We start from the raw sequence: 56888 nt of genomic DNA on the forward strand, positions 1-56888 counted from the left end.
CTGAAAGCGGCCGGCTCACCAGCGGTCGCAACATCTTCCGATGCGGCGGAGGGAGCCTCGGCTGTCGGTGCTGGTGTTTCACCTGACGTGCCGGCTGCGGCCTCAGCCGGCTGGGCCGGTTTCGGTGTGCGCCGGACCCGGTAGCCGAGCGAGGTCAGAATGGAGGCGAAGTCTTCGCCCGAGCAGCCGAGCAGCGAGGTCATCTCGACGGTGACGCGGAAGCCATTGCCTTCAGCCGCGCCTGCCGGCAGTTCGCCTTCGTGCGGCCGGTTGGCATCGAGCGCGATCAGCGGGCGGATGATGTCGGCGAGACGTTCAAGGATGTCGACGCGAACAGCACGCTTGCCTGCCACCTTGAAGCCGGCAATCTCGTAAAGCTTCGGCGCGACTTCGGGGTCGATTTCGATGCTGGTGCGGCCCGACAGGACAATATGCGGCAGGTCGGAAACGCCTGGCTGGCGTACGCCACCGTTCTTGAGGGCATAAAGGATCAGCGCCAGCTCGCGCGGCGCCGGCTTCAGGCTCATCGGTACGTAGATATGGTAGGCGCCGAATTTGACGCCGAGCTTGCGCAGCTTGCCACGCACGTCCTGATCGAGTGCCTTGACCTCGTCCGCGACCTGCTGGCGCGGGATCAGGCCGAGATGCTCATAGAGCTGGTAGGCAATGCCGCGCGCCGTGCCCTCGAGATCGGCGGGTGCTTCAAGTGCAACGACCGGTTCCAGTACGGTGTTGACGTGGTGGCGCAGCCACAGCCCAAGACGATCCTGAACACGCTCCAGCTCGGTGCCTGTCAGCGCTTCATCCGCAAGCACGAGAACGCGCGGGCGCAGAAGGGTGTCACCCTCGACGATTTCGCCGACGATCTCGCCGCGCCAGCGCAAGCGGCCATCGGAGGCCAGCACGAACTCTTCGTTCGGCGCACCGGACAGACGGTCGGCGCGATTGCGGATCTCGGGCGCCACTGCCTGCTCGGCGGCAGATTGCAGCGCCTTGGCGTCTACGCCGCCCTCTGTCCGTGCAAGCGTGAAGCGGAAGCCTTCGAGAGTGCCGATAAGGTGGCCTTCAAGGCTCACTTCGCCGCGGTCGTTGATTTCGGGAGATGCCATACGTCTGTCTTTCAGGTGACGGATGAGAACGCTGGTGCGTCTGTCGACGAAGCGTTGCGTAAGCTTCTGATGCAGCGCATCGCTTAAACGGTCCTCGATGTCACGTGTCTTTTCACGCCAATGTGTCGGGTCTTGTAGCCAATTCTTGCGGTTGGCGACAAATGTCCAGGTGCGGATCTGCTTGATCCGGTAGGACAGGGTGTCGATGTCGCCGCTGATATTGTCGCAGAACCGCACCTGCTCGGCAATCCAGTCCTCACCAACGCTCTGCCTGCGAATCAGATCGGTAAAGATGCGATTAACGATCTCGCCATGCGCTGCCGGCGAGATGCCGACATAGTCCGGCGTCTGGCACACTTCCCACAGCAAAGCCACCGAATCCCGGCCTTTCGCCAGCTGCCCGGCTTCGTGGCGGGTGGCAAAGTCGAGCGCCTGCTGGTCGGTCGCAATGGGGACACGGGTCAGCGCGCGATGGTCCGGCGACCGCTCAAGGCTGTCGCGCAAGGCGTTGAGTGAGGCAAAATTCAGTTGATTGTTGCGCCATTGCAGCACCTTGACCGGCTCGAAATCATGCGTTTCGAGCGCTACCACCAAATCATCCTCAAACGGGGCGGCCCCGGCGGTCACTCCAAAAGTGCCGTTTCGGGCATGCCGGCCGGCGCGACCGGCGATCTGGCCGAACTCGGAAGGGGTCAGCGGCCGGGTCTGGCGGCCATCGAACTTGGTATCGTCGGCGAAGGCCACGTGGTGGATATCGAGGTTGAGCCCCATGCCGATGGCGTCGGTTGCGACCAGGAAGTCGACATCGCCATTCTGGTAGAGATCCACCTGGGCGTTGCGCGTGCGCGGCGACAGCGCACCCATGACGACGGCGGCGCCGCCGCGTTCGCGCCGGATCAGTTCGGCAATGGCGTAGACCTGGTTGGCAGAAAACGCGACGATGGCGCTGCGGGCCGGCTGGCGCGAGGTCTTTTTCGAGCCGGCATAGGTCAGTTCGGAAAAGCGCGGGCGGTGAATAATTTCGGCGTTCGGCAAAAGTGCCCGGATCATCGGGGCCATGGTGGCCGAGCCCAGCAGCAACGTCTCGCTGATGCCGCGGGCGTTGAGGATGCGATCCGTGAAGATGTGGCCGCGGTCGAAATCGATCGCCGTCTGGATCTCGTCGACCGCAAGGCATTCGACCGGCATACCGACCGGCATCGCCTCCACTGTCGCCACCCAGTAGCGCGGCTTGGGGGGCACGACCCGTTCTTCGCCGGTCACCAGGGCCACCGCATGAGCGCCGACCCGTTCGGCGACCCGTTGATAGACCTCGCGCGCCAAAAGGCGCAGCGGCAAGCCGATCATCCCCGAGGAATGCGCCAGCATGCGCTCAATGGCGAAATAGGTCTTGCCGGTGTTGGTGGGCCCAAGGATCGCCTTCACCGAAGGCTGCGTGAATAAGGTCATCGAGGCCCAATGTAGGCATGAAGCGAACAGGATTCGAGTGTCCCATGAAAGGACAGTGTGCGCGACCTTTTTCGGGCCGATATTAACAAACGAAACGAAAAGAGAACAAACTCGGACCGAATCGATGAGAATCACCGAATCCGGTTTTGTTCCACACCAGATATAGCGGTGTGATCACCGGCCACTGCACTAGACGCCGACAGGGACTCCCAAAACCGGCCGAAATGCGCCGCAAAGCGTTCAAACATCTGAACAAGCGGTTAATTGCCAGCGATTCGACGCTCTTCATGTACAAATGGTTGCCGCGACAAGCCGAAGAAAACTTTGAGCGTTAACAAAGAAAAGCCCGCGTGATCGGGCTTTATCGAGAGCGAATTTACAAAGTTTTCCGTTGACGTACCGATCCGGGACAGTGCCTCTGCCAGGCGAGCTAATTGGTCAGGCTGGTCAGGACCATCGACAGATCGCCAGCGCCTGTGCCGATCAGTGCCCGATAGGGAACGAAGTAGCCGGTCTCGCCGAGCGGGGCGTACCACAGCAGAATGCGATCAGTGTCGGCGAGGTAGCTGGTGATTTCGGAATTTTCGAAATGGCCGGAAATCGGCCGGTAGTCGAGCGTGCAGAGGACAACCGGGCCCTGATAGCCGGTGCGGGGAGAGGTTGCCTCCTCCGTGCGGGCGAATCGCATCGCCACGTCGAAGCGCTCAATGCCGGTGAAGATCCGCAGGTTCTGCTGACATACATCGGCAGACAGCGCTGGAGCCCGTATGACGAAGGCAGACAGCATATCCTGGACGCCCGTCAGATGCCGGCGCTCGAGCGGTACGCGGTCGTAATCCGGGATCGGTGGTTCGACCTTGAAAGCGGTGACGCCGCCGCCCGCATAATCGACTGACACATCGAAGGTCTCGCCGCCGGCGCGTGTTGCGAGTTCGAAGTGCTGCGAGTTGAGATCGTTTCCACTGATGGTCCCTTCGGCGCTTGCGCTGGCATTGCCACGGGCGACGAAGCTGCCAAGTCCGGCAACTTCGGCGCTGGCATCGAGCGAGTAGCGTCGGTTGTCGTCGTCGAGATCGACGCTGACCCGGGCAATGTTGATGCCCCCGAGGGTCACGATATACTGGGCGTTGGCGGAGACCTGCGCCGACGCTGCGGCGGTGCCGGCAAGAGTGGCGAGCGGAATGAACAGGGCGAGAAAAGCGAGGCGGGCCAAGGGATAGTCCTGCGGGCTGATCTGGGGGACGGCGCGGCATTGCTGTCGCCCCTATGGCGAATCAGCTACAGGACAGAGGGTAAGACTGAGCATGACACTTGCAAGTCAAACCCGGGTCAGTGTGCGTTCACTGGCCGCAAAGCTTGACGCGCCAGGCGCTTTTCTCTATCTACGCGCTGGATTTCACGACACAACAAGCCCGTCGCGGGGCTCGATCCCCGCCTGTACGGCTGTTTGCAACAGGAAAAGACCATGGCACGGCGCTGTGAACTGACCGGCAAAGGCGTTTTGACCGGCAACAACGTTTCCCACGCGGTCAACAAGACCCGTCGTCGGTTCCTTCCCAATCTGGTGAAGGTGACCCTGCAGTCCGAGGCGCTCGAGCGTCCGGTGAAGCTGCGGGTTTCCGCTGCGGCTCTGCGTACCGTTGAACATCGCGGTGGGCTCGATGCGTTTCTTTTGAAGCAGGCTGATGCCGATCTGTCGCCTCTGGCGCTCGGCATCAAGAAGGAACTGCGCGCTACTCTCGCTTCCTGAGCGCGCCGGTTCTCTCATCTGAATTGGATCGCGCGGTCCATCGGACCGCGCGGTTTTGTTTGCGCGCTTAACCGTGCATTCTCGGTGTGTCTGGTCACCGGAATTACCGCCAGATGTCCCGCCCCGGTCTTTTGCCGGCAAGCGGATGATAGAGGTGCATTGTCATGCTAGCTCGCTTCATGGTGGCGCTCGCCGCCATGGTCGCGGTGGTTGCCGCGTCCAATTTTCTCGTCCAGTTCCCGGTTGAAGCCCAGCTCGGCGCGATCAATCTCGCCGATGTGCTGACCTGGGGCGCCTTCACCTATCCGATCGCGTTTCTCGTGACCGACCTCACCAACCGCCATTTTGGGCCTCGCCAGGCACGGCTTGTGGTGCTGAGCGGCTTTGCGGTAGCTGTCCTGGTTTCGATCTGGCTTGCAAGCCCGCGTATCGCCATTGCCTCAGGCACGGCTTTCCTCCTGGCGCAATTGCTCGACGTGTCGATCTTTGACCGGCTGCGCCAATCAGACTGGTGGCGGGCGCCGCTGGTATCTTCGGTGCTCGGCTCGGTCCTCGATACGCTGTTCTTCTTCTCGCTGGCGTTCGCGCCAGTATTTTCCGGGCTCGATACCGCCTTCGGTCTCGAAGACGGCTCGCTCGGCTTTCCTGCGCCACTGCTTGGCTTCGGGCCGGAAGTGCCGCTGTGGGTGTCGCTGGCGCTCGGCGATTTCCTCGTCAAGCTACTCGTCGCGGCGGTGCTGCTGGCGCCTTACAAGGTGCTGCGTGGCATGATCAGCGATCGTTCTGCCGTGGCTGCCGCTTGAGGCTTACGGCTCGGGCGGTCCTCAGGGGCCGTCCACCAGCGCGAACTCAAGCAGGATCGTGCGCTGCCAGTCATTGAAATTGTCGTCAGAAGCGATGGTGACGCGCGTCTCCCCGTCGGGGCCGACATGCACGCCAAGTGCCTCCATGTTATCGATATCACCGCCTCCGGCTTCCAAGAGCACCGCGCCACGCATTACCGCGCCCGGGCGCACGAGATCAGCCGGAATGCGCACCAGCCGCATTGCAAAGCTGAGAAAGCCGAGGCCCCGCTCGAGCACCAGAAGGTCGCCATCGGGCAGGAACGCGCAGTCCGTCGGCACCATATTGCCCGAGGTCTCATAGGCCAGATCGCCACGATCGCGCACGCCCATCATCCAGGCGCGGACCTGTCCGCCATTCGTTCGCAGGTTCTCGCTCAGCATCAGCGTTGAGCCGGCGACCGGGGAGGCCGGCGGCGCGATGCACAGGGATTCCAGTGTTTCGTTGCTGCGTGCGCTGCTCAGCCATTCGGGGATAGCGATGTTCCGCGCCGCACCGGCGGGCGACATACCGTCGAGATCAAAATCCGCCGCTCGCGTGAGATGCTCGAACCCTACGCGCACCGCAACTGGCGTCCCCTCACGCACTACCACATCGACGGATTCGGCATCGCGCGAATACTGGCGCGGCAGGGGTTCGCCGTTCGAATTTTCCATCGTTGTGAGAGCGGTATCGAGAAGTTCTGCCGGGCGGCCGCTTTCATCATAGGCGATGCGCGCGGTAAAGAATTGCCCGCGATCTGAAACGAAGATCATCGCTGAAGTGTCAACGAAGCTCAGCCCCGACAGTCCGCCAAAGCGATCATTGTCGCTCGTCAGGTTCAATCCGCCACGCCAGATCAGGCCATCGCCGACCGCTTCGCCCGGTGTCCGGCCGGCAAAATAGGTGAGCGGACTCGTTCTCACGACAAAATCTTCGGTAGCCTCGGACGTGCTTCCGATGCCAGCAACCGCAAGAGCCGCGAGCGAGACTGCGCGCAGGGCGCCTCGGTTCACAGCGCGCTCCGCCGTCCTGCCCCTTTAGGGGCTTCATCGAACAGCGCTGCAAGTTCATCCGTCAGCGCGCCAGCCAGTTCCTCGGCGTCGAGCAGCGTCACGGCGCGACGATAATACCGCGTCACGTCGTGGCCGATGCCGATGGCGGACAGCTCGATCGGCGAGCGCGTCTCGATCTCCTCGATCACCTGGCGCAGGTGCGCTTCGAGATAGTTGCCGGCATTGACCGACTGGGTGGAATCGTCAACTGGCGCGCCATCGGAGATCACCATCAGGATGCGCCGGTTCTCCGGACGCCCCATCAAGCGTTTCTGCGCCCATAGCAGCGCCTCGCCATCGATATTTTCTTTCAGCAGCCCTTCTCGCATCATCAGCCCGAGATTGCGCCTTGCGTGCCGCCACGGCTCGTCAGCGGCCTTGTAGATGATGTGGCGCACATCATTGACGCGGCCGGGATTGGGCGGCCGATCCGCTTCGAGCCAGGCTTCCCGGCTCTTGCCGCCCTTCCATGCGCGGGTGGTGAAGCCGAGGATCTCGACCTTGACGCCGCAGCGCTCGAGCGTCCGGGCCAGGATATCCCCGCAGATCGCCGCGATGGTGATCGGACGTCCCCGCATCGAGCCGGAATTGTCAATCAACAGCGTCACGACGGTGTCGCGGAAATCGATATCGTTTTCGGTCTTGTAGGAAAGCGCTGCGGTCGGATCGATCACGACGCGCGTCAGGCGCGCGGTATCGAGCAGGCCCTCTTCGAGATCGAACGTCCAGGAGCGGTTCTGCTTGGCCATCAACCGGCGCTGCAGCTTGTTGGCCAGCCGCGCGACGGCGCCGGCGAGGCTTTCGAGCTGTTTGTCGAGCAGCGAGCGCAACTGGTCGAGTTCATCGGCCGGGCAAAGATCGCCTGCCTTCACGGTCTCGTCGAACTTGCTGGTGAAGATTTTGTAATTGAACTGGTTGGAGAGGCGCTGCCCGTCATCCTTGCCCGGTGGCGGCATCGGCGCGTCTTCACCGGCCTCGGCGGTTGCGTCCTCGTCGACATCGGCCATGTCGGCTTCCATGCCCTCGACATCGCCGGTCTCCTCCGATTGGCCGGTGGCCTGTTCGTCCTCGGCGCTCTGGTCCTCGGTGTCGCCTTCGCCCTGTTCGGGCTGTTGGTCCGATCCCTGGGCCTGCTCGGGCTGTTGCTCCTCGTTTTCCTCCTCGGAGCCCTCCGACTGGTCGAACTCATTTTCGGGAACGAGATCGAGATCGCGCAGCAGCGCACGCGCCGCCTTCGAGAAATCGTCCTGGCTTTCGAAGCGCGACAACAGATCGCCGAGGGAGGTCTGGGCCTTGTTCTCGATCTCGTCGCGCCACAGATCGACCAGAGCCTTGCCGGATGGCGGGATCGGGACGCCTGCAACACGCTCGCGCAGCATCAGGCCGAGAGCCTCGGCCAGCGGCGCATCGCCGCGATCGTCGACCTCGGCGAGATTTGCGCGGAACAGCCGGTCCTCCAGCATCTCGCCGATATTGCCGCTCATGCCGGGCATACGCACGCAGCCAAGAGACTCAACGCGCGCCTGCTCGAGCGCATCGAACGCAGCACGTGCATCTGGGTCCGCCGGTGCCCGGCGCCGGTGCATGTCCGGGTCGTGGCTCGCAAGCCGCATTGCCATCGCATCGCCCTGGCCACGGGCGACTGCAATGTCGCGCCGAGTCGGCAGACGCGGCAGATTGGCAAGTCTTGCCTTGTCGGAGGTCAGGAGCGGACGGTCGGCCGTGAAGCTCACCTCGAGATCGGCCTTGCCGCCGACTGCACGCACTGCCGCCCCCACCGCCGACTTGAACGACTGGCTGGTATCGGGCTTGTTGGTCTTTGAGCGCGGCGGCGTTGCCATGGGCGGCTCCAGTTAAGTCGAAGGTGGCAGGTGGACAGCCATCAGCAGCAGCTGGGGGCGGGTCTTTTCATCTATCAATGCAGCGTTGACGGCAATCTGTTCGTCCGTCGCAGTCCATTCGTTGATGGCCTTGAGGACAAATCCGTGGTCATGCAAGGTGCCGATCAGTGTCGATAGCTTGCGGTGATACTTGACGATGCCGTTGGTGATCCAATCTGTGGTTCGCGGTCCTTCGACGCCATAGTCCTTGAGCGCGAAGATGCGCGACCCGTCGGCATCAATCCGAAACTCGGGATCGGCGCGGCTCGCCCAGATTGGATGCTCGGTCGTTAGCACCAGATCGCCGCCATAGGGGCCGAGCGCCCGCGACACCATTGCGCAAAACCGGTCGAAATCTGCAAGGTAGTGCACCGCCAAGGCGGTAAACACCAGATCGTAGCCACCAGAGGCGGGCTCATAAGTCTCGAGATCCGCGCGCTCATAGGTGATCGGCATCTCTTCGCCACGATGCTGCGCCTCCTCCAGCATCTTGGTCGACAGATCAACCCCATGAACGCGGCTTGCGCCTTGCTCTATGGCATACCGGCCAAAGGCTCCGAACCCGCACCCGAGATCGAGAATTCTCAACCCTTCAAGGTTGGGCAACATAACACGGACATCAGGCCACTCCGGCGCACCGGCAAGCCCCAGACGCGAGCGGGAAATCTGGCTGTAACCTTCAAAAAAGGTGTCATCATCATAGATGTTCTGAGCCATTCATGTTTCTCGCGCCTGTGGCCACCCATGTTTAGGGCAGGGCAAAGCAATAGTCGGCTGCGTTTCAACCGGAAAGGAGTGCGCCAAGATCTGGGGTAGCCCTGAACTTGGCGCCGTCCGTCAGGCCATGACTGCGAGGTTCGCAGCGGATTCCGGCAGGTCTTCGCCAAACACGCGCTGGTAGAACTCGGCAACCACCGGACGCTCGAGCTCGTCGCACTTGTTGAGGAAGGTCAGCCGGAAGGCAAAGCCGACATCGCCGAAAATCTCGGAGTTTTCCGCCCAGGTGATGACTGTTCGCGGGCTCATCACCGTCGACAAATCGCCGTTCATGAACGCCGAACGCGTCAGATCGGCAAGGCGTACCATGTTGGCGATGGTCTTCTTGCCATCGTCGTTTTCAGCATAGCGCTTGTTCTTGGCGAGAACGATGCCGACTTCCTTGTCGTGCGGCAGATAGTTCAGCGTCGTCACGAGGCTCCAGCGGTCCATCTGGCCCTGGTTGATCTGCTGCGTGCCGTGATAGAGCCCCGAGGTATCGCCGAGACCGATGGTGTTGGTCGTTGCGAACAGCCGGAAGGCCGGATTCGGAGTGATCACCCGGTTCTGATCGAGCAGCGTCAGCCGGCCCGAGACTTCGAGAACGCGCTGGATCACGAACATGACGTCCGGACGGCCGGCATCATACTCGTCGAAAACGAGAGCAATGTTGTTCTGCACGGCCCAGGGCAGAATGCCGTCGCGGAATTCGGTGACCTGCTTGCCATCACGCAGCACGATCGCATCCTTGCCGACAAGGTCGATACGCGACACGTGGCTGTCGAGGTTGACGCGAACCAGCGGCCAGTTCAGCCGCGCCGCAACCTGCTCGATATGGGTCGATTTACCCGTGCCGTGATAGCCCTGCACCATGACGCGACGGTTATGCGCAAAACCGGCCAGAATGGCGAGGGTGGTGTTGCGGTCGAACAGATAGTCAGGGTCCTTGGGCGGGACGTGCTCAGATGTTTCCGAATAGCCCGGCACCACGAGATCGGTATCAATTCCGAACAGGTCGCGCGCCTTGTATTCGGTATCCGGCTGGTTGGAATATTCAGTCATGAGTATCGACTCTTCGGGCAAGTGTCTGGTGTTTTCGCGTCGTATTCGCGCGCTCTATAGCAGCTAAGCCTGGCATGGGGTAGCGCCGCACGGGCAAAAGGCCATCGCGGCGGCAGAAGGCCTCAGCCAGCGAGAAAGCCGGCTTTCTTGAGGTGCGTGTAGGCCGCAATGATCGTGCGCAAACGCTCTTCTGAGGACTTGTCGCCGCCATTGGCATCGGGGTGGTGAATCTTGACGAGGCCCTTATAGGCCGACTTGATCTCGTCCGAGGTCGCCCGCCCGGTGAAGCCAAGCGCCTCGAGCGCGCGCCGGTCCGGCTCGTGGATCGGTTTTTGGCTGCGCTCGCCTGCCGGCGTCTGCTTGCCCTGGCGGTAGCGATAGCGCGCGAAGACCCCGAACGGGTCGCCATAGCGTTCGTTCTGACGCATGCCGGCTGTACGCGCGGTCTGCGAATTGCGCGCGCCCGGCTGGCCTGTACCAAAGCTCGACCGGCTTTCCGCCCGTGGCGGCTTGGTCAGGGTCTCTTCAAGCTCTTCATCGCTCATGTCGGAGAAGAAATTGTATGCGGTATTGTAGTGCCGCACATGCTCGAGACAGAAATTATGGTACTGGCCCTCGGCCTTGTGGCCCTTGGGTGCCTTATACAATCCCGGCTTCTCGCAGCCTTCCCAGGCGCATTCCGGCGCCGCCGCTACCTCGGGCTTTTCCGAAGTAGCCCCTTTGCGCGAGCGGATACGCACATTGTCGAACAGCTTGGAATCGATCTTCATTGCGCCTAGTTACAGTTCGTTTTCGTTCAAAGTTAGCCAACCACCGGGGCGTTACCAATGTCCGTACGCGAGACCATCATCCAGAAGCTGGAAACCCGTTTTTCCCCCGAGCACCTCGAAGTGATCGACGAATCCAACAAGCACTTTGGCCACGCAGGTTGGCGCGAAGGTGGCGAAACCCATTTCAGGGTCAGAATCGCGACCCGGCATTTTGAATCCAATAGCCGCGTTGCGCAACACCGCGCAGTGATGAGCACGCTTGATGACGAACTCAAGGATCGCGTCCACGCTCTGGCGATCGAGGTTCTGCCCCCCGAGGGACCGTTCACGCTTCCGCAGCACGTCTGATGGAAACAGCGGATTTGGCGGCGATGTGCCGCCAGCCGCTTGGTATTAATTGAGGGTTCAGGCGGCTCCAGTCAAGCCGGTTACATGAGCTTGAACGCGGGTGGTCAGTCTTCGGCGTCCTTGCGCGGCGTCAGCTTGACCCGCGTGATGCGCTGACGTTCGCGCGCAATGACCTTGAACTCGAAGCCGTGCGCGCGAAAGATCTGGCCAGGCGAGGGAATGATCTTGGCGGCGTTAATGACGAGCCCGGCAATCGTGTTGGCGTCTTCGTCCGGCAGGTTCCAGTCGAAGGCGCGGTTGATGTCGCGGATCGGAATGCCGGCATCCATGAGATAGCTGCCATCCGGCTGGCGCTTGACGCCGTGCATCGCCTCGTCGTCAGGCTGATCGTGTTCGTCCGATATGTCGCCGACGATCTCCTCGATAATGTCCTCGAGCGTCACCAGGCCTTCGACGACCCCATATTCGTCGAGCACCAGGGCCATGTGCTGGTGGCGCTTGAGGAATGCTGCGAGTTGCGTTTCGACCGGCGTTGATTCCGGCACGAACCAGGGTTTGGCCATGATCTCGCGCAGGTTGACGGCGCTGGCATCGCCCTTGGTTTTTGCCAGCGCGCGCAGCACATCCTTGGCGTGGATGACGCCGATAATATTCTCGGCATCGGTCTCGTACACCGGGATGCGGGTATAGGCGCTTTCCAGAACCTCATTGACCAGTTCATCGGCAGGCTTGGTGACGTCGAGCGTCATCATCTGCGTGCGATGCACCATAACGTCGCTTACCGACAGATCCTTGAGATCGAGGATGCCGCCGAGCATGTCGCGATCATGCTTGACCACTTCGCCTTCGGAGTGAAGGAAATCGACAGTACCGCGGATTTCATCGTGGCCGGAGATCGCCACGGCCTTATCCGGGTCGAGGCCGCACATTCGCAGAATGGCGTTCACCAGGGCCTGAACAGTGAGGGTGACCGGCGAAAAGATCACCACGATGACGCGGATCACCGGGGAGACGACAAGCGCGAAGCTGTCCGGGCGGATGAGCGCCAGGGTTTTCGGCAAGACTTCAGAAAAGACGACGACAGCTGCGGTCATCGCGACGGTGGCATAGGCAATGCCGGCTTCACCGAACACCTGGATCAGAACACTCGCAGCGAGCGTCGAGGCGAGAATGTTGACGACATTGTTGCCCAACAGGATCGCGCCGATCAGCCGCTCCTTTTCGGAGGTCAGCTTTTCGACCAGCCCTGCGCGCTTGTCGCCGTTGCGCGCCATTTGATGCATGCGGGCACGAGAGGCCGCTGTCAGCGCCGTCTCCGAGCCGGAAAAGAAAAAGCTCACGGCCAGCAGCAAGACGATGGCCAGAACCGTCAACCAAAGCGTCACACTCATCGCGTTCGCATCCGCTCGAGAAACTGCCAGACCGTATCGCGGTCGACATCATGTTCAATGAAGGCGCGGCCGATGCCGCGGGTGAGAATGAAGGTGAGCGCGCCACGCCGCACCTTCTTGTCCTGTCCGATAGCCTCGAGCAGGGCATCGGTATCGCCGATATCGCCCGGCACGTCCGTCAGTCTGGTTGGCAGCCCGGCCTGACGCAAGTGGTTTTCGATCCGCCCGGTATCCTGAGAGGGGGCGTGGCCGAGCCGCGCTGAAAATCTATGGGCCAGAACCATGCCGATGGAAACAGCCTCGCCATGCAGCAGGCGGTCTGAATAGCCCGTCAGTTTTTCAAGCGCGTGGGCAAAGGTGTGCCCGAGGTTGAGCAGCGCGCGGTCACCGGTTTCCGTCTCGTCGGCGACGACGAAGCGGGCCTTTGCCGCGCAGGACCTTGCGATTGCCTCGGCGCGCGCGGCACCGCCGGCAAAGATTTCCTCGCGATGCTCTTCAAGCCAGAAATAGAACTTCTCATCGTCGATCAGCCCGTATTTCACCACTTCGGCATAGCCTGCGGCAAACTGGCGTTCATCGAGCGTGTCGAGTGTCGACTGGTCGGCGAGTACCAGGCTCGGCTGGTGGAAGGCGCCGATCAGGTTCTTGCCGTGCGGCGAATTGATCGCGGTCTTGCCGCCGACGGAGGAATCGACCTGAGCCAGTAAAGAGGTCGGGATCTGCACCAGCTTCATGCCCCGGCGCGTCACCGAGGCGGCAAACCCGGCAAGGTCACCAATAACACCGCCGCCCAGCGCCACGACGAGGTCGCCGCGCTCCAAACGTGCCTCCAGCAGCGCCTCTATGGTGCGCTCGAGATGGGCATAGCTCTTGGTGCTCTCACCGGGCGACAGCACGATCTCGACCGGCTGAAATCCGCTTTGGCGCAGCGATGCGAGAAGGCGCGGCAACTGCGCGCGCGCAACGTTTTCGTCGGTGACGATACCGATGCGGGCTCGCGCGAAGCGCTCGGCGAGAATGACACCGGCTTCGTCGAGCAGGCGCTTGCCGATCAGGATGTCGTATGCGCGATCGCCCAAAGGAACGTGGACGGTATGATGGCTAGTCGGCATTTGCTGGGATCGAATCGTTTCTCTTGAAATAAGCAAGGCAGGCCTCGACCAGCGCACTGGCCACGGAGTCATGCGGCACATCGCGCGACACCACGGTGACATCGGCTTCGGCGTAAACGGGATAGCGCGCGTCGATCAGCTGCTTGAGCGTGCCGCGCGGATCGGCTGTCTTCAGCAGCGGGCGGTTGGAGCGCTTCGAGACGCGCTTGAACAGCAACTCGAAATCGGCCTTGATCCAGACGGATAGCGCCGCCGATTTGATCAGCGCGCGGGTCTCCGGGTTCATGAAGGCACCACCGCCGGTTGCGAGCACAATGTTGGGCTCGTTGAGGAGCCGCGAAATCACCCGCGTCTCGCCGCTGCGAAATTCGGCCTCACCGCGCTGCTCGAACATCTCGGGGATGCTCATCTGAGCGGCTCTCTCGATTTCCTCGTCGCTGTCGTAAAAGCTGCGCTCCAGCCGGTTGGCGAGGCGTCGGCCGACAGTCGTTTTTCCCGCACCCATCATGCCGACGAGCACCAATGGACGACCGTTCAGACGGTCAGACAATTGCCGCGCCTGTTCGCCGCGTCGGGACTGGCCTGAGCGTTTCATGAAGGCAACTCGGTCATTTCGTCTCCGAGTCCCCGGCGAGGCCGCTCGTCGTCTTGGCACTGCACATGAGACCCGTATCAACCTTTCGGCCCCCGGCTTGTCAAGCCGAACTCGCAGCTTGATCGATGCCGGCAAGTCGGGTCACAGTCCGGCAAGCCTACCACTCGGCAACCATTTTCTGTCAGGCTATGGTGCGCCGTAACTCTCACACTGTCCATATCCGGGGTACCGTCCGATGCCATCGCTGATCCGCCTGCTGGTCGCGCTATTGTTTCTCGGGGCGCTGGTATATGGCGGCATGCTGGCCCTCGTGGTGATGGTCGAGCCGACACCCGACGAGGTGCGCGTGCGCGTGCCGACCGCAACGATTCTTGGCGAGGATGCGGCGCCGGCGCGAAGCGGCCCGGATCTCGGCATCCGCTCGAATGAGGACGAATAGGATGGCGGCGGAGCTCTATCTCGTCGAGGCGTTCCTTGAAATGATGAGCGCCGAACGCGGGGCGGCCCCCAACACAATCGAGGCCTATCGGCGCGATTTGACGGACTATGCCGGGTATCTGTCGCATCATGGCCACGGCATCGCTGATGCGGACCGGGAGTGCGTGCTCGGCTATATGGCAAGCCTTGAAGCCGAAGGGCTGGCGGCCAGTTCCAGCGCCAGGCGGCTGTCGGCGGTTCGTCAATTGCACGGATTTCTGTGTGCCGACGGGCTGCGTGGCGATGATCCGACCCGTATCGTCAAGGCGCCGAAGCCGCGTCGCGGTCTGCCGAAAATCCTCAGCGTCGAGGAGGTGGACCGGCTGCTGGGTCAGGCGGAGACGGAAGCCAATGATTCTTCGTTGTCGAAGGCGCGGCATCGCGCGGCCCTCAGGCTCTATGTGCTGCTCGAACTTTGCTATGCCACCGGCATGCGTGTCAGCGAGTTGGTGACGCTGAAGCGCTCGGCGGTTTTGCGTGATGCGCAGTTTCTTACAGTGATCGGCAAGGGCAACAAGGAGCGCATGGTGCCGGTCAATGATCGTGCGCGCGATGCCATGCGAGCGTGGCTGGCAACGCTGCCGCCCGGACGGTTCCTCTTTCCGGCGAGCGGCGCCGAGGGACATCTGAGCCGGCAGGTTTTCGCGCGCGACCTCAAGGCACTCGCGGCGCGGGTCGGGATCGGCGCGGACCGTGTGAGCCCGCACGTGCTGCGGCATGCCTTCGCGAGCCATCTTCTTGCTGGCGGCGCAGACCTCAGAATCGTGCAGACACTGCTCGGACATGCCGATATATCGACCACACAGATCTACACCCACGTGCTCGACGAACGTTTGCGGACGCTGGTTGAGTCTCATCATCCGATGGCCGAGGGGTGATTAAGGGCCAGCCTTGACTTGCCGGCCCCGTCTCGCCACTTTCCGGCCAATTGACCGCGCCACAAAGGCGCTGGCACAAACAGTCCCCAACGGGCAGGCAGAATGCAGACCTATCTCGATTTCGAAAAGCCGGTTGCCGATCTCGAAGGCAAGATCGTCGAACTCAAGTCGCTGGCCTCAGGCGATCAGGCGGTTTCAATCGATGAAGAAGTGTCGCGGCTGTCGGCGCGCGCCGATGAGGCGTTGGTCGATATCTACAAAAAGCTCACGCCCTGGCAGCGAACTCTTGTGGCGCGCCACCCGCAGCGTCCGCATTTCTCGGATTATGTGAAGCACCTGATCACCGAGTGGACGCCGCTCGCAGGTGATCGCAAGTTCGCCGAGGACCCGGCGGTACAGGCCGGCTTTGGTCGCTTCAACGGGCGTGCCGTGGCCATTCTCGGCCAGGAAAAGGGCAACTCCACCGAAACCCGCCTCAAGCACAATTTCGGCATGGCCCGGCCCGAGGGCTATCGCAAGGCGGTGCGCATCATGGATATGGCAGACCGGTTCAACCTGCCGGTTCTGTCCTTCGTCGATACTGCCGGCGCCTATCCCGGCATCGGGGCGGAAGAGCGCGGACAGGCGGAAGCCATTGCCCGATCGACCGAGCGCTGCCTGGAGCTTGGCGTGCCGAACCTGGCGCTGATCATTGGCGAGGGGATGTCCGGTGGTGCCATCGCGATCGCGGCGTGCAATCGCGTCCTGATGCTCGAGCACGCCATCTATTCGGTCATCTCGCCGGAGGCGGGTGCATCGATCCTGTGGCGTGATGCGGGCAAGGCGCAGGACGCTGCCAACAACATGAAGATCACGGCGCCGGATCTTTTGGGGTTCGGCGTGATCGACGGCATCATTCCCGAGCCTGCGGGCGGCGCGCATCGTCATCCGGAACGGGTGATGGATGAGACCGGCAAGGCAATCGGCAAGTTCCTCAAGGATTTCGATGGCCGCGGCCGTCTCGAAACGCGCGAGCACCGGCGCGAGAAGTTCATGTCGATCGGCTCGACGCTCGGCTGAACGCCGCGCACGATGACGTGAACTGCAGTATTTCCGGGGGCTATGGCGCGTGGTAAGGAGATGTTTACCCTAAGCCATTACGCCCCGGTAACCACGAAGGCGCTAGGGTAAAGAAAATCCATACGGACCCGGTTGGTTTATCTTGGACCTCTCTTTGTTGCGCAAAGTCGTCGCCTTTGTTCTCGCCCTAGGCTGTGTCGTGGCCCTGGCCGGCTGCGTCGGGCTGATGTCGGGCGACAACCGCCACAACGTCCCCCTGTCATCAGGTATTCAGGCGCAGATCAAGTCGATCGGATCGACGCCGGGCAAGGCGATGTTTGTACGCATCTTCAAGCAGGAGGGGCAGCTGGAAGTCTGGAAAGAGACATCCGGCGGCGATTTCCGGCTGTTGAAGACGTATGCCATCTGCGCCTGGTCGGGTGATCTCGGGCCAAAGATCCGCGAAGGTGACCGGCAGGCTCCCGAAGGCGTCTACACCATCACCCCCGGGCTGATGCATCCGCGCTCGAACTATTATCTCGCGTTCAATATCGGGTTTCCCAACAAGTTCGATCGGGCGCACGGGCGCACCGGCTCCAACCTGATGGTGCATGGCGATTGTTCGTCCGCCGGCTGCTATGCAATGACCGATGGCGGGATCGCCGAGATCTATGCTCTTGCCCGCGAAAGCTTCAAGGGCGGCAATAAGAGCTTTCAGGTCCAGGTTTTCCCGTTCCGCATGACCCCCCAGAACATCGCGGCCAATATCGACAACCAGCACATGCCGTTCTGGCGCGATATCAAGGAAGGCTATGATCTGTTCGAGATCAACCGTCAGCCGCCGACCTGGGATGTGTGCGAACGCCAGTATGTGTTCAACGCCAGCGGTGGCGGCATGCTGGATGCGCTCGGGCCCTGTCCGGCTCAGACACGCAGTGCAACGCTCGTGGCGCGAATGGAAGCGGATGAGCGAAAGATCAACGACATCCTGGGCGGTATCGCCGAAAAACAGGCGGAACAGCAGGCCATCGCGGCGCGCGGAGAAGCGATCAACACCGCTGTCGGGGGCTTTTTCAGCTCGATCGGCAACGCCTTCGCGCAGTAGTGAGTTTTTGTAGCTGAGAACAACCCGGTCCACCATCTTTATGGCACACTCTGTCGCCAGCTTCGGCGGGGGTGGGGCCTGACATAGTATGAGTAACAAGGACCGCGACGTGCACGATCGCGAAAGCCACAAGAGTGCGGGCGATACTCCCGCGAGCGACGATAGTGGAGACGCAGGATTCGGTTTCGACCTGATGCCGCCGCTGCGCCAGCCCGATCCGATTCATCTCGGCAAACTGGCGCCAAAGCGCCGGCCAGAACCTGAACCGCAAACAAACGCTGCGCCCGAGCCTTCAATGGTTCCGGTGCCAGAAGCGCCACCTCACGCGTCTGAACGAGTGGAAGACGTACCTGCCGCTGGCCTCGCCATCGATCCAGCTTCGCTGGAGGATCGAGCCGCGGGGGCACCAGCATTATCCAGCGATCTGCAGGACCAGCGCGCGGAGCGGCTAGAGCATCCCCCCGAAAATGCTGCCGACGAGGCCGAGGCAGAGCACGATGTGTCAGGCGGTGGCCTGCCGATTGATGAGGAAACCAACGCGACTGCGGGACACGAGCCAGATATTGCCATCGCCACTAGGCATTCCGGGCCAGCGGCCCCAACGACTGAGTCGGATCGGCTACCGGCGGAGGACACTGTCCGAAGCGAGCAGCCGGAAGCCCGCCGCGTCGAGCCTGACCCGCGTCAACGTTCAGCCGACACACCGGATCTGCCCCAAACATCTCCCCCTCGTCGCGGATATTATGTGCCGCCGCCGCCGCCGCGCCGGCGCGGCGACGCGCTGCGGGAAGAGAGCGCAGCCGCGCCTCTGCCGCCGCAATTTCCGTCATCACCAATCCCACCGCCTGCGCCCCCGGCTGAGCCCGAGTTGCCGCCTTCATCCAAGGTGCAAGAAGAGGCAACCGAGCCGCTGGAAACCGCGCCACCCGCGCTGGACCCGGAGCCGCCCCGCCTTCCGGATGCTCTGTTCGAAGAGGTGCCCGAGAGCGACGGCAATGACGAGGCGGCGCCTGTTGTTGACGAGTCACCGCTTGAGTCCGAGCCTTCAGAGTCAGAGTCAGAGTCAGAGTCAGAGTCAGAGTCAGAGCCAGAGCCAGAGCCAGAGCCAGAGCCAGAGCCAGAGCCAGAGCCGGTAAACGCGCAACTGCCGTTCCTTGTTGAAACTCTTGCACCGGCCCAAGCAGGCGTGTTTCCAGAGTACAAGGCAAACTCACCGCAGCCGGAGCCATCCTCGGTTCCCGAGGAGATCGAGCGCGAGGCATATACTGACGAGGACGATGCGACGGCGCCTTCCGATATGGGGGCTCGAGACAGTTCGCATGCTGAGCCATCCGTTGCCATTGGGCAGAATGAAGCTGACCCTGAGCCGGAGACCGTCGCGCCACCGTCAGCACAGGCGGCCCGCCCATATTTCCAGCGCCAGCGTGAGCGCGAGCCTCTGCGCGAACTGCCATTCGATATCGAGGCAACCATTGCGGCTGCGCTCGACCTGCCGGTAGACGCGCCGCGCGCCAAGGAAACGACATTTGCAGCGCCGGTGCACACACCCGAAGAGCACCCGGATGCCCCCGTTTCGCAAGAGGAGGATCGGGTCGAGCCCGAGTCGACGCCTGAACAGCAGCCGATGACTGCTGAGCCCGGCACGGCGGAAGAGGCGGAGGAAGCTGAGCCGCCGTCAAACGACGAGCCGGCGCCGAGCCCGATCGAGGCAAAGCCTTTGCGCTCACCTTTGCGGCCGGGCAGGGCGCCGATACTCGACGTCTGGCGTGGCACCACATCTTCGTCGCCGTCGCAGGCTGAATATGTGGAGGAGCCGGAAGAGCCGGTTCATGCCCAGGGTATTGCGGCCAAGAACGGGAGTGAACCCCGCACGCCGGCCATGCCGGAATCCCTCGCGGCCAAGTTTCGCGTCGCCCCGCAAGAGCCTGTGGGCCCGCGCGATACCAGCTCTCACGTCGAGGAGGCAGTTTCGCCATCGTCTTCCCGACGCACTGCGCGGTTGAGCGTTGCAATGCTGGTCACGGGCCTCGTGGCGGTTATCGCCTTGGCGGTCTCGGCTTGGGTCTATTCCGATACGCGGCGGACTGTGGGTGCTATGAACGACGAAATCGTCGCCCTGCGCCAGGCGCTTGAGACGGCGCAGCCGGCGGTCGAGCCTGTCGCAAGTGGTGGCGCGAGTGACGAGGCTCTTCAGGAGTTGGAAAACCGGCTTGCGATCGTCGAGGAGACGTGGCGCCGGCAGGCAGAAGAGGCAGCTCAGCAGGCCGAAGCACCGGTCGAGACCGATGCGAGCGCGACAGGGTCGACGCAGCTTGCCAACTGCATCCCGCAGTCGATGCGGTTTCTCGTGACCGCCGGTGATGAATACCCGGTGTGTGGTAGCGATAGCGTGTTGCGGGTTTCGAGCGTCGGTGAGCTCGAAGTCAATCTCATCGGTGGTGGGGCGGTTGCTGTCGGCGGCAGTGCTGTCTTGCCGAACAGCACCTGTACACTGGCGGTTCTCAGCGCCAACGAGGACGGAATGGCCGGGTACGGCGAGGTGCGCGTCACTTGCTAAACAAAAAGGGCGGCCAAAGGCCGCCCTTTGTAGTCTGACCCTTAGCGCCTGATCAGAAGGCGCCGTGGCAGTGCTTGAATTTCTTGCCCGAGCCGCACGGGCAGGGCGCATTGCGCGAAATACCTTCAAAAACCTTTGGGTCCATCGGCTCAAGCGTGTCGGCTGTTGCCCCACCGGCCGAAGCCGCGCCAGAGGCCATCGCACTTGCCGCTGCTGCAGCGGTTGCCGGCTGCGGGCGACGCGGCGGTTGCGGAGCCGCGCCTTCAGGCGCTTCCTCGTTCTCGCCGCTTTGCGGATCGATATGCACGGTGCGCAGGCGCCGTGGGTCCGGCTGCTGGGGCTGGCGGAACTGCAGCTGCACATGGCTCATCTGCGTCGTCACCTGCTCGCGCAGGTTGGTCAGCAGCGACTGGAACAGCTCGTAAGCTTCCTGCTTGTATTCGTTCAGCGGGTCACGCTGCGCCATGCCGCGCCAGCCAACCACCTTCGAAAGGTGATCGAGTGTGACGAGGTGCTCGCGCCACAGGGAATCGATCGATTGCAGCAGGATCGACTTTTCGACCTGACGCATGACGGTCGGGTTGTCCTGACCAGATTCCTTGAGCCCCTCGAGTGCTGCCGCTTCCTTGTCGGCGACGTGCTTGTCGGCTGCTTCCTGGATACGATCGGTCAGGATCTGCTGGTCGATCCCTTCTTCGGCGATCCACTCGTCTATCGGGATCTCGATCCCGAGTTTGTTCCGGCTCTCTTCGCGCAGCAGTTCGGCATCCCACTGTTCCGGATAGGACCGTGGCGGGATGGCGCGCGCTACCATGGCCTCGACCATATCGTGGCGCATGTCGGTGATCACCGGATGGACGTCCTGGGCATCCATGAACTCAAGACGCTGCTCGAAGATCACCTTGCGCTGATCGTTCATGACGTCGTCGTATTTCAGGATGTTCTTACGGATATCGAAGTTGCGCGCCTCGACCTTGCCTTGGGCACGCTCGATCGCCTTGGTGACCCACGGGTGGGTGATCGACTCACCTTCCTCAAGACCGAGGCGGCTGAGCATCGAGTCCATCGAGTCGACCGGGAAGATCCGCATCAGATCGTCCTGCAGCGACAGGAAGAACTTGGAATGTCCCGGGTCGCCCTGGCGGCCGGAACGCCCACGCAGCTGGTTGTCGATGCGCCGGCTCTCGTGGCGTTCGGTGCCAATGACCATGAGTCCGCCGGCGTCGAGCGCCTTGCGCTTGGCGACCTCGATTTCCTGCTTGATCTCGGCAATCTTGGCCTCGCGGGCCTCGCCTTCAAGCTGCTCGCCGACCTCGCGCTCGATACGCATTTCGAGGTTGCCGCCGAGCTGAATATCGGTACCGCGACCCGCCATGTTGGTGGCGATGGTGATCGCGCCCGGCAAGCCGGCATCGGCGATGATGTGCGCTTCCTGCTCGTGGTGACGCGCATTCAGCACGTTCATCGCGCCTACATTCTTGCGTTTGAGGATTTCCGCAAGCATCTCGGACTTTTCGATCGAGGTGGTGCCAACGAGAACCGGCTGGCCGCGGTCCTGGCAATCCTTGATCATGTCGGCGATGGCGTCGAATTTTTCGGGGGCGGTGCGGTAGATAGCATCGTCCTCGTCGACGCGCTGGATCGGCACGTTGGTGGGAACGGTGACGACCTCGAGCCCGTAAATGTCTGCAAATTCCTCGGCCTCGGTGATGGCCGTGCCGGTCATGCCGGCCAGCTTGTCGTATAGCCGGAAGTAGTTCTGGAAGGTGATCGAGGCGAGCGTCTGGTTTTCCGGGTTGATCTTGACGTGCTCCTTGGCCTCAAGAGCCTGGTGCAGACCTTCCGAATAGCGCCGCCCCGGCATCATGCGGCCGGTGAACTCGTCGATGATCACCACTTCGTCGTTGCGAACGATGTAGTCCTTGTCGCGCTGGAAAAGCTTGTGGGCGCGCAGTGCACAGTTGAGATGGTGAACAAGCGCGACGTTTTCGACGTCGTAAAGCGACTCGCCCTTGAGAAGGCCTTCCTCATCAAGCCGCGCCTCGAGCTTTTCGATGCCCTGGTCGGTGAAGGTGGCGGCACGGTGCTTTTCTTCGACCTCGAAGTCGCCCTCCTCGATGATCGGCATCAAGCCATCGATCTTGTTGTAGAGTTCCGAGCGGTCTTCGGTCGGCCCGGAGATGATGAGCGGCGTGCGCGCCTCATCGATCAGGATTGAGTCCACCTCGTCGACGATCGCGTAGGCGTGGCCGCGCTGCGTCATCTGCTCGCGCGAATACTTCATGTTGTCGCGCAGATAATCGAAGCCGAACTCGTTATTGGTGCCGTAGGTGATGTCGGCCTGGTAGGCGGCGCGGCGCTCGGCATCGCCGATGCCGTGAACGATGGTGCCGACCTCGAGCCCGAGGAAATTGTAGATCTGGCCCATCCAGGCGGCGTCGCGACGGGCGAGGTAATCGTTTACCGTCACCACGTGTACGCCGTTGCCGGGGAGGGCATTGAGATAGACCGCGAGCGTTGCCACCAGCGTCTTGCCTTCACCGGTGCGCATCTCTGCGATGGCGCGCTCGTTCAGCACCATGCCGCCCATCAGCTGCACGTCGAAATGTCGCATGCCGAGCACGCGTTTCGAGGCCTCACGAACTGTCGCGAAGGCGGGGACGAGGACGTCCTCAAGCTTGGTGCCGTTCGAGAGCTGTTGGCGCAGTTCGGCCGTTTTCCCTTTCAGCGCTTCATCGCTCAGCGCCTCGAATTCTGGCTCGAGCGCGTTGATCTGCTGGACCTTGGAATGGAAGCGTTTCACCGCACGATCTGACGGCGACCCGAAAAGTTTCCGGGCGATCGCTGCTAGAGCCATGAACTCATGTCCTTTTTTGTGCGTCGCGAGCTGGGGCCGTGGTCATCGGGCGTCTGGCTTTGGGGCGCATAAGGGCCCGGTCGTCTGCTTGCGGCGTTCTACTCCTTGCACTTCGTGCCGGAGCGTATCGTGTTGAACCTTGGGCCCGGCAGCGACTAGTCCCGCGCCGGGGCGACCTCGGAAAGCGAGGCAGATGTAAGATTGTGCCCGAGGGTTGTCAACGCTGGCCCGATGAACGACATGGGCTGTCGAAACGTTGCCTTTGCATCGCCGGACCGCATGGGATCCGGCACATTTTGGCCCGGTTGTCGTGAAAGGGCCAAGTGCATGGTGTCTTTGATACCGAGGCTCTACAACTCGCCGGCCATGTCCGGCACATTCTCCGGCGCCGACGGGAGGTGCCGGCCAAGGAGATATTTATGACAAGCAGGACCAAGCGTCTTTTCCCCGCCACAGGTTTGGCCGCACTGGTTGCCGGTGCCTTCGCGCTCAGCATGCCGACGCTCGCGCAAGACGCTACGCCCGCGCCATCCACCGCCATGCCGGCGACGACGTCCGAGATCGATCCTGATGCGGTAGTCGCGACGGTCAATGGCGAGGACATCACCGAGGCTGACCTTGCTTTCGCGGCCGAGGATCTCAGCCAGCAATTGCAGCAGATGCCGCCGCAGCAGCAGCGTCCGTTCATCCTGCGCATCCTCATCGACATGAAGGTGATGGCGAATGCTGCGCGCGAAGCTGGCATGGCCGATAGCGAGATGTTCCAGCGTCGCCTAGACTATCTGGCGGACCGTGCCCTGCGCCGCGCCTACTTCGCCGAGTCCATTGCCGGCTCGATCACGCCGGATCAGGTCCAGGCGCGCTATGACGAACTGACCGCCGATTTCCAGCCTGACCAAGAGGTGCGCGCCCGCCACATCCTGGTCGAGACCGAGGAAGAGGCGCAGGCGATCATCGATGAACTCAACAACGGTGCCGACTTCGCCGAGCTCGCCCAGGAACGCTCGCTCGATCCCGGTTCGGCAAATGGTGGGGATCTGGGGTTCTTCTCGCGCGGCATGATGGTGCCGGAGTTTGAAGAAGCAGCCTTCAGTCTCGAAGAGGGTGAAGTTTCTGAGCCCGTGCAGTCGCAGTTCGGCTGGCACGTGATCAAGCTCGAGGAAACGCGGGAAAGCGCTCCGCCGAGCTTTGAAGAGGTCGCCGGTCAGCTCCAGCAGCAAATGCTGATGGAAGCGTTCGATGCGCGCGTCGCCGAACTCATGGCAGGCGTCGAGCTCGAGGTCCAGGATCCGGCACTCGCCGAGGCCGTCGAAGCGCAGCAGCCAATGCCGAATGCACCGCAGGGCGAAGCCGGTGGTGAAGACGCTGCAGCCGGCGATGACGAGGCTGCCGGCGAGGATGAAAGCCAGCAGTAAGCCGCTTCATCGGCTCAAAGATCAGGGCGTTCGTTCGGTTCGGCCGGGCGAACGCCCTTTTTGCATCCGGCGGCGGAGCGCTTCTTGCAAGGCGCTGACGATTAAGGCAAACGGGTTGTCTACCGAAGTTCGGAGACGCCGATGGCTCACCCCGTTTCTCCTCTTGCACCCAAGACTTATCCCGAATTGCCAACCATCCGTGGTGTGCGCTTTGCTACGGCGGAAGCCGGGATAAAATACAAGAACCGAACCGATGTGCTGCTGGTCGGGTTCGATGAAGGCACGGCGGTCGCTGGCGTTCTGACCCGCTCGAAATGCTCCTCCGCCGCCGTTGACTGGTGCCGCGCGCATCTTCCGAGCGGCACGGCGCGTGCGCTCGTCGTCAATTCGGGGAACGCCAATGCCTTTACCGGCATGAAAGGCCGCAAGAGCGTTGAACGAACCGCAGAACTTGCGGCGAGCGCCCTCGGGTGCAAGCCGGACGAGGTGTTTCTGGCCTCGACCGGTGTGATCGGCGAGCCGCTCGATGCCAACAAGTTCGAAGGCGTCCTGGAAGATATGGCCAGCCGCTTCACGGAGGCTCCGTGGATGGAGCCGGCCCGCGCCATCATGACGACGGACACCTTCCCGAAGCTCGCGGAGGCCGAGGTCGATCTCGACGGTCAGGTGGTCAAGATCGCGGGCATCGCCAAGGGCTCGGGCATGATCGCGCCGGACATGGCGACAATGCTCTCTTTCGTTTTCACGGATGCTCCAATCAGTGCGAAGGCCCTGCAGGCATTGCTGACGCGTCATGTCGCCACCAGCTTCAATGCCGTCACAGTCGACAGCGATACTTCGACCTCTGATACGCTGCTGGCGTTTGCGACAGGCAAGGCTGATGGCATCGAGCCGATCGAAAGCCTTGATGATCCGCGTGCGGAATCCTTCGGCGCTGCGCTGCACGATGTGCTGTTCGATCTGGCATTGCAGGTGGTGCGCGACGGCGAGGGCGCAACGAAGCAGGTTGCCATCACCGTTGATGGTGCCGTCGACGACGCCAGCGCCGCACGGATTGCAAAGTCGATCGCCAATTCCCCTCTGGTCAAGACGGCGATCGCCGGCGAAGACGCCAATTGGGGCCGCGTGGTGATGGCCGTCGGCAAGGCTGGCGAGCCGGCCGATCGCGATCTGTTGGCGATACGGTTCGGTGACCTGCTGGTGGCCGAGAAGGGTGAGCGCGCGGCAGGTTACGATGAAGCCGCGACAAGCGCCTACATGAAAAATCAGGAACTGACGCTGGGCGTCTCGTTGCATCTCGGAAATGGCGAGGCGACCGTATATACTTGCGACCTGACCCACGGTTACATCACCATCAACGGCGATTATCGCAGCTAGGCGCAGCACAAATGCCTGACTTCCCAAATGTTCTCGCCATCGAGACGGCCGGCCTCAAGGGCTGGCCGGCGCTCGAGACAATCGAGCACCTGAAGTGGCGGGCGCGGTTTTCGCGCGGGTACACCAAGCGCGCCAATTCCATCCAGGTTCTCGATGCCGCCGACAGCGTCAATGCGGGGCTGCGGCTCAAGGCGATGTCCGGCGAGTATCGCGCGCGCGGATTGTCACCGGTGTTCCGGGTTACACCGCTCACAGGGCCGGCCATTACCGCCGCGCTCGATCAGGCCGGCTGGGAGAAGTTCGAAGAGAGCCAGGTTCTTGCAACGACGCTTTCCGGACGGCAGCGCGGTGTTGCGGCGCACTGGCAAGGCTTCGACGTCACTGACCCGGACTGGTCGGAGGAGCAGGCGCGTATGGCCGGCTATGACCTCGAGACGCTCGATACGCTGCGGCTGATGCTGGCCAAGATCGGCGAGGCCGGGCGCGGGTTTCTCGTTTATGATCAGGACCGTAAACCGACAGGGGCGGCCCTTGCGGTTGTCGTCGACGGGATCGGGCAGTTCTACAATGTCGTCGTCGACGAGGATGCGCGCCGGCTCGGGTACGGCCGGGCCGTGATGAATGCGGCGCTCAACTGGGCCAGTCTCAATGGCGCGCATCACGCAGTGCTGCAGGTTCTCGCGGACAATGAGCCGGCGCTGATGCTTTACAAATCCCTCGGCTTCATCGAATTTTACGAATACCACTACCGGCGGGATCTCAGTTGAAGCTTTTGTTCGTCGTCGCCTGCGCGCTGGTCGACGCCGACCGGCGCGTCTTGATTGCCCGTCGGCCCGAGGGCAAGGCGCTGGCGGGTCTATGGGAATTTCCAGGTGGCAAGCTTGAGGAGAACGAGACTCCCGAGGCGGCGCTGATCCGGGAACTGGAGGAGGAACTCGGCGTCAATACGCAGCAGGCCTGCCTCGCGCCGTTAACCTTCGCCAGTTACTCTTATGACAATTTTCACCTGTTGATGCCACTCTACGTCTGCCGCAAGTGGACCGGGCAGGTCATTGCGCGCGAGCATGCCGAGTTGAAATGGGTGAGGCCGCAAAAACTGCGCGACTACCCGATGCCGCCGGCAGACGAACCGCTGATCGCGCCGTTGTGCGATCTTCTCTAGCTAGCCGGCAGTGGCGGCGTGCTGCTTGGAGGAATGGGTTGCAGAAACGGCGTTTCATCACCGATGAGTCCGGCGCTACCGCGATCGAGTATGGGCTGATTGCGGCATTGGTGACCCTCGTCATGCTCGTCGGGCTGACCGTTTTCGGCAATAGCATGAACGCGCTCTACACCGGCGGCGTGTCCTCGCCTGGCGAAATCATCGCCGGCGCCAGCAATGGCCTTGCAAACTAGGCTTTCGACTTATCCTTGAGCACTTCCGTAAGGCTCACCGTGGCGCTGCCAGGCTTGAGCGGCTTTTGCTGGTTCTCATGCGGTGACCAACCGGACATCCACAACAGCTCGAGCGTGGCTCGTACGCGCCCGTCATCGTCCATGGCCGCTTCGCCATAAGCCTCCATTGCCCTGGCGATCAGGCCACGCGTGGCCATTTTGTTCGGGCGGTCGACAAGCGGATTGGCCGCGCCAAGCGCCTTGAGTTCGCGCATCAAAGCCAGCGGATCCGAATAGCGGACGATGTGCGTTTCGACATCGGCGACCGGCAGCGCCAACCCGGCGCGTTGCAGCAGGCCTCCTGCATCGCGCAGCGGGATGAATGGTGCAACGCGGGCAAACGCCCCGCCGAATATGTGGGTGTCAGCCTCGAGAAAAGCGCGGCGCAGTTCGCCAAGGCTCTCGCCGCCGAGCGCGACTGCCATCAACAGCCCGTCGGGCGTCAGACTGCGGGCTAGCCGAGAGAGATAGCCGGGTACGTCATTGACGACCTGCAGATCAAGAACCGAAACAATCAGATCGTATTGGTTTTCGGCCATGTCCGGCAGGCCATCATCGTCTTCCGTATCGATCGTCGCCAATCGCGCAAAGGTCACCGGGCCATCGGCGGTCGCGGTGTGTTCGGGCAGGAGCTCTAGGGTCGGCCCGATGGCAAGGGCGTTCTCGAACCGGCGTTTGAGCGTACCCAGCCGATCATCGAGATCCTGATGGATCAGCTTGGTGAAGACATCGTCGGTGGCAGCGCGACGGGACAGATGCCGTGCGATCAGTGTGCGGTCGAAGATGCGGGGGATGTCGGACATGTATGAACCCGGTTAAGGCCTTCGGTTGGCACTTAGGCGTCGCCGGCGGCTTTGTCAAAAATCGGATTCGACAGCGCTGCGGAGAGCAGGCAAATATTGTTTCGGGAGAACATGATATGCCTGCATCAGCATCGGCGTTTGTCAGGGAAGGCATGCGGCTCGGCGCGCGCGCTGTTCGCCTTGGCCTTGATCAGCTCTACCCGCCCACCTGCCTTGCTTGTCAGGCGCCGACGGAGCGCTCCGATGTGCTGTGTGCCGTTTGCTTTGTTGATCTGCGGCCGATCTCGGCGCCGCTTTGTCCGCGCCTCGGCCTGCCGTTCCACACCGATCCCGGTGAAGGGGCGCTCTCGGCAGAAGCCATCGCCGATCCGCCGCCGTTTGAGCGTGCACGCGCCGCGGTGCTTTATAGCGACGTTGCAGGCGCGCTGGTGTCGATGCTGAAATATGGCGACAGGCCGGAGGTGGCCGAGTTCTGTGCGAGGCTGATGGCTGATTCCGGGCGGGAGTTCTGGAGTGAGCGGCCGGTCCTTGTTCCGGTGCCACTGCACCCGTTGCGCCAGTTCCAGCGCCGCTATAACCAGTCCGCCGAATTGACGCGGGCGCTTTCTGCCCTGACAGGCACCGCGCACGTCCCGGGCCTCTTGCGGCGCTCGCGGAGGACGCGGCAGCAGGTGGGGCTCAGCCGGGACGCGCGCCAGCGCAATGTTTCCGGAGCCTTCGCGCCGCATCGTGATCTTCTGGCAAAGCTCGCCGGGCGGCCGGTCGTCCTCGTCGACGATGTCTATACCACCGGGGCGACGCTCAAGTCGGCGACGCGGGCGCTGAAGCGGGCAGGCGCCGACACGGTCAACGTATTGACGTTCGCGCGCGTTGTTTCGGACGCAGAAATACCCATATAAGGGCCCGATCCAGAAAACGGAGTAGAATTATGGCAAAAGTCGAAATCTACACCACCCCGACCTGTCCCTATTGTCACGCGGCCAAGGCGCTGCTCGGCGACAAGGGGATCGAATATACTGAAATCACCGTGCTTGACCCTGAGCGCCGGGCGGCAATGACCCAGCGCGCCCATGGTCGGCGCACCGTGCCGCAAATCTTCATCGGCGAGGAGCATGTCGGCGGTTATGACGACATGGCGGCGCTCGAGCGTCAGGGCAAGCTGGACCAGATGCTGAGCGCATAATGAAGTTTGCCGCCGTACAGATGCGCTCGGGCATGCATCCGGGCGCAAACATGGATGCCCTCGAGGCTCTGGTCGGTGAGGCCGCCGAGCGCGGCGCCCACTATGTTCTGACCCCAGAGGTCACGACGGTCTTTGCCGAGAACGCCGCGCAATTGCGCGAGGTCGCCGGCCCGCATGAAGGAGACCCCTACCTGGCGCGGGCGGCGGCCTTGGCGAAGACCCACGGCATACATCTCCATATCGGCTCGCAGGCGGTGGCGCTTGCCGATGGGCGGTTCGCCAATCGCTCGGTGCTGTTCGGTCCGGATGGATCGGAGCTTGCGCATTACGACAAGATCCATCTGTTCGACGCACAGATTTCCGGCCTCAACGCCTATCGCGAAAGCGAAACCTATGCCGGTGGCGACACGGCCGTCACCGCGAAGATCGGCGATCTCACCCTTGGCATGGCGATCTGCTACGACATGCGGTTTCCTGCACTGTTCAATGCGCTGGCGAAGGCCGGAGCAGAGATGATCTCGGTGCCGGCCGCCTTCACCGTGCCGACCGGGCAGGCGCACTGGCATGTTCTGCTGCGGGCCCGGGCGATCGAGACCGGCTCCTGGGTGATCGCTGCCGCGCAGGGTGGCACCCACGAGAATGGCCGCGCCACGTACGGGCATTCGCTGATCATCGATCCATGGGGGCGTATCGTCGCCGAAATGGATGATGATGCCCCCGGCGTGATCCTTGCCGAGATCGATTCAGAGGCCGTGCGTGAGGCGCGCCAGCGCATTCCCGTGCTGGCAAACGAGCGCGCATTCGCCGTGCCGGAATAGTACCTTAACGCGACGATGTCATCTTCAACCAAGTGAAAGCCTGAAAGTACACCGCCTGTGATCCAGTACGCGCTTGTCTGTGAAAATGCTCACCGGTTCGACGCCTGGTTCGGCAATGCCGAGGCCTACGAGGCCCAGCATGCCAGAAAACTCGTGACGTGCCCGGTCTGCGATTCCGCTCACGTCGAAAAGGCGCTGATGGCGCCCGCCGTTAGGACCCAAAAGGAAAAGGTCGCCGTATCCGCCGGCCACCCGGAACACCAAAAGATCCGCGAGGCGCTGCGGGCGTTGCGCCGCAAGGTGGAGACGGAAGCCGATTATGTCGGCGAACGTTTCGCAGAAGAAGCGCGCAAGATCCACTACGGCGAGGCCGACCAGCGCGGCATCTATGGCGAAGCATCACGCGACGAAGTCACGGGGCTGTTGGAAGATGGCATCGAGATCATGCCGTTGCCTGTACTTCCTGACGACCATAACTGAGTTTGCGGAACCAACCGGCGGGGCGCCGGGTTGGGCAGCAGCCTATCATCCGAACGTCTGATCGGAGACAATCATGACAGAATTGAATGCCGCGAAAGCGGGCACGTTCGCCATTGGCGGCGACCTCGAGGTCAATCGCCTCGGCTTTGGTGCCATGCGGGTAACCGGCGACGGTATCTGGGGCGATCCGGCCGATCCGGAAGAGGCGCGCCGAACGCTGCGCCGGCTGCCGGAACTCAACATCAACTTCATCGATACGGCCGAGGCCTATGGTCCGTTCACCAGCGAGCTGATGCTCGCAGAGGTGTTGGCGCCCTACAAGAACGGCCTGACCGTCGCCACCAAGGGCGGCAACACTCGTGCTGGCCCAAATGACTGGCGGCCGGTCGGCCGCGCCGGTGTTCTCATCCAGGGCGTCAAGCTCAGCCTGAGGCACCTGAAGCTCGAGCAGCTTCCGTTGTGGCAGCTGCACCGGATTGATCCGGATACGCCACGCGAAGAGCAGTTCAGCACCATGGCCGAGATGCAGAAGGAAGGCCTTGTGCGCCACCTTGGGCTATCGGAGGTGAGCGTCGCCGACATCGAGGAAGCCAGCAAGTACTTCAAGGTCGCAACGGTTCAGAACCACTATAACCTGACCAAGCGCGACAGCGAGGATGTGCTCGAGTATTGCGAGAAGAACGGCATCGGTTTCATTCCGTGGTTTCCGCTGGCAGGCGGCGAGCTTGCCAAGTCCGATCAAGGCTTTGCCGAGATCGTGAAAAAACACGATGCCAGCCCGAGCCAGATCGCTCTCGCCTGGGTGCTGAAGCGCTCCAAGGTAATGCTGCCAATCCCGGGCACCGGCAAGGTCAAGCACCTTGAGGAGAATGTCGCGGCGGCTGATATCGAGCTGTCGGACGAGGACTTCAAGACGCTCGATGCTATCGGCCGCAAGGCCTGAGGTATCGAACGGTCACATAAAAGGCCCGCCGCTTTTCAGTGGCGGGCCCTTCTGCATTTGAGGTCAGCCTCGTGTCAGCCGAGATCGCCGAGATCGCGGACGGCGCCGCGCGCGGCGCTCGTGGCGAAGGCGGCATAGGCCTTGAGTGCGGTCGTCACGTTGCGTTTGCGCGGGTTGGCAGGTTTCCAGCCGGCTTCGTCCTGATCGTTGCGACGTTGCACGAGCTCGTCTTCCGAGACCTTGAGGTGAACGCTGCGATTGGGGATATCGATCTCGATCGTATCGCCTTCGCGAACGAGGCCGATAGTGCCGCCGGCCGCTGCCTCTGGCGAGACGTGGCCGATCGACAGCCCCGATGTGCCGCCGGAAAAGCGCCCGTCGGTGATCAGCGCGCAGGCCTTGCCGAGCCCCTTCGATTTCAGATAGCTCGTCGGATAGAGCATTTCCTGCATACCGGGGCCGCCCTTCGGGCCTTCATAGCGGATGACGATGACGTCGCCTTCCTTGATCTCGTTCGACAGGATCGCCTTGACGGTCGCGTCCTGGCTCTCGAACACCCGTGCCGGGCCGGTGAACTTTAGGATCGACTCGTCGACACCCGCTGTCTTCACGATGCAGCCGTCGATTGCCAGATTGCCGGACAAGACCGCGAGGCCGCCATCCTTGGAGAAGGCATGCTCGGCGCTGCGGATGGCACCGTTCTGGCGGTCCGTGTCCAGCTCTTTCCAGCGATTGGCCTGGCTGAACGCCTGCGTCGTGCGGACGCCGCCTGGTGCCGCCATGAAGAACTGACGCACGCTGTCGGAGTTCGAGCGGGTGATGTCCCACCGGTCGAGCGCGTCGCCCATGGTGCGAGTGTGCACGGTCGGTACGGTGCGGTCGAGCAGGTCGGCGCGGTCAAGTTCGCCGAGAATGCCCATGATGCCGCCGGCGCGGTGAACGTCCTCGACGTGGACGTCGTTCTTGGCTGGTGCGACCTTGCACAAGACCGGCACCTTGCGGCTGAGCGCATCGATATCATCCATGGTGAAATCGATGCCGCCTTCATGCGCCGCCGCGAGAATGTGCAGCACGGTGTTGGTGGAGCCACCCATCGCGATATCGAGCGCCATGGCGTTTTCGAATGCCGCCTTCGAGGCAATCGTTCTCGGCAGCACGGTGTCGTCGTCCTGCTCATAGTGCCGGCGGGCCAGGTCGACGATCAGGTGTCCGGCTTCCTGGAACAGCCGCTTGCGGTCGACGTGCGTTGCAAGGGTCGAACCATTGCCCGGCAGGCTGAGGCCGAGGGCTTCAGTCAGGCAGTTCATCGAATTGGCGGTGAACATGCCCGAGCACGATCCGCATGTGGGGCATGCGGCTTCCTCGACGGCGAGGACTTCCTCGTCGGAATAGGAGTCGTCCGCAGCCATCACCATTGCATCGACCAGATCGAGCGCCTGCAGCTTGCCCTTGAGATTTGCCTTGCCTGCTTCCATCGGGCCGCCTGAAACGAAGACCACCGGGATGTTGATCCGCATCGCCGCCATCAGCATGCCGGGGGTGATCTTGTCGCAATTGGAGATGCACACCATGGCGTCGGCGCAGTGCGCGTTGACCATGTATTCGACGCTGTCGGCAATCAGGTCACGGCTCGGCAGCGAATAGAGCATGCCGTCGTGGCCCATTGCGATGCCATCGTCGACGGCAATGGTGTTGAATTCCTTGGCCACGCCGCCCGCAGCCTCGATTTCGCGCGCGACCAACTGGCCCATATCCTTGAGGTGGACATGGCCGGGCACGAACTGGGTGAAGGAATTGACCACAGCAATGATCGGCTTGCCGAAATCCTCGGTCTTCATGCCGGTCGCCCGCCATAGTCCGCGGGCGCCAGCCATGTTGCGTCCATGAGTGGTGGTGCGTGAACGATAGTGTGGCATTGTGTCCTCGCCTGTCTGTGGCCGGCAAAGGCTGAAAAGCCTGCCGGAAGTTGGCCTTTTGTAGACCTAACGACAGGCGAGGGCAAGCCGTACCGTAACGTACGGTACGATTGTTTTGGACAGCCTTGACGGAGCGCTGGAACTTGCCAGCGCGCCAGTGCGTCCCCTATGGAAGTTCACGTCGCATCACACAGGCTGCGGAGGCCCGCTTGAGCACGACCGACACCAAGACCCCCTCGCCACTTCTGTCCGTAGCCGCGCTGCTGATGTCAGTGGCGTTTCTGATCATGGGCAATGGCTTGCAGCTCATGCTGCTGCCGATCCGCGGTGAGCTCGAAGGATTCTCGGAGTTCCAGATCGGTCTTTTGGGCTCCGGGTACTTTCTGGGTTTCGTGCTCGGCTGCCTCATCGGCCCGAAAATTATTGCCCGGGCGGGGCATATCCGCGCCTTTGCGGCACTAGTGGCAATCGCCTCCTCGGTGGCGCTCGGCTACCCTCTGGCGGTCGATCCAATCCTCTGGGTGGTTCTCCGACTGATCACGGGGTTTTGTCTGTCCGGGCTGTATCTGGTTGTCGAGAGTTGGCTCAACGATCGTGCCACGAACGAAACCCGCGGGACGCTGTTTTCGGTTTATGTCGCCATCACATTCACGGTGATCGTGCTCGGTCAGATGACGGTGACATTGTTCCAGCCTTCGTCGTTCATTCTGTTTTCCATCGGTTCGATCCTCGTGTCGCTGGCCGCGGTGCCGGTGGTCATGACCCGATCGACGCAGCCGCCGCCGATCACCTTCGTGCGGTTCAGGCCGGTGCGCCTGTTTCAACTTTCTCCGGCAGGGGCGGTATCGGTGTTCATGATCGGGCTGACGACTGGTGCCTTCTGGTCGCTGGCGCCGACTTTCGCCAGCCGGCTCAGCGGCAGCGTGACGACGGCGGCGCTGTTCATGAGTGCGGCGGTCTTGGGCGGTGCACTGGCCCAATGGCCGGTCGGCAAGCTGTCCGATACGTTCGACCGCCGCTATGTCATCATCGGCCTGTCGGCTTTTGCCGCCTTCTCGGGCGTCGTGCTCAGTCTCATGCCAGCGCTCGACATCCTGGGATTGATTGTGGCGCTGCTGTTCGGCGCCGGGCTGCTGACCAGCTATGCCATCGCAACAGCGCATGTCTTCGACTATGCGGACCGCTCCGAGTACGTGGAGGTGTCGGCCGGTCTGTTATTGCTCAACGGTCTTGGCTCGACGCTTGGTCCGCTGATTGCATCGTTCGGCATGTCCGTGGCCGGGCAGCAGGCGCTGTTCTGGGTCAACGCCATCATTCAGATCCTGCTGATCGCATTTGTCGTCAGCCGCATGCGTCGCCGCGATACGCTGTCCGAGGCCGAAAAGCACAACTTCGACTTCGCGACGACCGCCCCTGTTGTGATGATCGGCGAGGACGAGGAGGCTGTGATGATGAGCGACCTTGTCGTCGAGCAGCCAGTCGAGCAAGCACCAGAGCCGGAGCCGGCAGAAGCGGCGCCGGACCCGCGCGGGTTCTGATCGGGGCAACGCGGCGACGCGCCGGCCGTTGTCACTTCGAAAAGACGAGAGGCTTGTTCCATGACCGAAGTGACAGATGCGACTGGCGACGGCGTTCCAATCGTTCTCCCGCGGCAACTCGTTGCCGAAACCGTCGTCGAGGCTAGCCTTGATCAGGTCTGGGCCGCAGTGCGCGAACCGACACATCTGCGCAATTGGTTCGGGTGGGAGGCAGAGTCTCTCGACGCCGAAATCGCGCACATATTCATCGAAACCGCCACTGTCGATTCCGACCGGCATAGTGTGACGTTCGAGGCCTATGAGACAATTGCAGACAGCCTCGAACTGGAGCCCACCGAGGCAGGGGCTACCATGGTGCGAATCGTAAGGCACAATGCACCCGCGATCGACTGGACTTCGGGATTCGATGAACTCAACGAAGGCTGGGTTAGTTTTCTGCAGCAATTGCGCCTTCTGCTGGATCTGCACCATGATGAGGATCGACAGACGCTTTATCGCTCGGGGATTGTCGCAGAGGGCGAGTCTCCGCCGAGCCGAGCGCTCGGCATCGATGCACTCCACGACAAGCCGCCGGGTGCCGAGTTCTCGATTACACTGCCATGGGGCGAGCCGTTGAGCGGCACCATCTGGCATCGCACGGCGTTTCAGACAGGTTTGTGGGTCCCGGCACTTGGCGACGGCTTACTGATTGTCATGGACAAACCGAAGAGCCCGCGCCGGCAAGAGGGCGGCGGTGGGCTGCTGATGAGCTGTTTCGGGCTTGAAGCGGAAACTTTCGCAGATCTGGCCGGACGCTGGAGCGCCTGGTGGACAGAGCGATACACGGTGCCGAGCGACTAGGCTTCAAGCCGTCTGGCCTGGTGCGATCAGGAGTGCTATGGCCCGCCCACCATAGCGGGGAGAGCATTCATGTTCGTAGTTGGGGGCGAAAGCCTGATAGATCTGGTGAGCGCGCCACGGATGGAGGGCGAACCGATCTCGATGCAGGCGCATCAGGGCGGGTCTCCCTATAATTGCGCCATCGCCCTGGCCCGTCTTGGTAACGACACCGGATTCTTGTGTCCGATCTCGAAAGACGGGTTTGGCAGCTACCTGCTCGAGCCACTTGAATCGGCGGGGGTTCGCCCGCTCCTTGCGGAGCGCGTTGCGGCGCCAACGACGCTTGCGGTGGTGACGCTCGACGCGGCGGGTAAGGCGCAGTACGAATTCTATCGCGGCGCGGACAGGGCGCTGACCGCCGATACCGGCATTGCCGCCCTTCCAGCCAGCCCCGTCGCCTACCAGATCGGCGGGTTCTGCCCGATCGAAGCCGAAGACGCGATGGTCTGGCGCCAGGTCGTCGAGGCGGCGTTCGATCGTGGCGCCACGATTTCCTTCGATCCGAATGTGCGCCCGTCGCTGCTCAGCGATCCCGAAGGCTATCGCGAGCGGCTCTCGGATTTTCTCGACCTTGCACATATCATCAAGATCTCGGAAGAAGACCTGGCGTGGCTCGATGACTCGCGGAGCATCGAAGAGCACGCGCAGGCGCTGCTCCAGCGTCCCAATTGCCGGCTGGTGGTGGTCTCGCTCGGCGAAGAGGGCTCGCGCGCCTTCACCAGCGCCGGCAGCGTCAAGGCCGGCATCTACAGCCCGATGATCTTCAAGGACACGGTTGGTGCAGGCGACAGCCTTATGGCGGGCATTCTGTGCTGGCTCTCCGATAATGGCCGGCTTGGTGCTAACGAGATGTCAGCACTTGATGACGACGCGTTAACGCGGATGCTGCGGTTTGCGGCTGTCGTTGCTGGCCTCAACTGCGCCGAGGAAGGCTGCAATCCGCCGACGCGGGATCAGGTCGACGCAGTGCTCTCTGGCAAGTAGCCGTCACACCCTCGTTTGTGGACAGCCGCTATAGCGTCTGGTTAGCTTCATTAAAACGTGACCTGCGGAGGGCGCATGCGGGGGATTTTCATTGGCCTTGGAGCCATTGCCGCGATCGGGGGTGTCGCTGCGGGAGCATTGCTGTTCTGGCCAATTTCCGGGCCTGCGCGAAACCTTGATCTGACCGGAGACGCCGAGCGCGGCAGTTATCTGATCCGGGTCGGCGGCTGCGTTTCCTGCCATACCAATGGTGCCGATGGCGCCCTGCTTGCCGGCGGCGCACCGCTTGAGACGCAGTTCGGCACATTCGTCGCGCCCAACATCACGCCCGACGCCGAACACGGCATTGGCGCCTGGGATCTTGAAACCTTTGCCCGGGCGATGAGCGATGGCATCAGCCCGCAAGGCCACCTCTATCCGGTGTTTCCCTATGAGCATTATACGCTGATGCCGGATCAGGACATTGCCGATCTCTACGCAGCGCTGATGGAAATCGAGCCGGTGGCGGCGCCGGCCGGGGACAGCGAGGTGGCGTTCCCCTTCAACATGCGGCCACTTCTTGGTGCCTGGAAGACGCTGTTTTTCCGGCCCGAGCGGTTCACTGGCGATCAATCCGATCCGCTTGAGCGCGGGCGCTATCTTGCCTATGGACCCGCCCACTGCGTTGCCTGCCACACGCCGCGCAATGCGCTCGGCGCGCTCGAGTGGGATGCGGCCTTCACCGGCTCTCCGGGCGGTCCGGGTGGTCGCGCACCGGCCATCACGGCAGCGGCGCTGGCTGAAGACGGGTACGACGTGCCGACGCTTGTGCAGACCCTCAAGGATGGCTTCACGCCGGGCTTCGACGTCCTCGGCGGACCGATGGGCGAAGTGATCACAGAGGGCACCAGCCATTGGAGTGACGAGGATCTCGAGGCGCTGGCAGGCTATCTCCTGGCAGAGTGATCACGCTTCGGCGCGGATCGCATGCGCCTCGGCGAGCGTCATCTGTGTGTGCCGGCTCCACGCGGTGCTGGTTTCGGGGTAATCGGTGCGGAAATGGCCACCGCGGCTTTCGGTCCGCCGTAGCGCCGCCGCTGCCACCAGCGTTGCCGATGTCGTCATGTTGAGATAGGCCCGCGTTACCCGCACCGCATTGGCTTCGAGTTCGGCAATGCCACGCAGGGCCTGACGCAGGCCCTCGCCGCTGCGCTCGACGCCGACGAGATTGGTCATCATCGCGCGCAGGTCACGGACCGCCTCGAGGTTCCGCAACGTCTCCTCAGCCTTCTGGCCCTCTGCCTCGTTCCACTCTATGCCTTCGAACGGCTTGAGTGCGCGCACCGGCTCCAACCCGCCGATATCCTCGGCGATCCGTGCGCCATAAACAGTGGCCTCGAGCAGTGAGTTCGAGGCCAGCCGGTTGGCGCCGTGAAGACCGGTGCAACTCGCCTCGCCGCAGACCCATAGCCCCGGCAGGCTGGAGCGTCCCGTCTCATCGACCAGTACGCCCCCCATATGGAAATGCGCAGCCGGCGTGACCGGAATTGGGTCCTTGACCGGATCGATGCCGGCCTCATGGCAATAGGCGCTGACGGTCGGGAAGGCTGTGAGGATCTTTTCGCCGAGCACCTCGCGGGTATCGAGAAAGACGCGCCGGCCCGACTGGATCTGGCGGAAATTCGCACGCGCCACCACGTCGCGCGGGGCGAGCTCGGCATCCGGGTGGATCGCCGGCATGAACCTCTCGCCCTGATCATTGATCAGGATAGCGCCTTCGCCGCGCAGGGCTTCCGTTGCCAGTGGCGCCGGGTCGGCGCCGGTGAGAATGGCCGTGGGGTGGAACTGCACGAACTCCGGATCGCCAATCAGGGCGCCGGCGCGTGCAGCCATGCCCATGGCGTGGCCGCGCACGCTTGGCGGGTTCGTCGTGACGCCGTAAAGCCCGCCAAGACCGCCGGCAGCCAGAACAGTCGCGCGTGCTCGGATGAATACCGGCTCGGTATAGCGGTCGCCCAGCCTCCGGCAGAAAACACCGACGACGCGGCCATCGGCGCGGGCGAGATCGACGGCGGTTATCCCTTCGACAATACGGATGGACGGCGTCCGCCGGACCGCCGCGATAATCGCCTGCATGATCGCCCAGCCTGCCCGATCGCCAGCCACCTTGACGATGCGGTTGGCGGAGTGGGCGGCTTCACGGCCGAGCGCATAATTGCCGAAATCGTCCCGGTCGAACGGCGTGCCGAATTGCGCGAGATCGGCGATGCGTTCGGCGGCCTCGGCTGTCACGGATTCAGCGGTTCCGTGATCGACGATCCCGGCTCCCGCCATTTCGGTGTCGCGCGCATGGGCGCTCGAGCTGTCGCCGGCACCGACTGCTGCAGCCACCCCGCCTTGCGCCCATGCCGAGGACGCGCCTGCACCGAGCGGTTTGGGCGAAAGAACCGTCACAGGCCTCGGTGCGAGCTTGAGGGCGCAGAAGAGGCCGGCAAGCCCCGCGCCGACGATCAGTGCGCCGTCAGCATTCAGCGTGTTGTCGAAAATCGTCACGTGGCCTCCCAAATCCGGCCATACAGTCTTGTACGTACGCAAAAACGCGATACGGCTATTTCCGTAAGTGATGCGGAACGTCCATGGACCGGCTGGCGATCGATATCGGAAAAGTGGCCGTGGAAGAAGGTGGCCGGAATCTAATTGTGACGCTGGACGGCTTGGCGCAAACGACTTTGCCTCCGCTCCCTGATGACGCAATTGTCCTCTGCTTTGAGAAAATTGCCAAAGAAGTCTACTTCCGGGCCACCGCGCGAGCTCAGCTGGTACTTCATGCGGATCAGGATTTTCGTACGGTGCTGAGCCTCAGCGATGTTCAGCCTTTTGAATCTCGAATCTCCTATTCGAACTCGCTCTCCGACCACTGGCTTTTTCTCGAGGAAGCTGAGTTCGAAGACCTGTTGAAGCAAGGGCAAGCCGGCGCCGGGCGCGGTGGAGATAGAGAGGCCCCTACCGAATTCGTCACTGAGGTTGAAAGAGTCCCTCGTTCAGCCGCCGAACTCTATCGTTTCGTACTCTTGCGCAGCGGTGGGCATTGCGAGTTGTCGGGGAGCTCCCCGGCATCGCTAGTTTCGCGGGCTGCAACGGATGTCGAGTTCATTAAGCCAGGCCATTTTGGCGGCAAGGCTGAGATGGGCAATGCCCTGGCGCTCAGTGAAGCGGCGGCGCGGGCTTTCCGGTTCTTTCACCTGACGATTGGACCGGATTTCGAGATCATCGCAGATCATTCGGTGATCGATCCGGAGCTTGTCGAGCGGCTGAACCCTGACGGGCGCCTGAAGGTGCCGGAACACCTTCAGGCCGAGATCGGGCGATCTCTCGAGTGGCATCGCCGAAAGTTCTTCGAACAGAGGCAATAGCGTCCTTAGTTCGGCTTGCGGCTCATCTCGATCATCCGCTCGACAGCCTGTCGGGCCGGGGCGATAATGTCTTCAGGTACCGTGACTTCTTCCGTGCCCGTGTGGAGAGACCACAGGACGTTTTCGAGATTGATGCGCTTCATGTGCGGGCAGATGTTGCAACCGCGCAGGAAATCGACGCCTGTGGTCTCGCTTGCGACATTGTCGGACATCGAGCACTCGGTGACCATGACCACGCGCTGCGGCTTTTCTGTCTTGACCCAGTCGATCATCGCGGCAGTTGAACCTGCGAAATCTACGACATCGACAACCTCCGGCGGGCACTCGGGGTGGGCGATGATCTTCGCCGCCGGATAGGCATGGCGCAATTCCGCGATGTCCTCGGCGGTAAAGGTCTCATGAACCTCGCAGGCGCCGGCCCAGGTGATCACCTTCTTGTTGGTTTTCTTTGCAGTGTTCTGGGCCAGAAACTGATCAGGGATCATGATGACCGTGTCGCCATCAACCTTCTCAACAATATCGAGAGCGTTGGAGGAGGTGCAGCACACATCTGTAACTGCTTTCACCGCAGCCGAAGTGTTGACGTAAGTGACGACGGGAACGCCCGGATACATTTCGCGCATCGCCTCTACATCCTCGGCGGAAATCGACTCTGCCAGCGAGCAGCCGGCGCGGCTGTCGGGGATCAGCACGGTCTTTTGCGGATTGAGGATCTTCGAGGTCTCGGCCATGAAGTGAACGCCGCACTGAACGATCACTGATTGCTCAACCTTGGTGGCCTCAACCGCCAACTGCAAACTATCGCCAACCACGTCCGCGACGCCGTGAAAAATCTGCGGTGTCTGGTAGTTGTGCGCGAGGATGACGGCGTCCTTCTGCTTTTTCAGCCGGTTGATCTGCAGGATCAGCGGAGCATAGAACGACCATTCGACTTGCGGGATCTTGTCACGCACGCGCTCGTAGATGTCGGCCGTCTCGCGCTCGACCGCCTTCGAGTATTTTAGATCGAAGGTGTCCGCGAGGATGGCGCGGGCCTCCTTGAGGGGGGTCTGAGCATTGATAGTCTGGAGCATTGGCCGGCCTCCTTACGGCTAGGGCGCGCGCGTTACCTAGGCAGTTTCATGACGGTTTTCAATCGACGCCCTTGCCCTGATGCGCCGAAACTCCTAACCAGCATGGCAAACGCCAGCGTGGGGAATACGCATGCCGCAAGATGCCGAAGCCATCCGTTCCATACTCAGCCGTGCGCCAGTCGTGCCGGTGATCGTCCTCGATGAGGTCGAAAAGGCGCGCCCTCTTGCCGAAGCTCTGGTCGCCGGGGGGCTTCCGGTCCTAGAGGTGACTCTGAGGACCCCCAATGCATTCGCGGTGATCGAGGAGATGAAAAAGGTCGACGGGGCAATCGTTGGCTCGGGGACGGCGCGTACTGGGGAGCACCTCAAGCGCTCGGCAGATCTTGGGTGCGAGTTTGTCGTTTCGCCCGGCGCGCCGCCGCGTCTGTTGGAAGCGGCAGAGCATGCCAGCGTTCCGCTGTTGCCCGGCATCGGTACGCCGACGGAAGCCATGCAGGCCGCCGAATTCGGCTACAGCTTTCTCAAGTTCTTTCCAGCCGAGGCGCTCGGCGGGGCGCCGGTGCTCAAGGCGTTCGCATCGCCTTTGCCGGATATTACCTTCTGTCCCACAGGCGGGATCAGCGCCGCAAATGCCGAAGCCTATCTCTCCTTGAAAAACGTCATTTGCGTCGGCGGATCCTGGGTCATGCCGGCTGACGCCATTGCAGCGGGCGATTTCGACCAGGTGCGCGCGCTTGCCAGCGAAGCGGCAAAGCTCAAGCGCTGAGCCCGGCCAATGCGCGCTGTCCTTGTAGTTCTAGCGTGTCTGGCGTTTGTCGTGCCGGCGCATGCCGGGCGCGTAACGGTAGCGGTGGCGGCGAATTTTACCGAGACGGCTGAGGAACTGGCGGCGCTCTTCAGTGCCTCGACGGGGCATGAGGTCGATCTGAGCTTCGCCGCGACGGGTCAGCTCTATGCCCAGATCAGCCAGGGCGCGCCGTTCGATGTATTCTTGGCCGCGGACCAGGTGCGGGCGGAGCAGGCCATCGCTACCGGCCTTGCTGTTGAGGACAGCAGGTTCACCTATGCGCTTGGCCAGTTGGTGCTTTACAGCCCGGAGTTCGATCTTGGCAGTGGTGCTGAAGTGCTCAGCGGCGATTTCTCTCATCTTGCTATCGCCGATCCCGAGGCTGCGCCGTATGGCATGGCGGCGATCGAAACGCTCAAGGCGCTTGGTCTGGAAACCGAGATGCGCCCACGGCTTGTCTTCGGCGCCAGCGTGACGCAGGCGCTCCAGTTCGCTGAAAGTGGCAATGCTGAGCTGGCGTTCGTTGCGGCAAGCCAGGTGCGTGGCGCCGCCAATCGATGGGTAGTGCCGCAGGACCTTTACAGCCCGATTGCCCAGGATGCCGTGCTGCTCGACATCGGAGCAGACAATCCGGCAGCGCTCGCCTTCATTGATTTTCTCAAAGGTGAGACGGCAGTCCGGGTGATCGAGGATGCCGGTTATCGCGTGCCGTGACCGAGCTGCTTGCAGAGCTCTGGCCGCCGATCGCGCTGACGCTTGCTCTGTCTGCCGCGACGACGCTGTGTCTGCTCGTAATCGGTACGTGGCTGGCGCTTTGGTTGTCCGAGACCAGATGGAAGGGCCGGCACATTATTGGCGCGATCGTCGCGCTGCCGCTCGTGCTGCCGCCAACGGTTCTGGGATTCTACCTCCTGATCGCGCTCGGACCGAGCGGACCAGGTGGTATGCTGGCGGGCCTTTGGGGTGGGCGTACGCTGGCGTTTTCATTTCCGGGGCTACTGATCGGCTCGATCCTTTATTCGCTACCCTTTATGGTGCATCCGCTGCGGACGGCCTTTGAGGCGCTGCCGCGCGAACATGCGGAAGTTGCGTATCTTTTCGGCGCCAGCCGCTGGCAACGGTTCTGGTGGATCATCGTGCCGCTATCACGCTCTGGCTATCTGACCGGCCTCGTTCTCACCTTCGCGCATACTATTGGCGAGTTCGGGGTGGTCTTGATGATCGGCGGCAACATTCCCGGGCGCACCAAGGTGCTGTCGATTGCGATCTACGATTATGTCGAGCGGCTCGAATGGCAGAGCGCGCATATCGTCTCTCTCGGGCTCGTGGTCTTCGGGCTGGTGGCCGTCACCGCGATGTTGATGGTCGATCGCGGTGGAGCGCACCGCAATCTCTAGCCAAGCGGGCTTCAGCCCTTGCCGAGCATCTTCTTGGTGACCGACTGACGAGGCTTGTCGTAATCCGCCCATGGGTCTGCTTCAGCGGCGCGCGCCATTGCAGCATCGGGGTCGAAAACGTTCGCGGCCTTCAGATCATTCAGCTCGTCCCAGGCAATAGGCACCGCGACCGGTGCGCCCTCCCGCGAGCGAACGGAAAAGGGCGAGATGGCCGTCGAGCCGCGCTCGTTGCGCAGGTAATCGATAAAGATGCGGCCTTTTCGCTTGGCTTTCGACATGTTGGCAGTGAAGCGCTTGGGCTCCTCGGCCTCCATGCGGGCAGCGAATTGCTTGGCATAGGCTTTCACTTCGGGCCATTCCGTGCGCGCTGTGAGCGGCGCGATCACGTGGATGCCCTTGCCGCCCGTTACCATCGCGAAACTTTCCAGACCATCATCCTGCAAGCCTTGGCGAATATCACGCGCCGCGCTGCGCACATCCTCGAAGTCCAGCCCTTCATCAGGATCAATGTCGAAGATCAGGCGGTCCGGCTTTTCGATGCTGTCGATGCGTGAGCCCCAGATGTGCCATTCGAGAACGTTCATCTGGACCCCGGCGACGAGTCCGGCAAAGTCATCGAGATAGAAATACTGCTCGCGCTCACCGTCCTTTTCTTCGATCTCGACGGACTTGAGCTGTTTCGGAAAACCGCCGGTATCATGCTTTTGGAAGAAGCAGTACTTGGCTCGGCCTTGCGGGCACCTGAGCAGGCTCAGCGGACGGTTGGCGATATGCGGCAGCATGCGCTCTGCCACGGCCTCATAATACGCAACGAGGGCCGATTTTGTGAGACCCTGGTGCGGAAACACGACCCTGTCAGGGCTCGTCAGCCGCACGCCAGCCTTCTCGGCCGCATCGACGCCCGCGCCGGACTCGGCATGCGGCTTGTCGCCCGATGCAGGGCTATCGTCGGTCTTTTTGTTCTGCTCCCCGCCTGCCGCCTTTTCGATGACAACCTCTTTTGCCGGCTTGTCTTCGCGAAGCCCGAGGAAAGAGGGGTGGCGCAGATAGCCGTCCTCGGTGAATTCGGTGAAGCCGATTTCGCAGACGAGTTCGGGCGTTACCCATTTGGCGTTGCGGGCGATGGATTTCGGCACGTCATCGAATGGGCTGGTCTTGCGGTCGCGGGCATCGAGCTGCTTTTGCAGCTCGGCGGCGTCATCTTGGGAGAAGCCAGTGCCGACGCGCCCGCGATACCTAAGGCTCTCGCCGTCATATGTGCCGACCAGCAGGGACGCGAAGGTCTTCTTTCGGTTCGATGGGGACCAGCCCGCAATCACGAATTCCTGGCGGTGGACGCACTTGATCTTGAGCCATTTGCGATTGCGATCGCCGCGATAGGGCGCATCGAGCCGCTTTGCGATGATGCCTTCGTGGCCCTCACGGCAGACAGCATCAAAGACGCGCTGGCCATTGCCGGTGACGTGTTCTGAATATTGCAGCGGCGCATTCCGATCGATCGTGCCGAGCAATTCCTTGAGTCGGTCCTTGCGATCTTCGAGCGGTTTTTCGGTGAGGTCCTCACCATCGAGATGCAACAGATCGAACGCGAAGAGCACGAGGTCTCCACCGTTTGAGAGGTTGTTGCGCAGCGTTGCAAAATCTGTCCGGCCCTTATTGTCGAAGGCACAGATCTCGCCATCAATCAGCGCGGTCCCCTCCGTCAAATGCGAGAGCGGCTCGACCAAGCGCTTGAACGTGTCGGTCCAGTCCTTCCCGTTGCGCGTATATAAGGCCACCTGTCCGCCGGAAATTGCGGCGAGGCAACGATAGCCGTCATACTTCATCTCGAAAGCCCAGCCGTCACCGTCAGGCACGTCGTCGACCAGGGTTGCGAGTTGCGGCGACTGGTATTCAGGAAGCGCTCCCGCAGTCTTTCCCCGTGAGCCGGATTTGGCCTTGGGCTTCGACTTCGGCTTGTCCTTGCGATCGGCCTTCGAAGAGTCTGAGTGCCAGACGGCATCCTCGGGCAAATCGGTCTTCTTTTTTGCCTTTAGGCCCTTCGCGATCCCGTCGAAGTCGCGGCCAGTCGCGACGGAGCGGGTGAAACGCTCGGTCAGGGGGTTCTCGTCCTTGGCGTAATCATCGCGATGCTTGATCAGGAGCCAGTTCTCGCGCTTCGACTTGCCGGACTTGCTGTCACGACCCTTCATGTGGACGAGCACCCACTCGCCCTTCATGCGTTCGCCATGAATCCGCATCTTGAGATCGCCGTTCTTGAGGCCCTCGTGCGGATCGCCAATCGGCTCCCACGTGCCGCGGTCCCACAGCATTACGGTGCCGCCGCCGTACTCTTCTTTTGGAATGGTGCCCTCGAAAGCGCCGTAGTCGAGGGGGTGGTCTTCAACCCGCACGGCCAGTCTCTTGTCGCCTGGATTGTCCGAGGGACCCTTGGTGACGGCCCAGCTCTTGAGGACACCATCGAGCTCGATGCGAAAATCAAAGTGAAGTGTGGTCGCATCATGCTTTTGAACGACGAAGCTGTTGCCTGCGGTTTCATGGGACGCATCGCCGGACGGCTCGCTGCTTCTGGCGAAGTCGCGCTTTTCACGATAGGTCTTGAGAAGCGTGTCTGCCTTGCTGGCCATGATCAGCTTGCCTTCTTCCTCGTGGAGGATGACTTGCTTGTGCTGCTCGACTTGCCGGCAGACGAAGACTTTTTCGTGCTGCTCGAGGATTTACTGGTTTTGGTGCGGGCAGAGGGTTTTGCGCCCGAAGAGCCTTTGGAGTCGCTCGTTTTCGACTTGCTGTTCGTTGTCCTGGATTTGGCCGATGGCTTACTCGCGCTGCCGCCTTCAAGGCTCTGCTTGAGCGCTGACATGAGATCAACGACATTGTCGCCACTGGGCCGGGCCGGTTCGGCCTCGTCCTCGGTCGAGATCTTTTTGCCCTTAGATTTCAGCTTGCGCTGGATCAACTCGTGAAGGGCCGCCTGATAGTGGTTCTTGAAGGCGTCGGCTTCGAACGGCGCGGTCTTTTTCTCGATCAGGGCAGTGGCGACATCCAGCAGATCGTCCTCTGACTTCTTGTTCGAAATCTCGGAGAAAAATGGGTCGGCCTTGCGGATTTCTTCTTCGTAGTGGAGCGTTTCGAGCATCAACCCGGTGCCAGTCGGCTTGATCGCAACGAGGTATTCCTTGCCCCGAAGGGCCAGCTGCCCCAGCCCGACCTTCTCGGTTTTTCTCAAGGCATCGCGTACAACACGGAACGCGTCTTCCGCCAGTTCGTCACTCGGAACGACGAAATAGGGTTTGTCGAAATAGATGGGGTCGATCTCGCAGGCGCCAACAAACTGCGTCAACTCCAGCGTCTGCTTGGTCTCGAGCTTGACGGCATCGAGCTCATCGTCATCGAGCAGGACATAATCACCCTTTTGGTACTCATAACCCTTGATGATCTCGTCACGATCGACAGGCCCGACGCCCTCAACGACCTTTTCGTAGTGAATCGGTTTACCGGAAGGCTCATGAATCTGCCGGAAAGACGGCTTGGCGCTCGATTTTGTAGCCGAGTACAGCGCCACCGGGATCGAGACGAGAGAGAGGCGCAGCTGTCCTTTCCAGATTGGTCTCGATGCCATGGACGTCACCCCGCTTGTTTTACGCAACAGTGCCAAAAAACGCCGCAGTTCGAGGCTTTGTTCCCGTATGCAATTGCGCCACCCCGGGGGGCGACATAGATTGCACAAGGCGGGCATGAGGGGAGTGCGGGATCATGGATGTTTTTGGTGGCGCGGGTCTTGATGGCGGCAGCATCGCGCTGATCGTGCTCGGCATACTGGCGCTTCTGGCGCTGTTCGCCGGTATCAAGATCGTGCCGCAGGGGCATAATTTTACAGTCGAGCGTTTCGGCAAATACACCAAGACGCTGACACCGGGGCTAAACCTGATCGTTCCGTTTATCGATGCCGTGGGCAAGCGCATCAACATGATGGAGCAGGTGCTCGACGTTCCGCACCAGGAAGTCATTACCCGCGACAACGCCTCGGTGACGGCGAATGGCGTCACCTTCTACCAAGTGCTCGATGCCGCGGCAGCAGCCTACGAGGTCACCAATCTTGAGCTCGGTGTTCTCAACCTGACAATGACCAATATCCGATCGGTCATGGGCTCGATGGATCTCGACGAATTGCTGTCCAACCGGGACGAGATCAACACGCGGGTGTTGCGCGTGGTCGACTCCGCTGTCTCTCCGTGGGGCATCAAGATTACCCGTATCGAGATCAAGGACATCGATCCGCCCAAGGATCTGGTTGATTCGATGGGGCGGCAGATGAAGGCCGAGCGTGAGAAACGCGCGATGATCCTCGAAGCGGAAGGGCGCCGGCAATCGGCGATCCTGCAGGCCGAAGGTGAAAAACAGGCTCAGGTGCTTGAGGCGGAAGGCCGGCGTGAAGCGGCGTTCCGTGACGCCGAAGCACGAGAACGCCAGGCTGAAGCCGAAGCCAAGGCGACGCAAATGGTCAGCGAGGCAATCGCCGCCGGCGACGTGCAGGCGATCAACTACTTCGTGGCCAACAATTACATCAAGGCGCTCGAAGCGTTGTCGCAGTCGCCGAACCAGAAGGTGCTGATGCTTCCAGTCGAAGCGGCCAGCGTGATCGGCTCGATCGGCGGCATTGCAGAGATTGCGCGCGAAGCCTTTGGCGAGGATGTGCCGAAGGCACGCAATCGCCAGGGGCGTCCGCCAAGCTCGAGCTAGGAGGCGTCGATGGTGCTCATAGACTGGATTGCAAGCTTTGGAGCCTGGGCGTGGATCATTGCGGGGCTGGTGCTGCTGGCGCTTGAGCTGGTGGTGCCGGGCGGCGTTCTCGTCTGGATGGGCATTGCTGGCATCATCACCGGTCTCGCCGCTATGGTGCAGCCGCTTTCATGGCCGTTGCAATGGGGACTGTTCGGCGTCCTCTCCGTCGTCGCGATTATCACCTGGCTCAGGTTCTCAGGTTCGCGCCCGCAGATCACGGATCGACCGCATCTCAACCGTCGTGCTGAAACGCTTGTCGGGCGAGAAGCTGTACTGGTCGAGCCGATCGCCGGCGGATTCGGGCGCGTCCCGCTAAACGACACCGTGTGGCGCGTCGCAGGACCGGATCTTGATGCCGGCACCAGGGTGCGGGTGATCGGCGCGACGGGGGCGGTTCTATCGGTCGAGCCGGTGGTTCAGGGTGAAAGACCCGTGGGCACGGGCGGTGCTTCCTGAAGTAGCGTGATCTTCACGCGTTCATTGGCGGCGAGGTAAGGGTCGTTCGGAAAGAACGGTTCGCCATTGGCACGCCCCACCACCGAGTGCATTCTCTCGGATGCCAAGCCAAATTCACCGAGAATCTGGCGCACCGTGTTGGCGCGGTCGGTTGAAAGCTCCCATGCGCCATAGCGCGGATTGGAGAACGTCGAACCGGCTGCAGTATGTCCCGAGATGCGCACCTGATTCGGCAATTGCTGCAGGATCGGTGCGATCGCGGCGATGGCCTTGCGGGTTACCTCGAACGGGTATTTCGAGCCCTCTGGAAACATGGGGCGGCCTTGCTGGTCGGCAATAACGATGTCGAGGCCTTCTTCGGTTTCCTCGACAATAAGATTGTCCGCAACCTGGGTGAGGTCCGGCATATCCTGCCATGCCTGGCGGATCGAGGCCGCCGCCAGCGCAAAGGACCTGTCCTGCTCGATGGTATTTTCCTGGCGTTGCGTCTGCATCGCCGGACCCTGAACCGTATCCTTGAGGTGCTCTTCGGCGAAGGCCTGATCGCGATCGGGGTCAGGACGCTGCTCGGTCGGCTGCTTGAGGAATTCGCGCTGGGGGTTGCCCTGTTGCTCGATGACACCGGCGGGTTTGCGGATCTGGGTTGTGCCGAAAGCGTCGCGCATCGACCCCGCGACAACTTGCAGCCGTGCCTCATCCTGAATCGAAAAGGAGATGATCAGCACGAAAAAGCAGACGAGAATGGACATGAGGTCGGAAAATGTGACCAGCCATTCCGGGATCTCGCCACCGCTTTTTTCCTTCTTGCGGGCCATTTTGCTAGGCCGCTTCTTCCAGCATGCTCTTGTGCTGGTTTTCAGGCAGGTATGCCACAAGCTTTTCGCGGATCAGAGCGGGGCTTAGCCCTTCGCGCACGGAGACGACTCCGTCGATGATCAGGGTCTGGTTGACCTCCTCGACGTCGAGCTTTGCGTTGAGCTTATCGGACATGGGCAGGCAAACGAGGTTGGCGAGGACGGCGCCGTAGAGCGTCGTCAAGAGCGCGACGGCCATGGCCGGACCGATGGCCGAAGGATCTTCCATGTTGCCAAGCATCTGCACGAGACCAACGAGCGTACCGATCATCCCGAAGGCGGGTGCGGCGTCGCCGAGCGATTTGAAGACGCGCTGACCCTCTGAGAGGCGTGACAGGTATTGGTCTCGCGCCAGCTCCATCGAGCCGCGGATATATTGCGGATCGTAGCCGTCCGCGATGTGCTGAGCCCCCTTGGACAGATTGTCGTCGCCCGCTTCGAAGCCCTCAAGTCCCAGCGGACCAGAACGGCGGACGATCTCGCCCATCTCGGTGATCTTCTGGACGAGTTCGCGCGGCTCCACCTTCTTGTGCGTGAAGGCGACCTTCGCTCCGGTCAAGAACGCCCGGCCGATGCCGGCGAGTGGAAACCTGATCAGGGTTGCAGCAAGACCGCCGCCGACCACGATCAGGATCGATGGCATGTCGACAAATGCGCTGAACGATCCGCCCAACAAGATGGCGAAGGCGATAACGCCGGCGCCCACCAAAATGCCGATGATCGTCGCGAGATCCATGAACCTGTCCGAGAAGTATCTAGAGCCACACGCTCGGGAACGAGTTTAGGGGGGGATCCCTAACCACCCCTTAAGTTCACGCAGCACGGCATGGCGCGTTTCTGCGCAATACCGAAAATTAACCATGCCCGCGCACACTCGCACTCATGAGCGGAGAGCGTGCAGTGCAGCGGCGCAGCTTGCGTGTTGGTGGATTGATGATTGGGCTGGTGCTGGTGGGCGCCGGCCATGTTGCGTCTGCGGTGGCTGCCGATGCCCGCCTCGAGCCAGATATTCGGCTGGAGCCGGGTCTGTTGCCGCTTGCGCCGGGATCAGCGACCGAGCCGACCCATCCTCCGGTCGAAATCGATTGGTCGACCTCGCTGCGCGGGAGCTACATCAAGGACCGTGACGGTGAACGCTTCGAGCTTCAGGCGGTCCCGCGCGGAACGCTCGATTACCAAGGGCGGCGTGGCACGCTTTCGGCCTCAGGAGAGGTCACGATAACTCGACAAGAGCATGAAGATCCGCAGATCGGCGCATTCGATATCGGCATCAGCGGCGCCTACGCACTTGCGGATCAGACGAGCGCCGAGGGCGCGGCAAGCTTCACCATGACCAACCCCGAGGCTACGATCCGCGATATCGCCGATACTACCGCTGATCCGGCCGATACCATTTCCGGCACTGTCTTGGGTAGCGTGACCCGGCAGTTCGGCAAGCTTTCGGTTTCAGCGGAAGGCGGCGCCGAGCGCACAGTCTACGGCGAGACGCGGCTGGCGGATGGAACGAACGAGCTCAATGGCGACCGCAACTTGTGGAGCGTCGAAGGCGGGTTGCGGGTGAGTTACGCGCTGACACCGATCCTTGATGTGTTTGCACGCGGCGGGGCTAACCGGGATTACTTCGACCACCCACGGCCGGAAAACGGGCAGTTCGCCAACGCGACGGGAACAAGCTTCAGCGTGGGTGTGCTTGGCAACTGGGATGGCTGGATGCAAGCCGAAGCGTCCGTCGGTTACGGCAAGCGTAATTTCGACGCGATCGCCTTCGAAGACGCGGAATCGCTGCTGTACTCGGCGCGTCTGACATTCAACCCGTATGAGCCCCTGACATTCAGCGCTGGTGTGGACAACAGCTTCGGTCTGCCGACCAGCGATTCTGATGCGACCAGCACCGTGACCACCAACGCCTATGCCGACCTCACTTACACGGCCAATTCGTGGCTGCGATTGCGCGCCGCGGCCGACGTTTACCGCACACGGACCATGGCGGAAGACGAGACAGAAAAAGGCTACGGTTATGGTGTGGGGGCAGATTACCTGCTGAATACCCACACGCAGCTGACGGCAGATTATGGTTATGCGCGAGCCGAAACCGCAGGCGAGCCTGCCGAAGATCGCCACAGGGTGACCTTCGGCGTGACACTCGCCCGCTAGGCAGGGCGCGGCTCAGGTAATTTCGCGACCGACCCCGAGTTCGTGCAGTTCCGCGAGAAAGCCGTCGCGAATGTCGTCGCGATCGAGCGCGTAGACGACATTGGCGGTGAGAAAGCCGATCTTCGAACCGCAGTCGAACGACTGGCCCTCGTATTTCACGCCATGGAATTTCTGCTGGCTCATCAGCGTCTGCATGGCGTCGGTGATCTGGATCTCGCCGCCCGCACCGGTGGTTTGTTCTGCCAGGAGATTGAATATCTCAGGCTGCAGGATGTAGCGCCCTGAAATGATTAGGTTCGAGGGCGCTTCCTCGGGCTTCGGCTTTTCGACCATGCCGGTAACTTCGAAGCCGTTGTCCGGTCCTTCGCCCCGCGCGATGACGCCGTAGGACCCCACCGTTTCATGCGGCACTTCCTCGACGGCGATGATATTGCCGCCGGTTTCCTCATAGGCCTCCATCATCTGCTTGAGGACGCCCTTTTCGCCCTTGAACAGCATGTCAGGAAGAAGCAGGGCAAAGGGGCGATCACCAACGAGATCGCGCGCGCACCATACGGCATGGCCCAATCCGAGCGGTTCCTGCTGACGGGTAAAGCTGGTGTGACCGGCCGAGGGCAGATCTTTTTGCAGTTCGCGCAGGGCATCGTTCTTGCCGCGCGCTTCGAGCGTCTTTTCGAGTTCGAACTGGCGGTCGAAATGGTCCTCGATGACGCCCTTGTTGCGCCCGGTGACGAACACCAGATGCTCGATGCCGGCTTCTCGCGCCTCATCCACCGCGTACTGGATCAGCGGACGGTCAACCACTGTCAGCATTTCCTTTGGCATGGCTTTCGTGGCAGGCAAAAATCTCGTGCCGAGGCCTGCGACGGGAAAGACTGCGGTACGGACGCGTTTATGCACCAGCTTACTCCAGGTTAATGAGCTAGAATCGTAAAGGTATTGCAAGACCTGACCCATACCATGCGGCCAAAGGAAGCCGGCAAGATTCGAGAGGCAGGTTCATGGCGGTATTGGTCACTGGCGGAGCCGGATATATCGGCAGCCATATGGTGCTGAGACTGGCGGATGCGGGTGAGGACGTCGTGGTTCTCGACAGCCTCGTCACCGGGTTTGACTGGGCGATCGACCATCGTGCACGGTTCGTGCAAGGCGCAGCCGGCGATATGGAACTCGTCTCTCGCATAATCGCAGAACACGGCATCACAGAAATCGTTCACTTCGCCGGCTCCATCGTCGTTCCGGAATCTGTCGCCGATCCGCTCAAATATTACGCCAACAATACGTCGACCTCGCGCAATCTCATAGAGGCGGCTGTGAAAGGCGGGGTGAAACACTTCATTTTCTCCTCGACCGCCGCCGTATACGGCATGACCGGGCTTGCGCCGGTGGTCGAAGAAACCCCGCTCAATCCGATGTCGCCTTATGGCCGCTCCAAGCTGATGACGGAAATGATGCTGGCGGATACCGCCGCGGCTCATCCGCTGACCTATGGTGTGTTGCGCTATTTCAATGTCGCCGGCGGTGATCCGCAAAAGCGATCCGGCCAGTCGACGCCGCAGGCAACGCACCTGATCAAGGTCGCGTGCCAAGCCGCTCTCGGCCAGAGGGAAAAGGTCGAAATTTTCGGTACGGATTACGAAACGCCAGACGGCACCGGGGTTCGCGACTATATTCACGTCACCGATCTGATCGAGGCGCATGCGCTTTTGCTCGAGAAGTTGCGGCAAGGCTCTCACAGCCTGACGCTCAACTGCGCTTATGGGCGCGGATATTCCGTGCGCGAGGTGATCGATACGGTCAAATCGGTCTCGGGTGTCGATTTTCGCGTCGACGAGGCGCCGCGCCGTGCTGGCGATCCAGCCTCGATCACCGCGACCGGCGAAAAAGTGCGTGATGAACTGGGCTGGACACCGAGCCACGATGATCTGGTCGAAATGGTCCGCACGGCCTATGAGTGGGAAAGCCATTTGATGCGCCGAAATCGTTAGGATTGCTGATGCTTAGGGCTCTTGTTTTAGCGATCGCCGTTATGGGGTCGGCCGCGCTTCCGACGGTGGCGCAGCCTGTCGAGAGTTTCGACGCATTCTTGGTCGGGTTCCGCAGCAAGGCGGTTGCGGCGGGGGTGTCGCCCGAAACCTATCAGCGGGCAGTGGCGGGGCTGACGCCGGATCCGCGAACGCCGGCGCTCGTGACCGGGCAGCCGGAATTCGCCACACCGATCTGGGACTATATTGACGGTCGGGTTACCGCCAACCGCATCAGTCGCGGGCGCGCCGCCATATCGCGCAACAGCAGTTTGTTCCAACAGGTCGGCGCCCGATACGGTGTCGATCCATATCTGCTCGGCGCAATCTGGGGTATGGAGACGGACTATGGTGCCGTGCTCGACAACCGCACCCTCGTGCGCCCGATCATCCGGTCGCTGGCCACCCTTGTTCATCAGCGGCGTACGCGGCTGGCCGAAGACGAGGCCGACTTCATCGCCGCGCTGAAACTGGTGGAGCGGGGACCACACACTGCCGAAACGCTTGTCGGATCGTGGGCAGGTGCGATCGGCCACCTGCAGGTCAACCCGTCCAACGTTCTGGCGCATGGCACAGATGGTGATGGAGATGGGCGGGTCGATCTGCACGCCTCGCTCGCCGACGCTCTGGCGACCAGCGCGGTCTATCTGCGCAATCTCGGCTATGTACCGGGTGTCGACTGGGGGTTCGAAGTCGTTCTGCCGGAAGGGTTCGATTATCTGCTGGCTGATCGGGAGACTATGCGGCCCGTCGGCTTTTTTGCCGAAAGGGGGGTGCAGCGCGTTGCGGGCCGTGACTTCGACAGGCTCGAAGAGCCGGGGTTTCTTTATGTTCCGGCCGGTCGGAACGGGCCCAAATTTCTGATGACGCGGAACTATCTGGTCCTCAAGGGCTATAACTTTTCTGACAGCTATGCGCTCTCAGTGGCGCACATGACTGACAGGCTGAAGGGGGCGGGGCCGTTTGTTCAATCGTGGCCGCGCGGCACGGCCTTCCCCGATCTGGCGCAGCGTCGCGAGATCCAGCAGGCCCTCACGAGCCTCGGCTATTATTCCGGCACCATCGATGGACGGCTGGGCCCGATCAGCCAGGCAGCCTATGCTCGGTTCCAGGCGGCGCGAGGCCTTGTGGCGGATGGGTTCATCACGCGTGCATCGCATGCAGAACTTCTCTCTGCGATGCGCTAGGATCGGGCTATAACACCGCTATGAGTAGCGATGAGGAGGCGAGCATGCACCAGGGATCCTGCCTGTGCGGAGCCGTATCATTCAGCGTGCGCGGTGCGCTTAGCCCGCCCACCGCATGCCATTGCTCGATGTGCCGCAAACATCATGGTCATTTTGAAGCCGGCACCGATGTGCCGAGGGACCAGGTGGAGATCAAGGGCGGGGAGACGGTGCGCTGGTATCAGTCCTCCGAGCGCGTTCGGCGCGGCTTCTGTTCGGTATGCGGCTCGTCTCTCTTCTTCGACATCGAAGGGGTGGATCGGATCGGGTTATCGATGGGGGCGTTCGATACGCCAACCGACAGCCGCCTTGCGATGCACATATTTGTCGCCGACAAGGGTGATTACTACGAGATTGCCGACGGTCTGCCGCAGCATGACGGCGTGCCGGTGGCACCGGCCCAGGAGAGTTGATGGCGCGGTTTTTCGCGACACTGATGGTCATGGCGCTGATGGCGATAGATATGTCTGCCGCCATGGCGCAGGAGCGCATTGAAGTGGCGCAGCGCCGCACCCTGTTCGACATGCTGTTCGGTGAACCCGAGCAGCAGCAACAGCGCCCGCCGGTGGAGCAGCCGCGCCAGCAACAGCCTCAGCGTCAGCCCGCACCGCGCCAGCAGCAACCACAGCGCAGCGCTCCCGCCCCGTCGCCCAGCCCGAGCGCCAGCCTGCCAGAGCCTTCAGTCGGGGTCGACAAGGCTGAGGACGCAACGCGGCTGGCCGTGTTCGGGGATTCCCTTGCCAGCGACCTGGCACGGGCGCTTGAGCGCCTTTATGCAGAGGATCCCAACCTCGTAGTGCTTCGACAGGGTGTCGGCTCCTCCGGTTTTGTGCGGGACGACTTCTTTGACTGGAACGCCGCCATCGAAAAGGAAGTGGCGGACGACACGTTCGATCTGGCGGTCGTGATTATTGGCATTAATGACAGGCAGAATTTGAGGGTCGATGGCCGCTCGACAGAGCCCCTCAGCGATGCCTGGACGGACGCCTACCGGCAGCGCATCGCCGAGTTCATTGCAGAAATCCGCAGCGCTGGTAAGCCAGTCATTTGGGTGGGCTTGCCGCCGATGTCTGCTTCCTCATACTCCTCCGCTATCAGCCAAATCAGCGCCATCCACAGATTGGCCGCCGTTTCGGGTGGCGCCGAGTTCGTCGACATCTATGAGCGTTTTCTGGGAGAGGACGGCAAATATTCTTCCTATGGTCCCGACCTCAACGGGCAGAACGTGCGCATGCGCAAGGATGACGGCATCCACTTCTCGACGGCGGGATCAGACAAGCTGGCCTTTTTCGTCAATCAAGCGGTCCGCAGGTATTATCGCGAGGGCGGGATCAGCGTCGAAGTAGCCGATCCGCTCTCTAACACCGATGCGGGAAGCATGCTGCGGCCTCCATTCCAGGGGCTGGGACAGATCAGGCTTCTCGAAGTTGCCGGTGCCGTTGCGCCGCTCAATCGCTCGCCCGGGCGGGCGCAGACACTGGTGAGCGCTTCGAGCGTTGACCAGTCGGAGCGCCCGTTCAGTCTTGAAGATCTGGTGAAGGCGCCTGTGGGACGCCTGGACGCATTCGGTGCCGGCATCGCACCCGAGGAGCCCGACGCCTCGCCTTCGCCATGACATGAAAAAAGCCGCCGGAAACCCGGCGGCCTTTCATGCTTTACAGCTGCGTTTGCGCTTAGCGCGGAAGATCGGTCTTGCCCATCAGGTCGATGTCGATAGAGCGCGCAGCCTGCCGACCCTCCCGGATTGCCCACACGACAAGCGACTGGCCCCGACGCATGTCACCAGCGGCATAGACCCCATCAACGCTCGTCTTGTAGCTGAACGTGTCCGCAAACAGATTGCCGCGCTTATCGAGCTCGGCATTGAGTTCGGCCAGCAAACCCTCATGGATCGGGCTGGCGAAACCGATCGCCACAAGCACAAGATCCGCCTTGATGATGAACTCGCTGCCTGGGATCGGC

At 61.9% G+C, this 56888-nt stretch carries 54 protein-coding genes (2 of these 54 cut by a window edge); 33 read left to right on the forward strand and 21 right to left on the reverse strand.

Features of this window, described 5'->3' with window-relative positions:
• On the reverse strand, positions 1-2558 hold the 5' portion of the coding sequence (locus tag IE127_RS11550) for a helicase-related protein (protein WP_189425813.1). Its footprint begins 403 nt before the window's first position; only the first 2558 of its 2961 coding nucleotides appear in the window; its start codon is at positions 2556-2558; its stop codon lies beyond the left edge, outside the window.
• Between the two features lie 430 nt (positions 2559-2988).
• Positions 2989-3771, reverse strand: a complete 783-nt coding sequence (locus IE127_RS11555) for a DUF3108 domain-containing protein (protein WP_189425814.1) — start codon at positions 3769-3771, stop codon at positions 2989-2991.
• A gap of 252 nt (positions 3772-4023) precedes the next feature.
• On the opposite strand from IE127_RS11555, the gene rpmB reads away from it, so the two are divergent.
• On the forward strand, positions 4024-4308 hold the full coding sequence (gene rpmB, locus IE127_RS11560; protein ID WP_189425815.1) for a 50S ribosomal protein L28: 285 nt from the start codon (positions 4024-4026) through the stop codon (positions 4306-4308).
• A 164-nt stretch (positions 4309-4472) separates the two neighbouring features.
• Positions 4473-5111, forward strand: coding sequence for a VUT family protein (locus IE127_RS11565; protein ID WP_189425816.1), 639 nt, complete (start codon positions 4473-4475; stop codon positions 5109-5111).
• Positions 5112-5132: 21 nt separating this feature from the next.
• Here IE127_RS11565 and IE127_RS11570 read toward each other — a convergent pair whose 3' ends face one another.
• The 5 genes from IE127_RS11570 to IE127_RS11590 all read right to left on the reverse strand — a co-directional run bounded on the left by IE127_RS11570 (position 5133) and on the right by IE127_RS11590 (position 10653).
• Complete coding sequence (locus tag IE127_RS11570) at positions 5133-6146, reverse strand: esterase-like activity of phytase family protein (protein WP_189425817.1); 1014 nt, start codon at positions 6144-6146, stop codon at positions 5133-5135.
• On the reverse strand, positions 6143-8026 hold the full coding sequence (gene cobT / locus IE127_RS11575; protein WP_189425818.1) for a cobaltochelatase subunit CobT: 1884 nt from the start codon (positions 8024-8026) through the stop codon (positions 6143-6145). The genes IE127_RS11570 and cobT overlap by 4 nt, the downstream gene beginning before the upstream one ends.
• Positions 8027-8038: 12 nt before the next feature.
• The gene (locus IE127_RS11580; protein ID WP_189425819.1) at positions 8039-8782 is read right to left on the reverse strand and encodes a class I SAM-dependent methyltransferase; all 744 of its coding nucleotides are present in this window, start codon (positions 8780-8782) and stop codon (positions 8039-8041) included.
• A 120-nt stretch (positions 8783-8902) separates the two neighbouring features.
• Complete coding sequence (gene cobS, locus IE127_RS11585) at positions 8903-9883, reverse strand: cobaltochelatase subunit CobS (protein WP_189425820.1); 981 nt, start codon at positions 9881-9883, stop codon at positions 8903-8905.
• A 122-nt stretch (positions 9884-10005) separates the two neighbouring features.
• A complete protein-coding gene (locus IE127_RS11590) occupies positions 10006-10653 on the reverse strand; it encodes a J domain-containing protein (RefSeq protein ID WP_189425821.1) in 648 nt (215 codons plus the stop codon).
• A gap of 57 nt (positions 10654-10710) precedes the next feature.
• On the opposite strand from IE127_RS11590, the gene IE127_RS11595 reads away from it, so the two are divergent.
• A complete protein-coding gene (locus IE127_RS11595; RefSeq protein ID WP_189425822.1) occupies positions 10711-11001 on the forward strand; it encodes a BolA family protein in 291 nt (96 codons plus the stop codon).
• 104 nt (positions 11002-11105) lie between these two features.
• On the opposite strand, the gene IE127_RS11600 is transcribed toward IE127_RS11595, so the two are convergent.
• Genes IE127_RS11600 through IE127_RS11610 form a run of 3 tightly spaced genes read right to left on the reverse strand, consistent with a single transcriptional unit; the run spans position 11106 to position 14099 of the window.
• Positions 11106-12392 (reverse strand): HlyC/CorC family transporter, encoded by a 1287-nt coding sequence (locus IE127_RS11600; RefSeq protein WP_189425823.1) that lies wholly within the window; start codon positions 12390-12392, stop codon positions 11106-11108.
• Complete coding sequence (gene aroB, locus IE127_RS11605; RefSeq protein WP_189425824.1) at positions 12389-13504, reverse strand: 3-dehydroquinate synthase; 1116 nt, start codon at positions 13502-13504, stop codon at positions 12389-12391. The genes IE127_RS11600 and aroB overlap by 4 nt, the downstream gene beginning before the upstream one ends.
• The gene (locus IE127_RS11610; protein WP_189425825.1) at positions 13494-14099 is read right to left on the reverse strand and encodes a shikimate kinase; all 606 of its coding nucleotides are present in this window, start codon (positions 14097-14099) and stop codon (positions 13494-13496) included. Before IE127_RS11610 ends, aroB begins: the two co-directional genes overlap by 11 nt.
• 235 nt (positions 14100-14334) lie before the next feature.
• On the opposite strand from IE127_RS11610, the gene IE127_RS11615 reads away from it, so the two are divergent.
• From IE127_RS11615 to IE127_RS11635, 5 genes are all read left to right on the forward strand, one after another.
• On the forward strand, positions 14335-14538 hold the full coding sequence (locus tag IE127_RS11615) for a histidine kinase (protein WP_189425826.1): 204 nt from the start codon (positions 14335-14337) through the stop codon (positions 14536-14538).
• Position 14539: 1 nt separating this feature from the next.
• Positions 14540-15454, forward strand: coding sequence for a site-specific tyrosine recombinase XerD (locus tag IE127_RS11620; protein ID WP_189425827.1), 915 nt, complete (start codon positions 14540-14542; stop codon positions 15452-15454).
• 102 nt (positions 15455-15556) lie between these two features.
• Complete coding sequence (locus IE127_RS11625) at positions 15557-16513, forward strand: acetyl-CoA carboxylase carboxyltransferase subunit alpha (protein ID WP_189425828.1); 957 nt, start codon at positions 15557-15559, stop codon at positions 16511-16513.
• Positions 16514-16670: 157 nt separating this feature from the next.
• Positions 16671-17597, forward strand: a complete 927-nt coding sequence (locus tag IE127_RS11630; protein WP_189425829.1) for a L,D-transpeptidase family protein — start codon at positions 16671-16673, stop codon at positions 17595-17597.
• 88 nt (positions 17598-17685) lie between these two features.
• A complete protein-coding gene (locus IE127_RS11635; protein ID WP_189425830.1) occupies positions 17686-20154 on the forward strand; it encodes a hypothetical protein in 2469 nt (822 codons plus the stop codon).
• A 52-nt stretch (positions 20155-20206) separates the two neighbouring features.
• Here IE127_RS11635 and secA read toward each other — a convergent pair whose 3' ends face one another.
• Positions 20207-23011: a preprotein translocase subunit SecA gene (gene secA / locus IE127_RS11640; protein WP_189425831.1), complete on the reverse strand. Its 2805-nt coding sequence runs from the start codon at positions 23009-23011 to the stop codon at positions 20207-20209.
• Between the two features lie 419 nt (positions 23012-23430).
• Here secA and IE127_RS11645 point away from each other — a divergent pair, with 419 nt between their 5' ends.
• From IE127_RS11645 to IE127_RS19715, 5 genes are all read left to right on the forward strand, one after another.
• Positions 23431-24426, forward strand: coding sequence for a peptidylprolyl isomerase (locus tag IE127_RS11645; protein ID WP_189425832.1), 996 nt, complete (start codon positions 23431-23433; stop codon positions 24424-24426).
• A gap of 141 nt (positions 24427-24567) precedes the next feature.
• On the forward strand, positions 24568-25803 hold the full coding sequence (argJ, locus tag IE127_RS11650) for a bifunctional glutamate N-acetyltransferase/amino-acid acetyltransferase ArgJ (RefSeq protein ID WP_189425833.1): 1236 nt from the start codon (positions 24568-24570) through the stop codon (positions 25801-25803).
• An 11-nt stretch (positions 25804-25814) separates the two neighbouring features.
• A complete protein-coding gene (locus IE127_RS11655) occupies positions 25815-26570 on the forward strand; it encodes a GNAT family N-acetyltransferase (RefSeq protein WP_189425834.1) in 756 nt (251 codons plus the stop codon).
• Positions 26567-26965, forward strand: coding sequence for a (deoxy)nucleoside triphosphate pyrophosphohydrolase (locus tag IE127_RS11660; RefSeq protein WP_189425835.1), 399 nt, complete (start codon positions 26567-26569; stop codon positions 26963-26965). Before IE127_RS11655 ends, IE127_RS11660 begins: the two co-directional genes overlap by 4 nt.
• A gap of 38 nt (positions 26966-27003) precedes the next feature.
• Entirely contained in the window at positions 27004-27198 is a 195-nt protein-coding gene (locus tag IE127_RS19715) for a Flp family type IVb pilin (RefSeq protein WP_244640138.1), read from the forward strand.
• Here IE127_RS19715 and IE127_RS11670 read toward each other — a convergent pair.
• Complete coding sequence (locus IE127_RS11670) at positions 27195-28040, reverse strand: malonyl-ACP O-methyltransferase BioC (protein WP_189425837.1); 846 nt, start codon at positions 28038-28040, stop codon at positions 27195-27197. The genes IE127_RS19715 and IE127_RS11670 overlap by 4 nt on opposite strands.
• Before the next feature lie 116 nt (positions 28041-28156).
• Here IE127_RS11670 and IE127_RS11675 point away from each other — a divergent pair, with 116 nt between their 5' ends.
• The 5 genes from IE127_RS11675 (at position 28157) to IE127_RS11695 (ending at position 31464) form a co-directional block, all read left to right on the forward strand.
• On the forward strand, positions 28157-28939 hold the full coding sequence (locus tag IE127_RS11675) for a ComF family protein (protein ID WP_189425838.1): 783 nt from the start codon (positions 28157-28159) through the stop codon (positions 28937-28939).
• A 29-nt stretch (positions 28940-28968) separates the two neighbouring features.
• Positions 28969-29223: a glutaredoxin 3 gene (gene grxC, locus IE127_RS11680; RefSeq protein ID WP_189425839.1), complete on the forward strand. Its 255-nt coding sequence runs from the start codon at positions 28969-28971 to the stop codon at positions 29221-29223.
• Positions 29223-30041 (forward strand): carbon-nitrogen hydrolase family protein, encoded by an 819-nt coding sequence (locus tag IE127_RS11685; protein WP_189425840.1) that lies wholly within the window; start codon positions 29223-29225, stop codon positions 30039-30041. The genes grxC and IE127_RS11685 overlap by 1 nt, the downstream gene beginning before the upstream one ends.
• Before the next feature lie 57 nt (positions 30042-30098).
• A complete protein-coding gene (locus tag IE127_RS11690; protein WP_189425841.1) occupies positions 30099-30521 on the forward strand; it encodes a DUF1178 family protein in 423 nt (140 codons plus the stop codon).
• Positions 30522-30594: 73 nt separating this feature from the next.
• Entirely contained in the window at positions 30595-31464 is an 870-nt protein-coding gene (locus IE127_RS11695) for an aldo/keto reductase (protein WP_189425842.1), read from the forward strand.
• Positions 31465-31538: 74 nt separating this feature from the next.
• On the opposite strand, the gene ilvD is transcribed toward IE127_RS11695, so the two are convergent.
• Positions 31539-33380: a dihydroxy-acid dehydratase gene (ilvD, locus tag IE127_RS11700; RefSeq protein ID WP_189425843.1), complete on the reverse strand. Its 1842-nt coding sequence runs from the start codon at positions 33378-33380 to the stop codon at positions 31539-31541.
• A gap of 209 nt (positions 33381-33589) precedes the next feature.
• On the opposite strand from ilvD, the gene IE127_RS11705 reads away from it, so the two are divergent.
• From IE127_RS11705 to IE127_RS11720, 4 genes are all read left to right on the forward strand, one after another.
• Positions 33590-34918 carry an MFS transporter gene (locus tag IE127_RS11705; protein WP_189425844.1) on the forward strand — a complete coding sequence of 443 codons (1329 nt, stop codon included), beginning with the start codon at positions 33590-33592 and terminating at the stop codon, positions 34916-34918.
• A 60-nt stretch (positions 34919-34978) separates the two neighbouring features.
• Complete coding sequence (locus IE127_RS11710; RefSeq protein ID WP_189425845.1) at positions 34979-35758, forward strand: hypothetical protein; 780 nt, start codon at positions 34979-34981, stop codon at positions 35756-35758.
• 69 nt (positions 35759-35827) lie between these two features.
• Complete coding sequence (locus tag IE127_RS11715; protein WP_189425846.1) at positions 35828-36781, forward strand: carbohydrate kinase family protein; 954 nt, start codon at positions 35828-35830, stop codon at positions 36779-36781.
• Between the two features lie 75 nt (positions 36782-36856).
• Positions 36857-37726 carry a c-type cytochrome gene (locus IE127_RS11720; protein ID WP_189425847.1) on the forward strand — a complete coding sequence of 290 codons (870 nt, stop codon included), beginning with the start codon at positions 36857-36859 and terminating at the stop codon, positions 37724-37726.
• Here the strand turns inward: IE127_RS11720 and IE127_RS11725 are convergent, their stop codons facing one another.
• Positions 37727-39313 carry an L-aspartate oxidase gene (locus IE127_RS11725; RefSeq protein ID WP_189425848.1) on the reverse strand — a complete coding sequence of 529 codons (1587 nt, stop codon included), beginning with the start codon at positions 39311-39313 and terminating at the stop codon, positions 37727-37729. It lies immediately after the preceding gene.
• 83 nt (positions 39314-39396) lie between these two features.
• Between IE127_RS11725 and IE127_RS11730 the strand changes: the two genes are divergently transcribed.
• The gene (locus IE127_RS11730; RefSeq protein ID WP_189425849.1) at positions 39397-40173 is read left to right on the forward strand and encodes a hypothetical protein; all 777 of its coding nucleotides are present in this window, start codon (positions 39397-39399) and stop codon (positions 40171-40173) included.
• 5 nt (positions 40174-40178) lie between these two features.
• On the opposite strand, the gene nadA is transcribed toward IE127_RS11730, so the two are convergent.
• Positions 40179-41246 carry a quinolinate synthase NadA gene (nadA, locus tag IE127_RS11735; RefSeq protein ID WP_189425850.1) on the reverse strand — a complete coding sequence of 356 codons (1068 nt, stop codon included), beginning with the start codon at positions 41244-41246 and terminating at the stop codon, positions 40179-40181.
• 130 nt (positions 41247-41376) lie between these two features.
• Between nadA and eda the strand changes: the two genes are divergently transcribed.
• Genes eda through modB form a run of 3 tightly spaced genes read left to right on the forward strand, consistent with a single transcriptional unit; the run spans position 41377 to position 43430 of the window.
• Positions 41377-42012 (forward strand): bifunctional 4-hydroxy-2-oxoglutarate aldolase/2-dehydro-3-deoxy-phosphogluconate aldolase, encoded by a 636-nt coding sequence (gene eda / locus IE127_RS11740; protein ID WP_189425851.1) that lies wholly within the window; start codon positions 41377-41379, stop codon positions 42010-42012.
• Positions 42013-42021: 9 nt separating this feature from the next.
• Positions 42022-42747 (forward strand): molybdate ABC transporter substrate-binding protein, encoded by a 726-nt coding sequence (gene modA, locus IE127_RS11745; protein WP_189425852.1) that lies wholly within the window; start codon positions 42022-42024, stop codon positions 42745-42747.
• Positions 42744-43430 carry a molybdate ABC transporter permease subunit gene (gene modB / locus IE127_RS11750; protein ID WP_373297311.1) on the forward strand — a complete coding sequence of 229 codons (687 nt, stop codon included), beginning with the start codon at positions 42744-42746 and terminating at the stop codon, positions 43428-43430. Before modA ends, modB begins: the two co-directional genes overlap by 4 nt.
• 11 nt (positions 43431-43441) lie before the next feature.
• Here the strand turns inward: modB and ligD are convergent, their stop codons facing one another.
• Positions 43442-46057, reverse strand: a complete 2616-nt coding sequence (ligD, locus tag IE127_RS11755) for a DNA ligase D (protein ID WP_189425853.1) — start codon at positions 46055-46057, stop codon at positions 43442-43444.
• A 2-nt stretch (positions 46058-46059) separates the two neighbouring features.
• Positions 46060-47049 (reverse strand): non-homologous end joining protein Ku, encoded by a 990-nt coding sequence (gene ku, locus IE127_RS11760; protein WP_189425854.1) that lies wholly within the window; start codon positions 47047-47049, stop codon positions 46060-46062.
• Positions 47050-47183: 134 nt separating this feature from the next.
• On the opposite strand from ku, the gene IE127_RS11765 reads away from it, so the two are divergent.
• Positions 47184-48170: an SPFH domain-containing protein gene (locus IE127_RS11765; RefSeq protein WP_189425855.1), complete on the forward strand. Its 987-nt coding sequence runs from the start codon at positions 47184-47186 to the stop codon at positions 48168-48170.
• Positions 48171-48179: 9 nt separating this feature from the next.
• Positions 48180-48668, forward strand: a complete 489-nt coding sequence (locus IE127_RS11770) for an NfeD family protein (protein WP_189425856.1) — start codon at positions 48180-48182, stop codon at positions 48666-48668.
• On the opposite strand, the gene IE127_RS11775 is transcribed toward IE127_RS11770, so the two are convergent.
• Positions 48629-49483, reverse strand: coding sequence for an OmpA/MotB family protein (locus tag IE127_RS11775; RefSeq protein ID WP_189425857.1), 855 nt, complete (start codon positions 49481-49483; stop codon positions 48629-48631). The genes IE127_RS11770 and IE127_RS11775 overlap by 40 nt on opposite strands.
• Positions 49484-49487: 4 nt before the next feature.
• On the reverse strand, positions 49488-50258 hold the full coding sequence (locus tag IE127_RS11780) for a motility protein A (RefSeq protein ID WP_189425858.1): 771 nt from the start codon (positions 50256-50258) through the stop codon (positions 49488-49490).
• 164 nt (positions 50259-50422) lie between these two features.
• Here IE127_RS11780 and IE127_RS11785 point away from each other — a divergent pair, with 164 nt between their 5' ends.
• Positions 50423-51676, forward strand: coding sequence for an outer membrane beta-barrel protein (locus IE127_RS11785; RefSeq protein ID WP_189425859.1), 1254 nt, complete (start codon positions 50423-50425; stop codon positions 51674-51676).
• A 12-nt stretch (positions 51677-51688) separates the two neighbouring features.
• Here IE127_RS11785 and galU read toward each other — a convergent pair whose 3' ends face one another.
• Entirely contained in the window at positions 51689-52576 is an 888-nt protein-coding gene (gene galU / locus IE127_RS11790; RefSeq protein WP_189425860.1) for a UTP--glucose-1-phosphate uridylyltransferase GalU, read from the reverse strand.
• Between the two features lie 101 nt (positions 52577-52677).
• On the opposite strand from galU, the gene galE reads away from it, so the two are divergent.
• Genes galE through IE127_RS11810 form a run of 4 tightly spaced genes read left to right on the forward strand, consistent with a single transcriptional unit; the run spans position 52678 to position 56541 of the window.
• Positions 52678-53664 carry a UDP-glucose 4-epimerase GalE gene (galE, locus tag IE127_RS11795; RefSeq protein WP_189425861.1) on the forward strand — a complete coding sequence of 329 codons (987 nt, stop codon included), beginning with the start codon at positions 52678-52680 and terminating at the stop codon, positions 53662-53664.
• 8 nt (positions 53665-53672) lie between these two features.
• Positions 53673-54887: a lytic murein transglycosylase gene (locus tag IE127_RS11800; protein WP_189425862.1), complete on the forward strand. Its 1215-nt coding sequence runs from the start codon at positions 53673-53675 to the stop codon at positions 54885-54887.
• 44 nt (positions 54888-54931) lie between these two features.
• Positions 54932-55339 carry a GFA family protein gene (locus IE127_RS11805; RefSeq protein WP_189425863.1) on the forward strand — a complete coding sequence of 136 codons (408 nt, stop codon included), beginning with the start codon at positions 54932-54934 and terminating at the stop codon, positions 55337-55339.
• Positions 55339-56541, forward strand: a complete 1203-nt coding sequence (locus IE127_RS11810) for an SGNH/GDSL hydrolase family protein (RefSeq protein ID WP_189425864.1) — start codon at positions 55339-55341, stop codon at positions 56539-56541. Before IE127_RS11805 ends, IE127_RS11810 begins: the two co-directional genes overlap by 1 nt.
• 58 nt (positions 56542-56599) lie before the next feature.
• On the opposite strand, the gene IE127_RS11815 is transcribed toward IE127_RS11810, so the two are convergent.
• A protein-coding gene (locus IE127_RS11815) for a glutamate synthase subunit beta (RefSeq protein ID WP_189425865.1) crosses the window boundary here: on the reverse strand, positions 56600-56888 show its end. It continues 1139 nt past the right edge of the window; 289 of the gene's 1428 nt are visible here — the last part of the coding sequence; its start codon lies off the right edge, out of view; it ends in the stop codon at positions 56600-56602.

It is taken from the genome of Devosia pacifica (genome assembly GCF_014652635.1).
GTDB classification, from domain to species: Bacteria; Pseudomonadota; Alphaproteobacteria; order Rhizobiales; family Devosiaceae; genus Devosia; species Devosia pacifica.

Coding starts and splice junctions, on each gene's coding strand:
- IE127_RS11645 (WP_189425832.1), top strand. CDS start 23,431: ATGACAAGCAGGACCAAGCGTCTTTTCCCCGCCACAGGTTTGGCCGCA.
- IE127_RS11655 (WP_189425834.1), top strand. CDS start 25,815: ATGCCTGACTTCCCAAATGTTCTCGCCATCGAGACGGCCGGCCTCAAG.
- IE127_RS11780 (WP_189425858.1), bottom strand. CDS start 50,258: ATGGATCTCGCGACGATCATCGGCATTTTGGTGGGCGCCGGCGTTATC.
- IE127_RS11720 (WP_189425847.1), top strand. CDS start 36,857: ATGCGGGGGATTTTCATTGGCCTTGGAGCCATTGCCGCGATCGGGGGT.
- argJ (WP_189425833.1), top strand. CDS start 24,568: ATGGCTCACCCCGTTTCTCCTCTTGCACCCAAGACTTATCCCGAATTG.
- IE127_RS11765 (WP_189425855.1), top strand. CDS start 47,184: ATGGATGTTTTTGGTGGCGCGGGTCTTGATGGCGGCAGCATCGCGCTG.
- IE127_RS11615 (WP_189425826.1), top strand. CDS start 14,335: ATGCCATCGCTGATCCGCCTGCTGGTCGCGCTATTGTTTCTCGGGGCG.
- ligD (WP_189425853.1), bottom strand. CDS start 46,057: ATGGCCAGCAAGGCAGACACGCTTCTCAAGACCTATCGTGAAAAGCGC.
- IE127_RS11580 (WP_189425819.1), bottom strand. CDS start 8,782: ATGGCTCAGAACATCTATGATGATGACACCTTTTTTGAAGGTTACAGC.
- IE127_RS11715 (WP_189425846.1), top strand. CDS start 35,828: ATGTTCGTAGTTGGGGGCGAAAGCCTGATAGATCTGGTGAGCGCGCCA.
- IE127_RS11770 (WP_189425856.1), top strand. CDS start 48,180: ATGGTGCTCATAGACTGGATTGCAAGCTTTGGAGCCTGGGCGTGGATC.
- IE127_RS11635 (WP_189425830.1), top strand. CDS start 17,686: ATGAGTAACAAGGACCGCGACGTGCACGATCGCGAAAGCCACAAGAGT.
- eda (WP_189425851.1), top strand. CDS start 41,377: ATGCCGCAAGATGCCGAAGCCATCCGTTCCATACTCAGCCGTGCGCCA.
- IE127_RS11670 (WP_189425837.1), bottom strand. CDS start 28,040: ATGTCCGACATCCCCCGCATCTTCGACCGCACACTGATCGCACGGCAT.
- IE127_RS11620 (WP_189425827.1), top strand. CDS start 14,540: ATGGCGGCGGAGCTCTATCTCGTCGAGGCGTTCCTTGAAATGATGAGC.
- secA (WP_189425831.1), bottom strand. CDS start 23,011: ATGGCTCTAGCAGCGATCGCCCGGAAACTTTTCGGGTCGCCGTCAGAT.
- IE127_RS11775 (WP_189425857.1), bottom strand. CDS start 49,483: ATGGCCCGCAAGAAGGAAAAAAGCGGTGGCGAGATCCCGGAATGGCTG.
- cobT (WP_189425818.1), bottom strand. CDS start 8,026: ATGGCAACGCCGCCGCGCTCAAAGACCAACAAGCCCGATACCAGCCAG.
- IE127_RS11685 (WP_189425840.1), top strand. CDS start 29,223: ATGAAGTTTGCCGCCGTACAGATGCGCTCGGGCATGCATCCGGGCGCA.
- ku (WP_189425854.1), bottom strand. CDS start 47,049: ATGGCATCGAGACCAATCTGGAAAGGACAGCTGCGCCTCTCTCTCGTC.
- cobS (WP_189425820.1), bottom strand. CDS start 9,883: ATGACTGAATATTCCAACCAGCCGGATACCGAATACAAGGCGCGCGAC.
- nadA (WP_189425850.1), bottom strand. CDS start 41,246: ATGCTCCAGACTATCAATGCTCAGACCCCCCTCAAGGAGGCCCGCGCC.
- rpmB (WP_189425815.1), top strand. CDS start 4,024: ATGGCACGGCGCTGTGAACTGACCGGCAAAGGCGTTTTGACCGGCAAC.
- ilvD (WP_189425843.1), bottom strand. CDS start 33,380: ATGCCACACTATCGTTCACGCACCACCACTCATGGACGCAACATGGCT.
- IE127_RS11600 (WP_189425823.1), bottom strand. CDS start 12,392: ATGAGTGTGACGCTTTGGTTGACGGTTCTGGCCATCGTCTTGCTGCTG.
- IE127_RS11710 (WP_189425845.1), top strand. CDS start 34,979: ATGACCGAAGTGACAGATGCGACTGGCGACGGCGTTCCAATCGTTCTC.
- IE127_RS11610 (WP_189425825.1), bottom strand. CDS start 14,099: ATGAAACGCTCAGGCCAGTCCCGACGCGGCGAACAGGCGCGGCAATTG.
- IE127_RS11595 (WP_189425822.1), top strand. CDS start 10,711: ATGTCCGTACGCGAGACCATCATCCAGAAGCTGGAAACCCGTTTTTCC.
- IE127_RS11810 (WP_189425864.1), top strand. CDS start 55,339: ATGGCGCGGTTTTTCGCGACACTGATGGTCATGGCGCTGATGGCGATA.
- IE127_RS11695 (WP_189425842.1), top strand. CDS start 30,595: ATGACAGAATTGAATGCCGCGAAAGCGGGCACGTTCGCCATTGGCGGC.
- modA (WP_189425852.1), top strand. CDS start 42,022: ATGCGCGCTGTCCTTGTAGTTCTAGCGTGTCTGGCGTTTGTCGTGCCG.
- IE127_RS11590 (WP_189425821.1), bottom strand. CDS start 10,653: ATGAAGATCGATTCCAAGCTGTTCGACAATGTGCGTATCCGCTCGCGC.
- IE127_RS11730 (WP_189425849.1), top strand. CDS start 39,397: ATGGACCGGCTGGCGATCGATATCGGAAAAGTGGCCGTGGAAGAAGGT.
- IE127_RS11800 (WP_189425862.1), top strand. CDS start 53,673: ATGCTTAGGGCTCTTGTTTTAGCGATCGCCGTTATGGGGTCGGCCGCG.
- IE127_RS11805 (WP_189425863.1), top strand. CDS start 54,932: ATGCACCAGGGATCCTGCCTGTGCGGAGCCGTATCATTCAGCGTGCGC.
- IE127_RS11625 (WP_189425828.1), top strand. CDS start 15,557: ATGCAGACCTATCTCGATTTCGAAAAGCCGGTTGCCGATCTCGAAGGC.
- galE (WP_189425861.1), top strand. CDS start 52,678: ATGGCGGTATTGGTCACTGGCGGAGCCGGATATATCGGCAGCCATATG.
- IE127_RS11565 (WP_189425816.1), top strand. CDS start 4,473: ATGCTAGCTCGCTTCATGGTGGCGCTCGCCGCCATGGTCGCGGTGGTT.
- IE127_RS11675 (WP_189425838.1), top strand. CDS start 28,157: ATGCCTGCATCAGCATCGGCGTTTGTCAGGGAAGGCATGCGGCTCGGC.
- grxC (WP_189425839.1), top strand. CDS start 28,969: ATGGCAAAAGTCGAAATCTACACCACCCCGACCTGTCCCTATTGTCAC.
- aroB (WP_189425824.1), bottom strand. CDS start 13,504: ATGCCGACTAGCCATCATACCGTCCACGTTCCTTTGGGCGATCGCGCA.